At 67.9% G+C, this 46,572-nt stretch carries 39 protein-coding genes and 1 pseudogene (1 of these 40 cut by a window edge); 25 read left to right on the top strand and 15 right to left on the bottom strand.

Annotated features, from left to right (window positions below; genetic code table 11):
* Positions 1–76: 76 nt before the first annotated feature.
* From NRB20_RS34780 to NRB20_RS34770, 3 genes are all read right to left on the bottom strand, one after another.
* On the bottom strand, positions 77–1,039 hold the full coding sequence (locus tag NRB20_RS34780) for a TIGR03621 family F420-dependent LLM class oxidoreductase (protein WP_153415659.1): 963 nt from the start codon (positions 1,037–1,039) through the stop codon (positions 77–79).
* A 5-nt stretch (positions 1,040–1,044) separates the two neighbouring features.
* On the bottom strand, positions 1,045–1,821 hold the full coding sequence (locus tag NRB20_RS34775) for an SDR family NAD(P)-dependent oxidoreductase (RefSeq protein ID WP_153415658.1): 777 nt from the start codon (positions 1,819–1,821) through the stop codon (positions 1,045–1,047).
* 124 nt (positions 1,822–1,945) lie between these two features.
* A complete protein-coding gene (locus NRB20_RS34770; protein ID WP_153415657.1) occupies positions 1,946–2,890 on the bottom strand; it encodes an HpcH/HpaI aldolase/citrate lyase family protein in 945 nt (314 codons plus the stop codon).
* 795 nt (positions 2,891–3,685) lie between these two features.
* Between NRB20_RS34770 and NRB20_RS34765 the strand changes: the two genes are divergently transcribed.
* The gene (locus tag NRB20_RS34765) at positions 3,686–4,321 is read left to right on the top strand and encodes a TetR/AcrR family transcriptional regulator (RefSeq protein ID WP_153415656.1); all 636 of its coding nucleotides are present in this window, start codon (positions 3,686–3,688) and stop codon (positions 4,319–4,321) included.
* Positions 4,322–4,329: 8 nt separating this feature from the next.
* On the opposite strand, the gene NRB20_RS34760 is transcribed toward NRB20_RS34765, so the two are convergent.
* A complete protein-coding gene (locus NRB20_RS34760) occupies positions 4,330–5,073 on the bottom strand; it encodes a helix-turn-helix domain-containing protein (RefSeq protein WP_153415655.1) in 744 nt (247 codons plus the stop codon).
* A gap of 207 nt (positions 5,074–5,280) precedes the next feature.
* On the opposite strand from NRB20_RS34760, the gene NRB20_RS34755 reads away from it, so the two are divergent.
* The 4 genes from NRB20_RS34755 to NRB20_RS34740 all read left to right on the top strand — a co-directional run bounded on the left by NRB20_RS34755 (position 5,281) and on the right by NRB20_RS34740 (position 11,534).
* Complete coding sequence (locus tag NRB20_RS34755; protein ID WP_153415654.1) at positions 5,281–5,955, top strand: DUF3159 domain-containing protein; 675 nt, start codon at positions 5,281–5,283, stop codon at positions 5,953–5,955.
* 127 nt (positions 5,956–6,082) lie between these two features.
* On the top strand, positions 6,083–7,303 hold the full coding sequence (locus tag NRB20_RS34750; protein ID WP_319945786.1) for a cytochrome P450: 1,221 nt from the start codon (positions 6,083–6,085) through the stop codon (positions 7,301–7,303).
* Between the two features lie 239 nt (positions 7,304–7,542).
* Entirely contained in the window at positions 7,543–7,941 is a 399-nt protein-coding gene (locus NRB20_RS34745) for an effector-associated constant component EACC1 (protein WP_194290114.1), read from the top strand.
* Positions 7,938–11,534, top strand: a complete 3,597-nt coding sequence (locus NRB20_RS34740) for a caspase, EACC1-associated type (RefSeq protein ID WP_153415652.1) — start codon at positions 7,938–7,940, stop codon at positions 11,532–11,534. The genes NRB20_RS34745 and NRB20_RS34740 overlap by 4 nt, the downstream gene beginning before the upstream one ends.
* Before the next feature lie 148 nt (positions 11,535–11,682).
* Here NRB20_RS34740 and NRB20_RS34735 read toward each other — a convergent pair whose 3' ends face one another.
* From NRB20_RS34735 to NRB20_RS34725, 3 genes are all read right to left on the bottom strand, one after another.
* Entirely contained in the window at positions 11,683–12,810 is a 1,128-nt protein-coding gene (locus tag NRB20_RS34735) for an NDMA-dependent alcohol dehydrogenase (RefSeq protein ID WP_153415651.1), read from the bottom strand.
* A 228-nt stretch (positions 12,811–13,038) separates the two neighbouring features.
* Complete coding sequence (locus NRB20_RS34730) at positions 13,039–13,740, bottom strand: LmeA family phospholipid-binding protein (protein WP_153415650.1); 702 nt, start codon at positions 13,738–13,740, stop codon at positions 13,039–13,041.
* Between the two features lie 4 nt (positions 13,741–13,744).
* Positions 13,745–14,395, bottom strand: a complete 651-nt coding sequence (locus tag NRB20_RS34725; RefSeq protein WP_153415649.1) for a TetR-like C-terminal domain-containing protein — start codon at positions 14,393–14,395, stop codon at positions 13,745–13,747.
* Between the two features lie 93 nt (positions 14,396–14,488).
* On the opposite strand from NRB20_RS34725, the gene NRB20_RS34720 reads away from it, so the two are divergent.
* Positions 14,489–15,721, top strand: coding sequence for an FAD-dependent monooxygenase (locus tag NRB20_RS34720; RefSeq protein ID WP_194290113.1), 1,233 nt, complete (start codon positions 14,489–14,491; stop codon positions 15,719–15,721).
* 166 nt (positions 15,722–15,887) lie between these two features.
* Positions 15,888–16,454 (top strand): YbhB/YbcL family Raf kinase inhibitor-like protein, encoded by a 567-nt coding sequence (locus NRB20_RS34715; protein WP_153415647.1) that lies wholly within the window; start codon positions 15,888–15,890, stop codon positions 16,452–16,454.
* Positions 16,455–16,916: 462 nt separating this feature from the next.
* On the opposite strand, the gene NRB20_RS34710 is transcribed toward NRB20_RS34715, so the two are convergent.
* Complete coding sequence (locus NRB20_RS34710; RefSeq protein WP_153415646.1) at positions 16,917–18,239, bottom strand: oxygenase MpaB family protein; 1,323 nt, start codon at positions 18,237–18,239, stop codon at positions 16,917–16,919.
* Between the two features lie 91 nt (positions 18,240–18,330).
* Between NRB20_RS34710 and NRB20_RS34705 the strand changes: the two genes are divergently transcribed.
* The 4 genes from NRB20_RS34705 to NRB20_RS34690 all read left to right on the top strand — a co-directional run bounded on the left by NRB20_RS34705 (position 18,331) and on the right by NRB20_RS34690 (position 21,080).
* Positions 18,331–18,894 carry a TetR/AcrR family transcriptional regulator gene (locus NRB20_RS34705; protein WP_153415675.1) on the top strand — a complete coding sequence of 188 codons (564 nt, stop codon included), beginning with the start codon at positions 18,331–18,333 and terminating at the stop codon, positions 18,892–18,894.
* Positions 18,895–19,128: 234 nt separating this feature from the next.
* Positions 19,129–19,419 (top strand): helix-turn-helix domain-containing protein, encoded by a 291-nt coding sequence (locus tag NRB20_RS34700; RefSeq protein WP_153415645.1) that lies wholly within the window; start codon positions 19,129–19,131, stop codon positions 19,417–19,419.
* A 432-nt stretch (positions 19,420–19,851) separates the two neighbouring features.
* Positions 19,852–20,529 (top strand): DUF1345 domain-containing protein, encoded by a 678-nt coding sequence (locus NRB20_RS34695; protein ID WP_153415644.1) that lies wholly within the window; start codon positions 19,852–19,854, stop codon positions 20,527–20,529.
* An 80-nt stretch (positions 20,530–20,609) separates the two neighbouring features.
* On the top strand, positions 20,610–21,080 hold the full coding sequence (locus tag NRB20_RS34690) for a phage tail protein (protein WP_153415643.1): 471 nt from the start codon (positions 20,610–20,612) through the stop codon (positions 21,078–21,080).
* A 48-nt stretch (positions 21,081–21,128) separates the two neighbouring features.
* On the opposite strand, the gene NRB20_RS34685 is transcribed toward NRB20_RS34690, so the two are convergent.
* Positions 21,129–22,103 carry an SAM-dependent methyltransferase gene (locus NRB20_RS34685; protein ID WP_227834163.1) on the bottom strand — a complete coding sequence of 325 codons (975 nt, stop codon included), beginning with the start codon at positions 22,101–22,103 and terminating at the stop codon, positions 21,129–21,131.
* A gap of 99 nt (positions 22,104–22,202) precedes the next feature.
* Between NRB20_RS34685 and NRB20_RS34680 the strand changes: the two genes are divergently transcribed.
* Complete coding sequence (locus NRB20_RS34680; protein WP_153415642.1) at positions 22,203–22,385, top strand: hypothetical protein; 183 nt, start codon at positions 22,203–22,205, stop codon at positions 22,383–22,385.
* Positions 22,386–22,470: 85 nt separating this feature from the next.
* On the opposite strand, the gene NRB20_RS34675 is transcribed toward NRB20_RS34680, so the two are convergent.
* On the bottom strand, positions 22,471–22,791 hold the full coding sequence (locus NRB20_RS34675; protein ID WP_153415641.1) for a hypothetical protein: 321 nt from the start codon (positions 22,789–22,791) through the stop codon (positions 22,471–22,473).
* A gap of 716 nt (positions 22,792–23,507) precedes the next feature.
* On the opposite strand from NRB20_RS34675, the gene NRB20_RS34670 reads away from it, so the two are divergent.
* The 7 genes from NRB20_RS34670 (at position 23,508) to NRB20_RS34640 (ending at position 31,906) form a co-directional block, all read left to right on the top strand.
* Positions 23,508–24,299 (top strand): FHA domain-containing protein, encoded by a 792-nt coding sequence (locus tag NRB20_RS34670; protein WP_227834162.1) that lies wholly within the window; start codon positions 23,508–23,510, stop codon positions 24,297–24,299.
* Positions 24,299–25,423 carry a serine/threonine-protein kinase gene (locus NRB20_RS34665; protein WP_153415640.1) on the top strand — a complete coding sequence of 375 codons (1,125 nt, stop codon included), beginning with the start codon at positions 24,299–24,301 and terminating at the stop codon, positions 25,421–25,423. The genes NRB20_RS34670 and NRB20_RS34665 overlap by 1 nt, the downstream gene beginning before the upstream one ends.
* Complete coding sequence (locus NRB20_RS34660; protein ID WP_153415639.1) at positions 25,420–27,006, top strand: hypothetical protein; 1,587 nt, start codon at positions 25,420–25,422, stop codon at positions 27,004–27,006. The genes NRB20_RS34665 and NRB20_RS34660 overlap by 4 nt, the downstream gene beginning before the upstream one ends.
* A gap of 9 nt (positions 27,007–27,015) precedes the next feature.
* Complete coding sequence (locus NRB20_RS34655; protein WP_153415638.1) at positions 27,016–27,573, top strand: hypothetical protein; 558 nt, start codon at positions 27,016–27,018, stop codon at positions 27,571–27,573.
* A gap of 10 nt (positions 27,574–27,583) precedes the next feature.
* On the top strand, positions 27,584–30,091 hold the full coding sequence (locus NRB20_RS34650) for an Hsp70 family protein (protein WP_153415637.1): 2,508 nt from the start codon (positions 27,584–27,586) through the stop codon (positions 30,089–30,091).
* Entirely contained in the window at positions 30,088–30,981 is an 894-nt protein-coding gene (locus NRB20_RS34645; protein WP_153415636.1) for a hypothetical protein, read from the top strand. The genes NRB20_RS34650 and NRB20_RS34645 overlap by 4 nt, the downstream gene beginning before the upstream one ends.
* Positions 30,982–31,105: 124 nt before the next feature.
* Positions 31,106–31,906, top strand: coding sequence for an FHA domain-containing protein (locus NRB20_RS34640; protein WP_227834161.1), 801 nt, complete (start codon positions 31,106–31,108; stop codon positions 31,904–31,906).
* Between the two features lie 64 nt (positions 31,907–31,970).
* Here NRB20_RS34640 and NRB20_RS34635 read toward each other — a convergent pair whose 3' ends face one another.
* Together NRB20_RS34635 and NRB20_RS34630 are read right to left on the bottom strand one after the other, a co-directional pair.
* Positions 31,971–33,509, bottom strand: coding sequence for a serine/threonine-protein kinase (locus NRB20_RS34635; RefSeq protein ID WP_227834160.1), 1,539 nt, complete (start codon positions 33,507–33,509; stop codon positions 31,971–31,973).
* Between the two features lie 210 nt (positions 33,510–33,719).
* Entirely contained in the window at positions 33,720–34,433 is a 714-nt protein-coding gene (locus NRB20_RS34630) for a GNAT family N-acetyltransferase (RefSeq protein ID WP_319945785.1), read from the bottom strand.
* A gap of 133 nt (positions 34,434–34,566) precedes the next feature.
* On the opposite strand from NRB20_RS34630, the gene NRB20_RS34625 reads away from it, so the two are divergent.
* Both NRB20_RS34625 and NRB20_RS34620 read left to right on the top strand, forming a co-directional pair.
* Positions 34,567–35,784 (top strand): LLM class flavin-dependent oxidoreductase, encoded by a 1,218-nt coding sequence (locus NRB20_RS34625; RefSeq protein WP_153415634.1) that lies wholly within the window; start codon positions 34,567–34,569, stop codon positions 35,782–35,784.
* 13 nt (positions 35,785–35,797) lie between these two features.
* Positions 35,798–37,162, top strand: a complete 1,365-nt coding sequence (locus tag NRB20_RS34620) for an NtaA/DmoA family FMN-dependent monooxygenase (RefSeq protein ID WP_153415633.1) — start codon at positions 35,798–35,800, stop codon at positions 37,160–37,162.
* Between the two features lie 88 nt (positions 37,163–37,250).
* On the opposite strand, the gene NRB20_RS34615 is transcribed toward NRB20_RS34620, so the two are convergent.
* A complete protein-coding gene (locus NRB20_RS34615; protein WP_153415632.1) occupies positions 37,251–37,913 on the bottom strand; it encodes a hypothetical protein in 663 nt (220 codons plus the stop codon).
* Positions 37,914–37,982: 69 nt separating this feature from the next.
* Positions 37,983–39,164 (bottom strand): ROK family transcriptional regulator, encoded by a 1,182-nt coding sequence (locus NRB20_RS34610; protein WP_319945784.1) that lies wholly within the window; start codon positions 39,162–39,164, stop codon positions 37,983–37,985.
* A 176-nt stretch (positions 39,165–39,340) separates the two neighbouring features.
* Here NRB20_RS34610 and edd point away from each other — a divergent pair, with 176 nt between their 5' ends.
* From edd to NRB20_RS34590, 4 genes and pseudogenes are all read left to right on the top strand, one after another.
* Entirely contained in the window at positions 39,341–41,203 is a 1,863-nt protein-coding gene (gene edd, locus NRB20_RS34605; protein ID WP_153415630.1) for a phosphogluconate dehydratase, read from the top strand.
* Between the two features lie 68 nt (positions 41,204–41,271).
* Positions 41,272–42,273, top strand: coding sequence for a glucokinase (gene glk, locus NRB20_RS34600; protein ID WP_319945783.1), 1,002 nt, complete (start codon positions 41,272–41,274; stop codon positions 42,271–42,273).
* Complete coding sequence (eda, locus tag NRB20_RS34595; protein ID WP_153415628.1) at positions 42,270–42,884, top strand: bifunctional 4-hydroxy-2-oxoglutarate aldolase/2-dehydro-3-deoxy-phosphogluconate aldolase; 615 nt, start codon at positions 42,270–42,272, stop codon at positions 42,882–42,884. The genes glk and eda overlap by 4 nt, the downstream gene beginning before the upstream one ends.
* 1,514 nt (positions 42,885–44,398) lie before the next feature.
* Positions 44,399–45,703, top strand: a pseudogene (locus NRB20_RS34590) (HAMP domain-containing sensor histidine kinase); the annotation flags it as partial.
* Here the strand turns inward: NRB20_RS34590 and NRB20_RS34585 are convergent.
* Positions 45,700–46,572, bottom strand: partial view of an acyl-ACP desaturase gene (locus NRB20_RS34585; RefSeq protein ID WP_153415626.1) — the 3' portion only. The gene runs 90 nt beyond the window's last position; 873 of the gene's 963 nt are visible here — the last part of the coding sequence; its start codon lies off the right edge, out of view; its stop codon occupies positions 45,700–45,702. The pseudogene NRB20_RS34590 and the gene NRB20_RS34585 sit on opposite strands and share 4 nt — an antisense overlap.

Below are 46,572 nucleotides of genomic sequence, written 5' to 3'. Positions count from 1 at the left end.
TTCGAAACGGTAGTTCCGGTAGCGATCCTTGTATTCGCTGTAGCGCGAACGTTTGACCATGTCGATCCTTCTCTCGCTAGGTGCCCGCCAGGGCGGCGACGACGGGCGCGAACGCCTCGAATTCGCCTTGCTGCACGCTGATGTAGTTGGCCCCGAACAGCTCTCGCCGTTCGCGCAACCGGTCGGCGATCTGTTCGACCGTGCCGACCAGGACGTTGGGATGGTCGCCGAGTCCGCCGACCGGGACGCGCAGGATGGAGGCGATCCGCTCCAGTGCCGCGGCCGGGTCGTCGGTGACCGCGGTGAAGAACGGCGAGCTCTCGATATCCAAGTGCGCGAGGCGATCTCCTGCACCGGCACGCACGAATCCCAACCGCCGCACGGCTTCCTGTCGGGGGGTGCGACCCGCGCCGTCGACCGGGTCGAACGGGACGTTGTTGATGCTGACGATGTCCGCCTCGCGTCCGGCCAGGGACAGTACGCGTTTGCGGCCGCCGCCGATCATGATCGGCGGATGCGGTTTCTGTACCGGCAGCGGCAGTCCCGCGTAGTCGCGCGCGGTGACGTACTCGCCGTCCAGGTCCAGCTGTTCGCCCGCACAGTGCGCCTTGAACAGTGCGACGACCTCTTCGAGCTTCGAAATACGTTGCGGCGCGGGGTTGAACGGTACACCCATGGCCCGGTATTCGGATTCGCTCCAGCCGCCGCCGATGCCGAATTCCAGGCGGCCGTCGGACAGCAGGTCCAGGGTGGTCGCCTCCTTCATCAGCACACCCGGGACGTGGTAGTCGGCGCAGAAGACCCGGCAGCCGACCCGCAACGTGCTGGTCACCGCCGCCGCGACGGCCATGGCCGCGATCGGGGCCAGATGTTGCGCCGGCCAGCGCGCGGCCTGGGCGGCCGGACCCTTGCCGAGATAGTGGTCTGCCAGGAAGAGCGTGGAATATCCGGCGTCCTCGACACGCGTTGCCACAGCGCGCCATTGGGCGGCCGAGGTCGCCTTGGTGGCCTGGACCGCGAAGCGGAAGGGTCTGCTCATCGCATTCACCGGGCCACGTATCCGCCGTCGACCGGGATCGCGGCGCCGGTGATGAACGACGCCTCGTCGCTGGCGAGAAACAGTGCGGCCGAGGCCAATTCGATGGGCTTGCCCCAGCGCTTCATCGGCTGCGGCGGCACCACGTCGGTGGGCGGCTCGCCGTCCTCGGGAGCGCCGGCCAGTCCGGTCCAGGTCATGCCGGGGCAGATCGCGTTCACCCGGATGTTCTGCGTCGCGTAGTCCAGCGCAACGGATTTGGTGAGCTGCACGATGCCGCCCTTCGCGGCGGCGTAGGCCGCGATGCCCTGCCAGCCGACCAGCGCCGAGGCCGAGGCGGTATTGATCACCGAGCCGCCGCCGGAGGCGAGCATGGCCGGGATCGCGTACTTCATGCCGAGATACGCGCCCTTGAGGTTCACCGCGACCACGGTGTCGAAGGACTCCTCGTCCAAATCCGCTAGCGGGCCGCGCTTTCCGCTCATTCCGGCGTTGTTGAACAGCACGTCCAGGCGGCCGAACGAGTCCACCGCGGCGGCGATCATCCGTTGCACCTCAACGGATTTCGAAACATCCGCCGACACCGCCACGGCAGCCTCGCCGATGTCCGCGGCCGTCTTGTCCTGTCGGCCACTGATATCCGCGCAGACCACCTTCGCGCCCTCACGGGCGAACAGCAGCGCACTGGCCCGGCCGATGCCGGATCCGGCCCCGGTGATCACCGCTACCTTCCCCGCCAGGCGTCCGGCGTATCGCGTATCGCTGATAGCACTACCTTCTTTCATGGCCGGGACCTCCGGGGAACGCTTTTGTCGCTTGTCCTTCGAGGACTGAAATGAGACGGCGTCCCCGGGGGCCTGTGCCGGAGGCATGTCGTCTCGGAAGGTGTCGTCCCGGTGAGGACTGGTCTCATCGCGCTGCCTCACTGTCGATCCGGGCGAGTTCGGCCTTGGCCAGGACGTTCTCGGCGAGGCGGAGGTGACCGGCGTCCACGAGCTGACCGGACTGTCCGATCGCGCCGACGCCGTCCCGCTGCGCCTTGCGATATCCGTCGACAAGCGTTCGGGCATGGTCGATTTCGGCGGCGGTCGGGGTGAACACCGCGTTGGCGAGGGGCACCTGACTCGGGTGGATGGCCCATTTCCCGTCGAAGCCCAGGGCCGCGGCGTGGGCGGCGTCGGCGCGGTAGCCGTCGGTGTCGGCGTAGTCCGGATACGGCGAGTCGATCACGTCGATTCCGGCCGCGCGGCCCGCCGCGAGCACCTGCACCCGCTCGGCATGCCAGAAATCGCCCGGATACTGCCCCGGGGCGGGGCGGAAATTGCCGCCGACCCGGGCGTGCAGGGATGCGGACAGGTCGCCGACGCCGAAGATGATCGCCTCCAAACGTGGACTGGCCGTGGCGATCTCGGCGGCGTTGAGCAGGCCCTCGGCCTCCTCGATCAGCACCTCGAGCCCGATCCGGTGGGACAGGCCGAGTTTGAGTTCCAGCTGGGTGAGCAGCACATCCACCCACCACACGTCGCGGGCGGTGCGCGCCTTCGGGACGATCACCACGTCGAGGCGGTCGCGCGCGCCGGTGACCACCTCGACCAGGTCGTCGTGGCACCAGGGCGTGTCCAGGCCGTTGATGCGGATCGCGCGGGTGGTGCGGCCCCAGTCCAGTTCGGTGAACGCGCGTACCGCGATCGACCGCGCGTCCGCCTTCGCCGACGGTGCGCAGGCGTCCTCGAGGTCCAGGAACACCAGATCGGCGTCCGACCGGGCGGCCGCCGCACACATGGACTCGTTGCTGGCCGGGGTTGCCAGCTCCGAGCGCCGTGTGCGCGCTGTTTTTGTTGCGGCACTTGTCATTTCGAAACCACCCCGATCAGGCTCCCGGCCGATTGCGGCGAAGCAGCCCCCGCGCACACATTGAGGGGCATCACGTTTGTTAATCGGTCGATCAATATTCGGTTCCCCACAGAACCTTCGAGACATTCGACGGAAACCACCACATCGACCTCCATGGCGATGAAATACTGTGCACTCCAACAGTTTTGGAGCACCTCCGAGCGGATCCGGTCACAGTCCGTCGCGGGGTTGCGCGACCGGCCTTCCAGGTGCCGCTTGCTCCACAACTGTTTAACACTTATCGTCGAATCATGTCAATCGCCAGCGCCACCATCTCGCGCTTTGCATACGATCTACCTGCAAGTTCACCCACCAGCATCGACAGACAGAGCGCGCCACATCCCCAACTTTTAAACGATCGCTTAGCACTCTCGGCCCCCGTCGCCGGACAACCGAGCAGCCACCTGTTGATAGATTCGGTCATGTGAGCGAGCCCGCGAATGCCCCGTCAACCCCGCGCACGCCGCAGGTACCGGTAGCGAGCGTCGGCGAGATAGCAATGCCACCACGCATCCGCGCACGACGGAGCCGAACATCGGCGAGGCAAGGTCACGAGTGTGCCCTCGACATAGCCCGAGCCGTGGACAACGGGCGCGAATGGCAACGAAGTACGACCGTGAGCATGCTCGCGCGACAGCTGGACCATGAATCAGCACGGTGCGCCGCCGCAGCACATACCTCCCAGATCGAAGGCGGAACAGTCGTCAACATGAGCGAGCGGTATGCGGTAGCGGGCCCCTGCCTGGAGGAGGCTCGATGAGCGCACCACGCAAACGTCGTCGCGGCGAGGATTCCGACACCCGCGATCAGCTGATCGAGGCGACCGCCGAACTCATGCTGGAAGAGGGTTACGCCGGGGCCACCACCCGGCGCGTGGCGGCGAAGGTCGGCGTGAATCCCGCCCTGGTCTACTATTACTTCCCCTCCCTGGACGATCTGTTCCTGGCCGTCTTCCGCAAGGGCGCCGAGGCCAACCTGGAACGACAGCGCAAGGCCCTGGCGTCGGAGAATCCGATGCGCGCACTGTGGGAGACCGCGACCGACGCGCGCGGCACCGCACTGCTGATGGAATTCATGGCATTGGCCAACCACCGCAAGGAGATTCGCACCGAGATCGCCGCGTACGCCGAGCGCTACCGGGAGAGTCAGCTCACCGCGCTGACCGTCATCCTGCGCGCCCGCGGCTTCGATATCGACGCCCTGTCCCCCGCGATGATGTCGGTCGCCATCAGCAGCCTCGGCGCGACCCTGGTCAACGAATCCAGCCTGGGCATCACCCTCGGCCACCGCGAATTGGCCGAATTCGCCGAGGATTTCGTGCGGCTGTTCGAGGGCAAGCCGTGGACCCGCGCGATGCTGCCGCCCCGGCCGGGCGTCGAGGATCCGGCGTAGCGGTCGTATCAGTCCTCGGGGTCCGGCGGCGTGTTGAGCAGGATGTGGGTGCGGTACAGCACATCGAGTTGGGCGCGGTTGTAGACGTCGACCAGGGCCTTGGCGACCGTCTGCTCGGCGAACCGCGCACCGCGCGGCGCATCCGACGCCAGCGTGTTCAGGCCCGGATGTTCGGCGAACAGCGCGCTGACCATGGGCAGTAACCGCTGCGCCAGTTCGGCGCGGGTTCGTTCGTCGGCGTCTGCGGGCAACGCACCGAACTCCTCGGCCGCGGCAGCGGGGACGGAGTTGTGCTGCAACATATCCGCGTAGGTCCGCATCCCCTCCGGGCCCAGCACCCTGGTCATGACCACCGTGAACGATCGATCCGCCTCGGACATCTCGGCTCCCGCGGCCGCCGGGGCGAAGTCGGGCGGCAGATCCGTGGGCGTGGAGCGGCTCAGGATGAGGCCGAGTTCGACCCGAACCCGTTGCAGGCGTTCGATCGTCGCGGCCAGTTCGGCGTCGAGGGTGCGCAACGCCTGCTCGGGATGATCGTCGTCATCGCCCATCGCGGCGATCTGCGACAGCGAGAAACCCAGGTCCACAAGGCGTTTGATGCGCAGCAGCCGAACCAGGTGCGCGACGCCGTACTGCTTGTAACCATTGGCGCGACGTTCGGGCTCGTCGAGCAGGCCGACCTCGTGATAGTGCCGGACCGCTCGCAGGCTGGTGCCGGCGAGTTCGGCGATCTCCCGGGTGCTCCAGGCCATGACGCGCAACCTCGTTCCGACAGCGACTCGTATCGACGCGGTCGCGCCGAGGACCTCAGTAGAAACCATGCCGTCGCGGCACAGTGAAGTGCTCCCGCACGGGACAGTGGCGGACGTGATCCGGATCATTCGCCGCCGGGCTTGAGTATGCCGCAGCGGCACGGCTTTTCCTGGAGGCGTCGCTCGCACAGATCCGGGGAGAACGTGATGAACAGGACCGATCGCAACAACACCGACGACCACGCTCCGGCCGAACCCGGCCGCGCCGTCGACCTCAACACCGCACTGCTCGAGGGGGTGGGCGGGATCTCGGGGATGGTGTACACCGCGCTGCCGGTGATCGCCTTCGTCACCGCAAATGCCTTCTGCGCGTTGCCGATCGCGATCGGCGTCGCGCTCGGAGTCGGCCTGGTGCTCACTGGATGGCGGATCAAGCGCGGCGAACGTTTGTCCTCGGCGGTCGGCGGTCTGGCGGGTGTCGCGGTCGCCGGTGGTATCGCGGCTTGGACCGGGTCGGCGAGCGATTTCTTCGTGATCGGGATCTGGGCGGCGCTGCTCTGCGGCATCGTCACACTGATCTCCCTGCTGGCGCGTCGCCCACTGACCGGGATCGCCTGGAACGCCGTACACGGCGGCAAGCATCCGTGGCGCGCGGACCGCCCAACCCTGCTCGCGCACGATATCGCCACTCTCGCAGCGACATTCGTCTTCGCGGCCCGTTTCGCGGTGATGCAATGGCTCTATCTCGCCGACGCGACCGGCCCCCTGGCCGTCGCGAAGATCGCCATGGGCACTCCACTGACGGCATTGACCGTCCTGGTGATCATCTGGGCGTTCCGCCGCTCCACCAGACGACTGATCACGACCGCACCGGCCGAGTGAGCCGGAGGGCCCGCGCGAGTGAGAATATGACTCTCAAATCTGCATCTACGACTTTTCAGTGATGGTAACTTAGTTACTCGACGAAGAGAGCAGTGAATGCCTCTCCGGAGAAGCAGAGGAGTGTCACGTGGGTACAGCGCCGGTCTACTGGGATCCCTGGGATCGTGACATCGCCGCCGATCCGTATCCGGTCTATCGGCGGCTGCGGGCCGAGGCGCCGGTCTACTACAACGACAAGCATGATTTCTATGCGTTGAGCAGGCATGACGATATCGATCAGGCGCTCCTGGACTGGCAGACGTTCTCCTCCTCACGCGGCCCGATCCTGGAGATCATCAAGGCGGGGGTGGAGATTCCGCCGGGGACGCTGCTGATGGAGGATCCGCCCGCGCACGACATTCACCGGTCGCTGCTGGTGCGGGTGTTCACGCCGCGTCGGGTGTTGTCGCTGGAACCACAGATCCGGCAGATGTGCGTGCGGTCGCTGGAGCGGCTGGCGGGTCTGGACCACTTCGATCTGATGACGGAGTTCGCGAACGAGGTGCCGATGCGGGTGATCGGCATGTTGCTCGGCATTCCGGAGACCGATCAGCAGGCCGTGCGCGACCGCGCCGACGCCGACCTGCGTACCGAACCCGGTCAGCAGATGCAGGTCGACCGCGCGATTCCGCATACCGACCACTTCGCGGAGTACATCGACTGGCGCGCGGAACATCCCTCGGACGATCTGATGACCGAGTTGCTGCACGCGGAATTCGAAGACACGCAAGGGATTCGGCGAACCCTCACCCGCGAGGAAATCCTGACCTACATCTCGGTCGTCGCGGGCGCGGGCAACGAGACCACCGCTCGTCTGATCGGCTGGCTGGGCTCGCTACTTGCCCGTTTCCCCGAGCAGCGCGCCGAACTCGTCGCCGACCCCCGCCTGATCCCGAACGCCATCGAAGAAACCCTGCGCTTCGAACCCACCGGCCACTCGATCGCCCGCTACGTCACCACCGACGTCGAAATCCGCGGCACCACAATCCCTTCGGGCAGCGCCATCACCCTCCTGGTCGCCTCCGCCAACCGCGACGAGGCCCGCTGGTCCGAACCCGACCGCTTCGACATCCACCGCAAGATGACCAACCTCCGCACCTTCGGCTTCGGCACCCACTTCTGCCTCGGCGCGGCCCTGGCCCGCCTCGAAACCAGAATCGCCCTCGAAGAACTCCTCACCCACTTCCCCACCTGGGAAGTCGACCCCACCACCCTCACCCTCTCCCCCACCTCCACAGTCCGAGGCTGGGAATCCCTCCCCTTCACCATCCCCCGAATCCCCTCGGCCCCGACAACTGTCGCGTCGTAGCGGTCGGCAGCAGGATCGGGTTCACGGTCCCGCTCGCCCGTTCGTCGAGCCCCTGGGTGACGCGTCATCGAGCGAGCGGTGCCCATGACACAGCCACGGGGTCGTGGGCACGCCGACGATCCGCACACGAATGGCGCTCAGCCGTGTACTCCGCCGAGCTCGGGTGGCGGATTCCGCGTGCACGAAACTCTGCCGAGGTAACGTATGCGAAAAATGGTGTGCCGCACCGTGCTCTGTCGGTGCCCGATCATAAGTGGGGGTTGAGGGTGTTCATCCTTGGCGACGATCCCGAGGAACTGCGCGACCTGGACGAGTATCTCTCCGATACCGATGAGCTGCGTGGTTGTGTGCACCCGCAATCGAGACCGCCGGGCCCCGAGGCGATGGGGCCCACGCTCGAGGCGCTGCAGATCGTGCTCGCGCCCGGCGGTGCGGCGGCAGTGACCGCGAGCATGATCATCGCCTGGTTGCGGAGTCGGCGTGCGAGCGTGCGGATCTCGGTGCGGGGCGAGGACGGAAAGACCGTGGATCTGGATGCGCGCGGGGTCAGTTCCCTGGACTCCGAAGGTTTGCAGGAACTGACCACCACGCTGCTGCACACCCTCGATCCGGAGCAGCGGCCACCACTCGACCGATGACCGACCTGTCGGGCGACGGCGTCCGAATCCTGGTGTTGGCCACCGCAACTCACACCGATGCGGCGCTGCCGCCGCTGCCGACCGTGGCACGGACATACGACGATCTGCGGGCGGCGTTCGTCGAACGATGCGGTGCCGCACCGGAAAACGTGGTCGGGGTCCTGAATCCGCCGGATGCGCGCACGATGGCCGCGGCGATCGCCGAGGAGGCCGCCCGCGCGCGATCGGTGCTTGTGGTCTATTTCATCGGTCACGGTCTGCGGGGGCCGGGCGGTGAACTGTTCTTGGCCGCGGTCGAAACCGGTGAACTGGTACCGGGTTTGGCCGCGCACCAAGCACTGTCGTTCGGTGCGCTCGCCCAGGCGGTGCAGCGATGCCGGGCACCGGCGGTGGCGGTGATCCTGGACTGCTGTTTCTCCGGGATCGCCACATTGGATGCCGACACCGCCTCGATCCGGGAGTTCGCCAGCGGCGCGCACGGCCGCTCCTTGATCGCTTCCGCGGAACACCTGGCCTCGGCGCCGGCCGGCCAACGCCACACCGCCTTCACCGGAGCCCTGCTGCGACTGCTCGAACAAGGTGATCCCCGGGAACCGGCCTGGCTGACCTTGAACACACTCGCCTCCGGATTACACCGTCTGCTCCGCGAAACCCAGAAGGGCCCGCTGCCGCGCATCAATGTCGGCGACCGCTCCGGAGAACTCGTCATCGCTCCGAACCCGGCCGCCGCGACGTCGGAAGAGCCTGCACGAGAACCGGTTCCGGGGCGTTCCCCGTATCCCGGGCTGGCGTCGTTCGGTCCCGAGGACGCGGGCATGTTCTTCGGCCGTGACGCGATGCTAGAGGTACTGCTCACCGAGATGTCGGCGGCGGTCCGCGACGGCGCTCCGCGGGTGCTCGTCGGCGCCTCCGGCTCGGGCAAAACCTCGCTGCTGAATGCGGGATTCATTGCAGCAGTGCGTGATCGAGGCCTGCCGGGGCTCGCGGAGTCGGCGGGTTCACCGATCCGTCGATGCACGCCCGGCGCCGATCCGCTGCAACGTCTGGCCAACGCCCTCGACGCACCCGACGCGCGCGACATGATCGAGCATGACCCCGAGCAGATCGTCGAATTTGCCGATCGACTCCTCGCAGATCGTCCCGAGAGCACGCTGGTCCTGATCGTCGACCAGCTCGAGGAACTGTTCACCCTCGGCGCTTCCCGCGCCGATCGCACCGCCTTCCTCACCGCGTTGAACGCCCTCGCCGCGCCGCGCGTCGATACTGCGCCGCGTGCTGATGGTGGGCCGCGTACTGATGTTGCGTCAGGTGCTGACGCCGCGCCACGTGCCCACGCCGCATCACGTGTACTCGTGCTGACCGCGTTACGTGCCGACTTCTACGGTCACGCGGCCACCCACCCCGAACTCGTTGCGGCACTGCGCAATCACCAGATCCTCATCGATCCCATGACCCGGGCCGAACTGCGCGAGGCGATCGAGAAGCCCGCCAGCGGCAACGGCTGGACCCTCACCGACGGCCTCACCGACGTCATCCTCAACGACCTCGGCCAGGACTCCACCGCGGCAGCCGCAGCTCTGCCCCTGCTCTCGCACGCCATGCTGTCCACGTGGACTCGCCGCGACGGCAACCGGCTCACGGTCGCCGGCTACCGCGACACCGGCGGAATCGCCTCCGCCATCAGGCAGTCCGCCGAAGCCGTCTACACCGATGCCGACACCGCAGGCCGACACGCCCTGCGCATGATGCTGCCCCGCCTGATCCGCGTCGGCGTGGACGGCGACGCCGACACCGCCCAACCCGCCGATCACGCCACCCTCACTCACGGCATCGACCCCGACACCGCCCGGAACATGGTGTCCTGCTTGGTCGAAGCCCGCCTGATCACCGTCGACCGCGACACCATTCGCCTCTCGCACGAGGCCCTCCTGCGGGAATGGCCCCGCCTGCGAGAGTGGATAGACACCGACCGAGAGTGGCTGCATCGCAGTCAACGTTTCATCGCCGACAGCCGAATCTGGCGGCAATCCGGCTCCGACCCCGCCTTCCTCTATCGCGGCACCCAACTGGCCGCCATCCGAGACCGCGCCATCCCCGCCGACCGAGACCCCATCGAAGCCGACCCCACCGCCACCGAATTCCTCACCGCCGCAACCCGATCCGAAAACCGCCGGACACTCCAGCGGCGCGCCTTCGTCGGCACTCTGCTCGTACTGGTAGTCGCATTGACCGCCGTCACCGGCGTTGCCCTGTGGGCACGAAACCAAGCGAACCATCAACGTGATGTGGCGGCCTCGCGGCTCGCGGCGTTCCGCGCCACCCAGTTGCGTGAAACCCAGCCCGCGCTGAGTCAGCAGCTGGCCTTCGCGGGCTACCGAATCGCGGCGACCGACGAAGCGCGCCAAGCGTTGGCACAGAGCGCGGGCGCACCGCGGCGCACCCTGCTCGCACCGGATCCGGCGATGTCTTCGCTCACCACCGACGGCGCGATTCTGGCCGTTGCCTACCGCAACGGCACGATTGTCGTGCTCGACAGCGCCCAGCCGCGCACAGGGTCATATCCGGCGACCACGATTCCGGAGGAAGTGACGGCCCTGGCGTTCGAGCCCGGAACTACCCGGCTTGCTGTCGGTACTCGTAATGGAGTCACATTGTGGGATGTCGGGCATGCCGATCGCATTCCGATGCGCATCGCGTCCCTGCCGGGTGCCCGCGTGGTGAATTCGCTGGCATGGTCGCCCGATGGTGCGGAGCTGGCGGCCGCGACCGACAGCGGTGTCGTGCGGTTGCCGATCACCGCCGCGGGCGAAGTACGGGGCCAGTCTTCCTCCGTCGCACTGCGGGGGAGGGTGACAGCAGTCGAATACAGTGCCGATGGCGCGTATATCGCGGCCGGTGACGCGGTCGGCGAGGTGTGGCTCGGTCAACGCACCCAGCGCGACCTCGGGGTCGTGGGAGTTGTTCCCGATGGGCCGGTCATCCGCACGATTCAATTCACGGTGCGGAACGATCTGGCAATACTCGCGGGGGTGGATGTTCTGGTTGTCGATGCCGCAACGAGAAAGTTGCGATATGCCGGTTATGATACACGGAACAAAACGAAGCTGAATATCGACATCGATTATTCGAACGGTGGTGAAACAGCGGGGGGCGAGATTCGTGTTGCCACCACTGCCTTGCGGTTATTCGACAGCGGTGATTCGCTGGCGGCTCAATGGATGCTGTCCGGTTATCGGAACGGTGGATTGTCGGAAGAATTAGGCGATTCGTACAGCATCATTCCGGCAGCTGGCACAGCCGGGTCGTCCGGGGCAACTCGCATGGCCGGGACTGGGCCCGTCATATCGATTCAGGTTGTGCGGCGCGCCGGAATCGCATCTGCGATCACCATCAGCTCGGATGGCACGGTGCTGGAATGGGCGGACCCGCTGGGGTCGTCTCAAGGCGAGTCCGGCAACATGTCGGCACCGGCCAGTTCCGTAGATATCGACAAAATCACCAGCGCACTCTGCCGCGACTCAGCCTCGACTCTGACTCCCCCCGAATGGTCGAAATATTTACCGGAAGCAACGTACAGAAATCCTTGCCGATAGCCGTCCCGATATCCGGTAGCAACGATCTTCCGAGCATGTCGGCCGCGATGGGCGACCCGGCGACAGCCGAGACGGCTCGATCCATCATCCGAACCCGCCCGAGAGGTTTCCGCATACGCCGCGACGCAGGCGGAAACCCCTGTCCCGGTCAGCGATCCGCGTCGGTGAAGCGGATGACGCCGCGGATGTTCTTGCCGTCCAACATGTCCTGGTAGCCCTCGTTGATCTGGTCGAGGCGGTACTGGCGGGTGACCATGTCGTCGAGGTTCAGCTTGCCCGCTTTGTACATCGAGAGCAGTTGCGGGATGTCGTAGTGGGGGTTGCCGCCGCCGAAGATGGTGCCCTGCAAGCGTTTCTGGAGTAGGGAGAGCATGGCGAGGTTCAGGGTGGCCTCGTTCTCCACGAGGTTGCCCATGGCGGTGACGACGCAGGTGCCGGCCTTGGCGGTGATGCCGAGCCAGGTGTCGATGTCGCGGCCGTGTGCCTCGCCGACGGTGACGACGACCTTCTTGGCCATTCCGCCCGCGGTGATCTCGGCGCAGGCGGCGGTGGCTTCCTCGATGGTGGCGTAGGCGTGGGTGGCGCCGAACTTCAACGCCTGCTCGCGTTTCCACTCGACCGGGTCGACCGCGAAGATGTAGCGCGCGCCGCAGTGCACCGCGCCCTGCAGGGCCGCGATGCCCAGGCCGCCGATGCCGATGACCGCGACGTCCTCACCGGGACGGATGTCCGCGGCGCGGGTGGCCGAGCCGTAGCCGGTGGTGACACCGCAGCCGACCAGGCAGGCGACCTCGAACGGGACCGACGGATCGATCTTCACCACCGAGCTCTGATGCACCACCGCATACGGCGCGAACGTGCCCAGCAGCGTCATCGGGAAGACGTCCTTACCGCGCGCGGTGACCCGGTGCGTGCCGTCGCTGACCGAGGTACCGGCCAGCAGCAGCGCACCCAGATCGCACAGGTTGCGCAGACCGGCCTGACACGACGGGCACTTACCGCACGACGGGATGAACGACAGCACGACGTGGTCGCCGACCGCGAGATCCTCCACGTCCGGCCCGACCTCTTCGATCACACCGGCACCCTCGTGCCCGCCCAGCACCGGGAAACCTGCCATCGGAATACCGCCGGTGACCAGGTGATGGTCGGAGTGGCACATGCCGGCCGCCTCCATCCGCACCTTCACCTCGCGGCGGCGCGGCTCGCCGATCTCGATCTCCTCGATCGACCAGGGCTGGTTGAATTCCCAGAGGAGAGCGCCTTGTGTCTTCATCGTCACACTGCTTTCACGATCGGGATCGACGCGCGGCTGGACGCGACGATCGGGACGAACTCGGATCGAGGGTCCATCGCACGCGCGGACCGCGCGAATCCCGCGTCCCGCCCGGCGTGCCATGGAGACATCTGCATGATACAGCTGTTTAGACACTCGTCCAGCAGTTCGGCGACAGAGTCCCGCTGACCGGACATCAGGGCTCGTCCGGTGCACGGAACCAGCCGGTTACTTGTCCGACGCCTCGGACAGGTGCACGTTGTGCGCGACCGCGGTGACGTGCAGACCGTCGGCCTCGGGTTGGATCGCGGTGAGTCGCGCGCCCAGCGGCAACTTCTGGAGGGGAACCACGAAGGTCAGCGTCCGGCGCAGCAGCGACAGCGACAGCGAGGGCCCGCCCACCGCGGACTGCACCGAGATCGGGGTGACCGAGATACCGTTCGCGGTCGGCGAGACGGTGACCACGACCGTGCCCGGCACCGACAGCCCCTCCACCGTGAACGTCCCGGTGACGTGCATCCCGTCCGTGCCGTACGAAATCGACTTCACCCCCGACGGGGCATAACCCTGCACCGTCTCGTAGGGCACCCGGGCGGTCGCCGACGCCGAATCCGCCACCATGTTCGCGGTATTGCCGTGCAGCACATCGCTCAGCGGCGCGGCCAGATCGGTCAGCGTGACGTCCAGGTCGTGCACGGCGATCTTCTCGCCCGTCCAATCCCCGGCGTGCACCTCGATGGCGTGATACTTCCCGGCCACCGCCTGCGTCAGGAAGGGAAACCCGCCGATCCGCACACTCGGCCGACTCGCCATCCCGTACTCGGCGGCGATCTTGTCCCCGATCTCGTTCTGCGCCAGCACAACCGCCACCCGATCACCGGCGACCAGCGCAATCACCACCACAACCAGGAAAATCAGGAATCCGCGCATACACCTACCCGTTCAGACATGCCCCCATCATGCTGGTGATCGCGTTCGGGCGCAGCATGGGTCCGCGCTCAGCTGCGCGCGCCCGATGATCGCGGACGGCGATGACGTTGTCGACCAGGCGCGGGGCGTCGGTATCCGGATCCAGGGGGGCGGAGACCAGGGCGCGGATGTAGGTCGGGGACAGGATGAGTTCGACGATGTCGGTGCCGTCCAGGACGGTGGCGCCGCTGGCGTCGAGGGTGGCCTGGATTTCGCGGGCGCGCGGCTCGAGGAATTTCGCGGCGTCGATCAGTTCGGTTTCGCCGGTGCCTCCGGCGCGGGTGAGGGCGCGCAGGAAGGCCAGGGAGTTGGGGCCGCGGACGTCGCGCAGCAGATTCGTGGTCCAGACCAGGAGGTCCGCGCGCAGGTCGCCGGTCGCGGGAAGCGGTGCGCGCGTGGACAATTCGGCGACGATCGTATCGATGATCAGCCCCTCGGCCGAGCGCCACCGGCGGTAGATGGTGGCGACGTGCACCCCCGAACGTGCTGCCACGGCGGCGATTTCGACGGTGCCGTCGGCGGATTCGGCGAGCAGCTCGCGGGTGGCCGCGTGGACGGCCGCCCTGGTGCGGGCGGTGCGGCCGCCGGGTCGGGTCACTCCGGTTGCTTGGGGCATGGACTCATATTAACGCGAAGCATTTGCGTTAGTTGCGGGCCGAGGTTACCGTAAATGCGAAAAGTTCGCATCAGTGGCGCGGGAGGTACGACCATGGCACGAGCACTCATCGTCGGCGGGGGAATCGCGGGTGACACCCTTGCCCTGCTGCTCGAACGCGACGGCTGGGCGGTGACCGTCGCGGAGATCGCCCCGGCTCCGCGCACCGGCGGACAGACCGTCGACCTGCGCGGCGATTGCCGGGAAGTGTTGGGGCGAAACGGATTACTGGAACAGGCCCTGGAATGCCTGGTCCCGCAGCGTGGCGCGGCGTGGATCGACGCCGACGAGCGACGGCTGGCGGCGATGCCGGTGGAGGCGTTCGACGGCAGGGGGCTGGTATCCCGGGAGGAACTGTTGCGCAGCGACCTCGCGCGGATCATCCACGAAGCGGCGGGGCCCGGCGTGCGACACCTCTTCGGCGAGACGGTGACGGCTCTGGAGGACACCGAGCGCGGCGTCCGGGCGCGGTTCCGCACTGCCGAGCCGGAGGAATTCGACCTGGTCGTCGGTGCCGACGGCACGCATTCGCAGGTTCGCGCACTGCGTTTCGGGCCCGAGGAGAACTACCGCGAACCGCTCGGCCTGGCGCACGCCTGGTTCACCCTCACCGAACGGCCCGGCACGCCCACGCTCGACGGCTGGATGCTCATCCACAACTCCCCCGGCCGACGCGCGGTGGTGGCGCGCCCCGGCCACCCCGGGCAGCAGGAGATCGGCCTCACCTTCGCCGCTGAAACCCTGCCCGCACATCGCGACCGCGAAGCCCAATTCGCCTTGCTGGAAAGCACTTTCGCCGATGTCGGCTGGCGCACCGCCGAATTTCTGACCGCCGCCCGCGAAGCCCCCGACTTCGCGCTGGACACCCTCGACCAGATCCACATGCCCACCTGGCGCGACGGCCGCGTGGTCCTGCTCGGCGACAGCGCATGGTGCGCCAGCCCGCTCAGCGGCCTCGGCACCGCCCTGGCCCTGCGTGGCGCGGACGAACTGGCGGCGGCACTGCGAACCTCCAACGTCGTCCACGACCTCGGCCGCCTGCCCGCCGCGCTGGCCGCATTCGAATCGTCCATGCGTCCCAGAGTGTCTGCCGCACAACAACTCCCACCCGGCCGCATCGCCGCAGCGGCACCCAACTCGGCCCTCGGCATCCGCGTCAACGCCTGGATAATGCGCGCCCTGCAATCGCGGCTCGCGCGCCCGCTGATAGCGCGAGCCTTCGCGGCCAGCGAGCACGGCCGCGGCACATCGCCGGAACCGCAGGCGGCGAACAGCGTCAGCCGGTGAGCGGCTGAACGTGCGAACTGCGCGAGTCGGTGAGCAAACGAACCGACGAGGTGCGCTGGGTCGCGAGTGTGAACCGGTGCGCGGCGGGAACCAGCAAGCAGTATGGGTTGCCGATAGCACAGGGAGCCGGTGTGCGCGTGTCGACGTGAAGGAGGAGTATCGCTTCATGCCCGCGAATCCCCTCGGCGTTGCCCTGCGCAATCGGCGTGCCGGTCACCACACCCTGGTGTGGGCCCACCCCGAACTTCAGGCTCCGGAGAACTTCACCCTGACCAGTCCCGCCTTCGCCCACGAGACGCCCATACCGATCGAATATCGCGGTCGGATGTTCGGCGCGAATGTCTCCCCGGCGCTGGCCTGGACCGAACCCCCTTCCGGCACAGTCGAACTCGTGCTCGTCGCGCAGGATCCCGATGTTCCCATGGGCAAACCGGCCACACATGCCCTGACCGTCGGCATCGATCCGGAACTGCGCGCACTCCCGGACAACGCCCTCGCCGACCCGAGCCCGATCCCGCACCTACGGCATGGCAAAGGCCCGCTCGGCCGACGCGGCTGGGCAGGCCCGATGCCGATCCGCTCGCACGGACCGCACTCGTACGTCTTCCAGCTCTTCGCCCTCGACCATGCCCCGGATCTACCGGCGAGTTTCACCCTCGACCAGACGATCGCGGCGATCACGGGCCACGTCATCGGACGCGCGCGTCTGGACGGGACCTACGAAAACCCCTGAGCAAGAAGAGGTTCGGGTTCAGAGCCCGAGCGCGCTGAGCAGGTTGCCGAGCACCGGGATCGAATCCGCACTGCCGGTCCCGGTGGAGCCGCCGCACCCGGCGCTGCCCGCCGCCCCCACGGTGACCGCGACCGGGCCGATCGTGTCAGCACAGCGAGTCGGATCCAGCGCCCGGCCAACTCAACGCGCGCCGACTCAACGCGCTGCCCACTCACTGCGCGGCCCACTCAACGCGCCGCCGACTCAACGCGCCGCCGACTCAACGCGCCGCCGACTCAACGCGCCGCCCACTCAACGCGCCGCCCACTCAATACGCGGCCCACTCAGCGCGCCGCCCACTCAGCGCGCCGCCCACTCAACGCGCCGCCCACTCAACGCGCCGCCCACTCAACGCGCCGCCCACTCAGCGCGCCGCCCACTCAACGCCCACTCAATGCGCCGCCCACTCAACGCGCCGCACACTCAATGCGCGATAGGCGTGTAATTCTTTGCGTCGCTGACGAATTCAGGATTCCCATAGGCAGCAAGACGACGCTTCACCAACCGCACGATGTACCGATCGATGGCCGGACGCAACACCGGAACCCGATTAGCCGCAGTCACAACCAATAATCGCCCGATGATGAAGGGCGCGGTCACAGCGATGCGCGCCAGATCGCCCACCCCGATCGACACCCCCATGCGCCGCGCGACATGCCGATTCCCGTGACAGAACGCGATCACGAAACCCGCTGTGCTGTAACTCTTCTCGACCGAGTCGGCGATCCGGTCGAACCGCGTCTCCCCCGAACGCAGATAGGCCGCCATCGTCGAGCGAATCAACCCGCCGCAGGTCGCATCGTCGAACCCGTCACGCAGCAGCGCCGCGCGGGCATGGAAGACCTGGATGATCCCCTCGGCCGTGGTCGGCAGCAGTTCCTCCGGCAGCCCGAGCAGAAAACAGCGGTACCGTGCGAATTCGACCACCGCACGCTCACCGGAAGTGAATTCGGTGCGTCCCTTCCGATGTATCTGTTGCGCAAGGAGATACAGCCCGATCATCCCGGCGGGCATCTGGTCGACCTGCGGCACCGGCACCCCGTACACCTCCGGATCCCAGCGATCCGAACGTTCGAGCGCGTTGTAGCGGACCATCGAATGCATCAGCCGCACCATGGCCGCGGCCTCGAAACCCGGACCGTGGCGGTCCAGCGCGTCCGGCAGCGTGGTGACCGCGAAGAAGTTGGCCGTCTCGTTGACCCGCCTGGCCGCGCGCCGCCCCGACAACGCCCCGGTCAGCGCCATCGGCAGCGCCGCATAGGTATTGGTGAACGTCGCGATGAACGCACCGCGCGTGATGAACGGCGACAGCAGCGCCGACTCGATCCGGGCCTGGCGAGCGCCCTTGCGCACCATGTCCATATCGAGCCACTCGGGCGCGGCCTCCATATCGGCGATGAACGCGACCAGTTCCGGCGGCGCGTCCGGCACCGCGTCGACGCCCTCGCGGCAAGCCTGCCGGACCATGCCGACCAGACTGGTCACGCTGTGCCGCGACATCAGCGCGGCGAACGGATCCGCGACCGTGTCGCCCAGCATGGTGGCGGTCGAAATCAGTTCCACCACACGCTCATCGGTCAGGATCGGGGTGCGTTCGGCGACCCATTTCGGCAGCGCCGAGGCGTCGTCCGGATCGATGGTGAGGCGGTAGGGCGCGGCGTCGAAATCGATCCCGCCGTAGAGCTCCGGCTGTAACTCACGCTGACTGCGCACGCGCCGCGCCAGCTCGGGATAGTGCGTCGTCATCGAGGCCTCCAGCAGAAACTAACAAGATGTTAGTAACCATACTCACGAAGTGTTAGTTACCCTGTCAAGGGTGAACCCGCAGCGACGACGAATGACCGCCGAGGAACGACGGGAGCAGATCCTCGACGTCGCGCACAAGATCATCAACGCCGAAGGTTTCCACGCCGCCACCCCGAACCGCATCGCCGACGCGGCCGGCGTCAACCGCTCCCTGCTCTACCAGCAGTTCGGCGATCTCGCGGGCCTGTTCGTGGCCCTGATCGACCGCGAGGTGGCCCGCGCCGCAGCCCAGTTCCACGAGGCCGTCGGCCCCGACGGCGACACCGACGCCCTGCACGTCTTCGACGCCATCCTGCAAGCCGTCGACGCCCACCCCGACACCTGGCGCCTGTTCCTCTTCCCACCCGAAGGCGCCCCACCCGAACTCTACGAACGCCTCGCCCGCTCCCAATCCGCGGTCCGCAAATACTTCATCCACCAACTCCTGCAAGCGAATCCAACCCTCGAAGACCCCGACTACACCGCCTACGTCCTACACGCGGCAGGCCGAGAACTCCTACAACTCCGCCTCACCGAACCCGAATCCGCCACCCCCGACCGCCTCCGCGCATTGGTCCGCAGGCTCGGCTCCGAAATCCAGGACAGAATCCGATAGCTCCCGGCACGCTCGAGCCCGCTCCCCACCCCACCGACCGGCAACCGAAATCGATGATCTCGAAGCGAAACGGGAACCGGCTCGCACCGCAGGAGCGGATCGTATTGCTCACGGTGTTCACGAAGTCCCGTCAGCGGGAGACGACCGAGGTTGAGCGTGCTCGGCTCGCAATGAGGCGGTGCCTCACCGGAGGCCCCGACCACGACCATGCGCCGTCTACGACAGGAGGATCTGATGGCCGCGCATCGGCGCTGGAAGATGCGTCAGGGAAATACCGACGGACTCAGCCCGGAGATGCGGCGCGCATACGAGGATGCACGCCGCGCGTACGAGCTTGCCGAAGCGGTTCGGGCACGTCGTCTCGAACTGGGTCTGACCCAGACGGAGGTTGCGCGTCGGGCGGGCATCCCGCAGCCGTCGTTGTCGCGGATCGAGGGCGGTGGAGGTACGCCTACGATCGCGACATTGGATCGGCTCGCCGAGGCTCTCGGCCTGACGTTCATCGCTCGATTCGAGGCCATGTAGTTCACCGCGGGCAAGTACCTTCGTAACCGGGATCTCGGCCATCGCCCGCGCGGTCCACTGTCCCGTTGTCCGCAGCGCCAACGGTCGGCAGATTATCAAGCACTACGTCGGCAGATTATCACCGGAACCCTCGGCAGATTATCAAGCAACCTGTCGGCAGATTGTCAAGCAGAACGACGTCGACCCGGTCAGCGTGAACAGTCGAGGCAGCCACGTCTCAGAGTGCCGGTTCCGTCGGGATAAGTTGAGGTGAAACAAGTTTCGTGACCATTCGCTGATTCGGGTGATGAGACCGGCCGGGCAGGTTCTCGCTGGCGGCCGAGCCAGCGCCAGGCAGATTGCCGGGCGCACGGCAGTCCGACTCGAGAACGGCGCCGGGCGGGTCGGGTGGAAGTTCGGGTGTGGGGGCGGGGTGGCGGGAATACTGGCGCGATGGGTGATGAGAACGAGGTGGTGCCGGCTTGGGCTCGGCGTAGTGCGGGGGAATCTCGGGTGGCGGCCAGTGTGGCGGTGCTGGTGGTTATCGGGTTGCAGTGGGTTTTGCCGGATCGGTTGACGATGCGGCCAGGGGTGTTGATTCCGGGGTTGGCGTTGGTGTTGTTGGTGGTGTTGATCGTGGCGAATCCGGTGCGGATCGATCGGGAGGCGCGGTGGTTGCGGTGGGCGGGGTTGACGTTGTCGGGGTTGTTGAGCGTGACCACGGTGTGGTCGGCTTATCGGCTGGTGGAGGGGTTGATCGATGGGAAGCTCAGTGACAGTCCGGGGGTGTTGCTGTCGTCGGGGGCCGAGGTCTGGTTGACGAATGTGCTGGTGTTCGCGCTGTGGTACTGGGAGTTCGATCGGGGTGGGCCGGCGGCCCGGGCGCACGGGCGTAAGAAACATCCCGATCTGCTGTTTCCGCAGATGCAGTTGGGCAAGCTCGCGGATCGGAACTGGGAGCCGGAATTCGTCGACTACCTCTATCTGGCCTTCACCAACGCGACCGCGTTCAGTCCGACCGATGTGATGCCGCTGTCCCGCTGGGCCAAGATGATGATGGCCGTGCAGGCCGGGATCTCCTTCGTGACCGGGATCCTGGTCATCGCCCGCGCGGTCAACGTGCTGAAATGACCGCGCAAGTTGCCGAGAGCTTGCACGCGAGGCGGTAGAGTCCGGCCGAGACCTTGCGGCTGAGAGCTGAGGAGTTCGTCATGCCCTACACAGTGGACTTCACCGATGTTTCGACCGTGGGACTGGAGTCGTCGCCGGTGGCGGCGGCGCTGGCCGGGTTGCGGGCGAACGAGGCGCGGTACTTCAAGAACAAGTACGACCACGTCTTCGTGGTCGAGCCGGCGCAGGAGGCCGCGCCGGCCGTCGAGTGGGTGAGCCGGATCCTCGCGGACGAGCGGGGACTGGTCATCGAGTCGAAACCATTGGAGGCCACCGCTTTTCAGGTCGAGAACATCTACATCGCGTACGTGTTCTACGAGAGCGGGCTCTCGATCAACGTGATGTACACGCTCGACGACGGCGGCAAACGCGCGGTCGGCTTCAAACTCTCCGACGGCATGGAGATCCCCGCCGAACTGTCCGCCTTCAAATTCGCGCGGCAGAAGTCGAAGCTGGCCGGCACCATCCGCGGCTCCTACTTCGTCATCAAGGGCACCTACCCGGCCGGATAGAACAGGAACAGGGTGCAGCCGCCAGCGGTGTTGGGAACGGCCGCTGGCTCAGGGTTTGATCGCGACCGCCGCGTACTGCCCGTACACCCGATCCATCTCCGCCAGCACCTCCTCGCGCAGGAAGAACCGATCCGACGGCCGCCACCGGTGCGGCGGCACAACTCCGGGCTCGAGCAGGTCGAAACCCTCGAACAGCGCGGTGACTTCGTCGCGTGTCCGCCACATGATCGGCACGCCCGAGGAGTCGTAGATCCGTTTCAGCTCCGCGAAACGCTCCGGGTCCAGATCGGCCGCGCCGTGCGAGACGATCAGCCAGGAACCCGAGGGCACCGCGTCCATCAGCTGTTTCACCACCCCGGCCGGATTCTCGACGACGAAGTGCAGCAGCGCGACCAGGCTCACCGCGACCGGCCGGGACAGGTCGATGATGTCGGCGAATTCGGCGGAACCGAAGATCTGTTGGGCCTCGTGCACATCGGCCAGTACGAAAGCGGTCCGTCCCTCGTCCGAACCCGTCATCAGCGCGCGGGCGTGGGTGAGGACCAGTGGATCGTTGTCCGCGTAGACAACTCGCGCCGCGCGGTTCACCGCCTGGGCGGCGTGATGCAGATTCGGGGTGGTCGGGATGCCGGTGCCGACGTCCAGGAATTGATCGATCCCGGACTCCGCGGCCGCGGTCACCGCGCGCAGCATGAACTCGCGATTGGCGCGCGCGGCCTGCCCGACCTCCGGGAAGATGTTCATCACCTGCGAGGCGGCCTCGCGGTCGGCCGGATAGTTGTCCTTGCCCCCGAGGTAGTAGTCGTACATGCGCGCCGAATGCGCCTGCCGCGTATCGAACTCGTTGTCCTCGAGGGACATCCCGGACTCCTCACCCTGCGTCTGCCGCGCGGCTGTGAGCCGCGGCCCATACAGGCATACCAGTCCGGCGGGATCGTCGCCGTCCGAAATCCCCATCCGAGCCGACCGGTCTGCTTGTCCGCGCGAACCGTCCTCGCGACTCTCGGACCGGGATGTTCCCATGAACGGCACGATGTCCGCTTACGATGGGCCTACAGCAGGGATGGATCGTGATCGGCGGGACAATTTCGGGGACGCGGTCTGGTTGAAAGGGAGGATCGCGTGTCGGAGATCGGGATTCAGCGTGCGGACAGTGAACTGATCAATGCGTTCAACCAGGGTGCGATACGTCGGCTGGCACGCAATGCCGACGGCCTGTCCGATTCGTCGCTGATCATCCTGACCAACTTCGCCGCCGCCCTGCGCCGTGCGGAGAAGCTGTTTCCGGAGACCGCCGATCTATGACAGCCGATCCATGAAGGCGCACAACCGATCCGCGCGGGTACACGATGCTCACCGCATCAGACCGATCCGCGCGGGTACACGATGCTCACCGCATCAGACCGGTCAGCCTGCCCCACATCCCGGACCGCTGCGGCGCGACCGCGTATTCGGGCTCGTCGTCCGCATCGTCGTACTCGTCCGCCGAATCCTCCACCGCCGCTTCGACTTCCACAGCGGCCGTGGGAATCTCGTCCACCGACGTCTGCGACCACGCCTTCGGCTCACCCGCGGCCGGATCGAGCACGGGCAGTTGCACGGTCGGCTGATCATCGAATTCGGCGCGTAGTCGAGCGAAGAACGCATCGAGCGAACCGTAGCGATCGGTGACCTCGCCGACGAGACGCAACACCTCGGACCGTGAACCCATTGTCGTTCTCCCCTCATAGATTTCAGCGCCGCCCGTGTCACGCCACGCGGGCGAGGGGCTTCCGGTGCAAGTCGCCCACAGGTCACCGGAAACCACCTCACCCACTCCAGCGCCACATACTCGAACCGCTCCGACGGCTCCACCCCGGGAGCGTTCGTGTACCGCAGCACGCACCACTCTAGAGCCATCGCAGCTACTTCCCGGACATCTGGGTGGAGTCGACTTTGCGTGTCGCAGCTAACATCAGACACAAGCCCCGAAACCGACAGGCACCATCGCGAAAGACGAGCTTTGCGTTACCATTTCGAGCACTCGACCAAATCTGCGAGATCAGACTGAGAGCAGATAGCTATCGTTTAGCAATCTGCATCGCACCCGTTTCGAACCGGCCGCGAACCACCCCGGTGAACAACCAGCGCAACCCCATCATTCCTGATCTTGTACCCCGACCGCAGCCGTCCCGGATACCGATTCGGTAATGGCGACACCGGAATGCCTGTTCCCCCAGCCTCCTTCACCCCCGACGCATCGGCTCCTTCCCGGGAACAAACCGCACGGACGTAATCCAACCGGGTCACCGGACGCGATCACACCACCGGAACAGCCGCAGCGCCCGATCCGAATTTCAGTGTTACCCCGAGTCCGGGACCGGTCCCGGGGATCGGTGGCACAGTCGGGCTCGACATCGGATTCGGCTGGTCAGGACGGGTGAAACTGTGTGCGGGACATTGGAACCCGAGGACGGGGAGCGGATTCCGGCGGAGCAGAACAGCCTCGTCCGGGGCATGCGGGCCACCACGCCGGGGACGGTCTCGGTGCTGTCGCTGGCCGGTGGGGTGAGCGTGCGGCCCAAGAAGGGGCGCGAGATCATCTTCGGCCGCAATCGGCCGCTGGTGCACGTGTGCGTGGGCGAGAACGATCTGCGGATCAGCCGCCGGCACGGCACCCTGATCTGCGACGGCAACCGCTGGTGGGTCAGCAACGCGGGCGCGCAGCCGATCCGGATCGCCGAGTCGCACATGCTCTTTCAGGACGAACAGCCGATCCCGCTGGACGCCGGGTACACGCCGATGTTCATTCGCGGCTCCCAGCGGCGCGAACATGTGCTGGAGATCTTCGTGGCCGATATCGATCGCGGTCAGCAGGGCCCGCTGCACGAGCACGGCACCCTGCCCGCCACCCCGCACCGCCTCGACGAGGTGGAAAAACTGGCCCTGACTGTGCTCGGGCAGCGGTATCTACGGCACGAGCGCAATCCGCAGCCGTGGACGTGGAAGGCCACCGCGGAGCTGCTCGGCGAGATGCAGCCGGACTTCGGCTGGAAACCGCGGCGGGTGGAGGAACTGGTCGCGGGTGTGCGGCATCGCCTCTCGCGCGCCGGCTTCGCCGGGCTCACCGCCGAGGAGATGCCGCAGCCGATCGGGAACATGTTGAACCACAACCTGATTCAGGAGCTCATGCGGTCCGGGACGCTGGTCCCCTGCGACCTCGAGCGGATCGATCTGTGATGTTCGCGCGACTGCTGCGGGAGGGACAGCGCATCGGCGAGACCTACGAGGTCGAACGGTTCCTGGGTGAGGGCGCGTTCGCCGAGGTGTACCGGGTGCGGCACCGCATCCTGGGCCGCCAGGCGATGAAGGTGTTCCGGCGGACCGGCACCGCCCGGGAGAACGATGCCATGCTGGGCGAGGCGATCCTGCTGTCCCAGATGGGGCATCCGAACATCATCCGGGTGTTCGACGCGAACACCGTCAGCACCCCGCAGGGCGAACGTGCCTATTTCACAATGGAATACATCGCCGGGGGCAACCTCCAGAACTTCTGGACCTCGCACCGCGACCGGTTCGTACCGCTGAGCGATTCGGCGCGGATCCTGCATCAGATTTCCGAGGGCCTGGCCGTCGCGCACACCGCGCAGCCGCCGATCATCCACCGCGACATCACCCCGCAGAACATTCTGGTCGGCTACGACCCGGCCGGACTGCGCGCCCGGATCAGCGATTTCGGCCTGGCCAAGCACATCAATCCGCTGACCCAGCTGGCCAGCACGCGCGGCACGCTGGCGTTCAAATCGCCCGAGTCCCTGCTGAATCCGAACGGCGACTCCCGCGCGGGCGATGTGTGGGCCATCGGCACCATCGCCTATCTGCTGCTCACCGATACGCTGCCCTACCCGGAAGACTTTCGCGAGGCCGGCCTCGCGGTGGAGTTCTTCGGCACCCAGCGCCGCGAACCCCCGCGCCCGCCACACGAATTGAACGCCGAGGTCGACCGCGAACTCGACCGGATCGTGCTGGCCGCCCTGGATCCCGATCCGGCCGCGCGCACCCCCGACGCGGGCGTACTGGCCGCGCAGTTCGGCCGCTGGCGGGCCCGCACCAGCAGCGAACCGTTCGAACACGTCCGCACCGATCTCACCCAGCACACCTCGAAAACCGTGCTGGGCAACCGATCTCCGGGCGACGAACAGGCCGCCGAGACGTTGGCCGAACGCGCGCTGCGCTTGGCGCGGCAGGCCGCGACGCTGCCGGAGGCGGCGGATGTGATGGAAGAGGCATTCGGCCGGTTGCCGCGGTTGCGCGACGTCCACGAGAGCCGGCTTCGACTGTGGCGCAAGGGAGTTGTGACATGAACACCACTGCATCCGATCGCGATCACGCGACGGGTTCGCTCGGTCGGGCCGAGGAGCTGGACCGGATCCTGCGACCGCTGGTCGGCGCGAACATGTACCGCGACAACGCATTCCGAATCACCGGTGTGCCGCCGGACGCCTCCCCGACGGTGATCCGGCGGCGGCGTGAGGAATTGGCGTTGTCCGAACGTCTGGGCGTGCCGTATCAGCCCGCCGGGGACCTGCCGCCGACGCCCGCGCCGGACGGGGATGCGGTGCGGGCCGCGTTCGAGACCCTGCGCGATCCGGTGGCGCGGCTGGTGCACGAACTGCTCTGGTTGTCCGGGGATGCCGAGCACGATGCCGCGATCCGCGCGCATTGCGCTGTGCTGGAAGATGATTCGATCGTCGAGCTCGACGACACCGACTTCGAGGACGATCCCCGCGCGCAACGCTGGGCCGCCGCACTGGGACAGTGGGCGCGGGTGCTGGACGACGATCGGATCTGGGAGCGGGCCCGCACCCGCGTCACCGAGATCGACGACCCCCGGCTCACCACCGGTGTAGTCCGCAGACTGCGAGATCGCCTGCCGCGCCACATGATCGATGTGGGTATCGCGCTCGCGGTGCAGCGGGTGGAGAAGTTCGGCCCCGACGCCGCCGACTGGCATCTGCGGTTGCTGGACGAATCGACGTTCGACGACGACGTCATCGATATCGCGCTGCGCCAGGCGACCCGACCGGCCGAAACCCGGGTCCGCACGGCCTGCGAGACGGCCGAACAGGACGCCACCACCGCATCGGCGGATTCTGCCGCCGCCGGACGCGTCCTGCTCGATCGGGTACGCCCCGCGCTGCGCATGATCGCCGCCCTGCTGGGCCCCGACGACCCGGTCACCGACGCGGCCTACGACCAGGCGGCCCGCGCCGTGAACCTCTGTGCCACAACACATCACCGGGCCGATCCGAAGAACGACGCGGCGGCCCTGGACATGCTGGCCCAGGCCCGCACGCTGGCGCGGCTGCCCACCACGATCGAGCTGATCGACAACAACGAGGAGGTGGTCGGGGCCGAAACCGTCGTCGGCGCCGTCGCGAGCCTGGTCGGGCGCGGCTGGGTGAACACCGCCGCCGACCGGCTCCGGGTCTGGCGTTCGCGGATCGGCAATCCCGTACTGCGGCAACAGATCACGCAGCTACTGGCGGATCGGCGCGGGATCGTCGGGGCGATGCGCGGTGCGCCGTTCGTCGGCTTCTGGTTGGTCGGATTCTCGTTCCTGGCGGGCCACCGGGCACCGGGCAAGGACGGCACCTACATCGCCACGCACTACATGGCGCCGCTGCTCATCCCGATCCCGCTGGCCTCCTATCTGCGCGACGAGCGGTTCTTCTACGGCAAGGTGCCGTTGACGATCGGGGCGCGAATCTGGCGGGCGATCGTGCTGCTCGGCTTCCTCGTCGCATTCATCCGGCCGTACGACGGCGGTACCGGGCGGACCGTCTTCCTGATCGCGGTCGGGGCGCTCGCGCTGCTGAACGCCGCGCGCATCGTCTGGCTCCTCGTTTCCACCACCACCCGGCCCACCGCACACCGGGCCGAATGAGAGGCGACAATGGCATCGTTGGCAGCCGTGCACCGGCGCATACGGCAGTACCGGTTCCCGCCGGAATTCCGGATTCCCGAGCCCACGCGATATCTCGCCGATCCGGCCACCGCGGCCCCGATCACCGATGAACCGGATCCGATCGTGCCCGCCGACCGGGAGCTGGACGATCTCGACGACGCCGTGGTCGCCGACGTGGCCACCGGCGTCTGGCGGGTACTGCGCAGATTCGCGTCCGAGGACGGCGAGGCGCCCAGGGCGCAGCGGCTGGCCACCAGAAATCTGACCGCCGTACGAGAACGCCTGGAGCAAGGACGAATTCGGATCCAGGATCACGACGGAGCCGTCTTCGATCCGGGGTTCTCCCTGGACGTGATGGCCTATGAACCGCAGCCGGGATTCGACCGCGAGATCGTCGTGGAAACGGTCCTGCCGTCGATCTACCGGTCCGGGCGACGCATTCAGATCGGTCAGGTGATCGTCGGCATACCCGCGCAGACCGACGCTGCCGAGCCCGAGTACCGAGACCACCCCGGGCACGAAATCCCCGTGCCCGCAACCGATTAGGACGAGCACCATGACACGCGAGACCATCGATTTCGGTATCGATCTCGGTACCACCAACAGTGCGATCGCCGTTGTCGACGGCAGCGGCGCGCGAGTGATCCGGAACAACGACCAGTCCGATTTCACGCCGTCCGCGGTGTACGTGAACCGTATGAAGAGCAAATTCGTCGGCATGCGCGCGAAGGAACGGGTGGAATCCGATCCGGACAACGCCTGCGCCGAATTCAAACTACAGATGGGAATGCGCGGCACACACAAGCATTTCGCCGCGGCCGATATCAACATGAGCCCGGAGGAATTGTCCGCCGAGGTGTTGAAATCGCTGCGGGAGGATGTCCGGTCGTCGGAGGAGGAGAATATCGGCGCGGCGGTGATCACCGTACCGGCCGCCTTCGAACTCGATCAGTGCGATGCGACGCGCAATGCCGCCGCGGCGGCGGGCCTGGAATTCGCGCCGCTGATCCAGGAACCGAGCGCGGCCGCCTGGGCATACAGCGCGGGCAAGTCGGTCGAGCGCGGCTTCTGGCTGGTTTACGACTTCGGCGGCGGCACCTTCGACGCGGCCGTCATCCGGGTCGCCGACGGCGAGTTCAGCACGATCAATCACGCCGGTGACAATTTTCTCGGTGGCAAGTTGATCGACTGGGCCATCGTGGAGCAATTGCTCATTCCGGAGGCCCGCAAGGAACCCGGATTCACCGAATTGGCCCGGGGAAATGCACGTTACGCGAAGGCCATCGCGAAGTTGAAGGCCGCGGCCGAGAACGCGAAGATCGAACTCTCCCGCACCGAGCGGACCAGCGGTGAGATAGAACTTCCGGGCCCAGGCAAAAGCGACGTCGACTTCGCCTATTCGATCACCCGAGCCGAGCTGGAACGCCTGGCGATGCCGCGCTATCGGCAGTCGATCGAGTTGTGCCGCAAGGCACTTGCCGAATCCAAACTGGGTCCCGGTGATATCGATCGAGTGCTGCTGGTCGGCGGCGCGACCCTCGCCCCAGGGCTGCGGAAGCTGCTGGCCGATCCCGACGAGGGCCTGGGCATCGCGCTCGATCACAGCCTGGACCCGGTGACCGTGGTGGCACGCGGCGCGGCGATGTTCGCGAGCACCCAGCGGTTGCCCGCGCGGGCGCGGCCGACCGAGAGCGGCCGGGTGATCATCGAGATGTCGCACGAACCGGTCGGCTCCGATCCGGACCCGTTGATCGGCGGGCGTATCCGCGCGGCCCAGGACCGGGATTGGACCGGGGCCACCGTCGAATTCGTCAACCCCGACGGCGAACCGCCGTGGCGCAGCGGCAAGGTCCCGCTCACCGCGAACGGCGCCTTCACCACCAGGGTGCACGCCGAGGCGGAGACCACCAACCGCTATCTGGTGGAAATCCATGACGCACAAGGTAACCCGGTGGACTGCGAACCGGGCCGGATCAGCTACCGGCACGCGAGCCTGGTCGGCACCCCGCCGACGCTGAGTCATTCGGTCGGTATCGGGCTGGACGACAACGAGGTGTTGTGGTTGGTACGCAAGGGATCCGAGCTGGAAGCCAAGACGCGCGAGGTGCTGCGTTCGACCGTGGCCGTGCGACGCAACTCGAACTCGGGGCTGATCCGGGTCCCGTTCGTCTCGGGGGAACGTTCGAAAGCGGATCTCAACACCTTGATCGGGGCCTTGGACATCGTGCCGAGTGCGGTCGCCCGCGACGTGCCCGCGGGTAGCGAGGTGGAGGTCGAACTGCGGATCGATACCAGCTTCCAGGTGCATGCCAACGCCTACGTGCCGATCCTCGACGAGGAGTTCCCCATCACCGTCGACCTCGGCCGCAACACCTCCACCGATGCCGACGAATTGCGCGGCGCGGCACAGGATCTGGACACCCGTGCGCAGGATCTGTCCGACCGCGCCCGGCAGCTGGGCTCCGCGGGCGCATCGGTGTCCACGATGATCACCGCCTTCGCCCGGGACGGCGCGGTCGAACAGGTCCGCAACCGTGCCGAGGCCGCGGCGGTCGATCCGGACGCGGCCCGCGAATGCGAGAACCGCCTGCACGACGCGCAGGCCGCACTCGCCGATATCGAAGCGGCCCTGGTACTTCCGGAGCTGGCCGCCGAGGCGACCGACATGCTCGAATCGGTGCGCGAGCCGATTCAACGCTGGGGCAACGCGACTCGTCGCGCCACCCTGCGCGATGCCGAACGCGCCATCGAGAACGCCATCACCGCCGGGGACGAGACGGTGCTGCGTCGTCAGATCGACGTCGTGCGCGAGATCTTCCGCGAGGTGCTGCGCGATTCGGGGCGGCTGGAGGCGGTGGTCTTCGCCGGACGCGAGGAGGCGTTGAGCGGTAGTCCCGACCCGGCGATCCAGCGGCTGCTGCGCAAGGGCCGGATCGCGCTGGAGAGCGGCGACAACATCGAACTGCAACAGGTCCTCATGCAGCTCGACAAGCTCGCCCCCGACGACTTCGACGTGGACCGCACCCCCGGCGGCTTCGGCAGCACCGTGGGGAGGCGCTGGTGAACGCCACCACCGCGCACGCCGCCGCACTCGCCGGCGCGGGCCGCTACGACGACGCCGCACAGGTGCTGACCGACCTGGGCGGCCACGACAGCACCGATCCGGACGTCCTGGATCTGCTCGCCCGCGTGCACGCCCAGCGCGGGGAACTCGCCGATGCCGACGAGTGCTGGGCGGCAGCCCAGCGGGCAGGTGGCGATGCGTCCGCGGCACGAGGGGGCCGCAGACGCATCGCCGCACTTCAGTCGGGCCGTGTGCGGCGGCGGCCGGGCCGGATCGCGCTCGCGCTGGTGGTGGCCGGGGCGCTCGGCGCGGGTGGGGTGGCGGCGGGTGTGGCATTGAGCCAGCAGCGTCCGGCGGTCGCGGCCCAGTTGGATGATGTCCAGCGTGCTCAGCGGGATCAGGCGGCGCGGCTTGCCACGGTCGCCGAACAATCCGAGGGCCCCACCGCGACACGTCGGGCGCTACTGCGTGATCTCACGACCGCGGTGACCGCCGAACCGGCCCTGCGATCGTATTCCGACGGCGATGCGCTCACCGTCACCTTCCCGCACGGGTTATTCAGTGTGGGAACGACTTTCGCGCCGACGGGAACCGCCGCCCTGGATCGCCTCGGCCACCTGCTCCCCCGCTTCGGCGCGCGGGTCGCGGTGACCGTGACCGGCCACACCGAGGACGCGACACCCTCGCCGACGCTCGGTTACACCGACACCGTCGAACTGGGTCTCGCGCGGGCCCGGATCGCGGCGGTGCGGCTGTCGGGGGTCAGCGGTCTGCCGCTGCCGGTGTTCCTGCTGGCCAGCGCGGGTGCCGCGAATCCGCCCTACCCGGCCGACACGAGCACCGGCCCAGCGCTGAATCGCACTGTGACCGTGACTGTTCGGCCGATCTGACCTCGACACGCCGAACGGACCGATCGACACCGTCTTCGAGCCGATTCGCCGGACAGGCCGGGACGGTGCTGCCAAGATGGTCCCGCAACATCAATTCCACGACTCGACAGAGCGAGTGAGACCGATGACTCTGACACTGAATTCACCTGGTGTACAACGATTTCCGCGAACACATCACAACCTGCTGAAGGGTGGACGGCCCGTCGCGGGCACCATCTCGCTACTATCGCTCGGCGACGGGGCGATCTTCACCCCCGACCCGGGGCGCGAAGTCCTCTTCGGCCGCAATCGGCCGGTGATGGATCTGTGCGTCGGCGAGGACGATCTAAGGGTCAGCCGCCATCACGGCACCATCCTGCGTTCCGGCACCAGGTGGATCATCAAAAACCTTGGTGGACAACCGATCCGGATAGCGGATTCGTATCTGCTGTATCAGGACGCGGAGCCGATTCCGCTCGCCACCGGATACACGCCGGTGTATATCCGAGGGTCCGAACAGCGCGAACATCTGCTGGAGATCTTCGTGACCGGTCCGCAGCGGCACGATCCGATCCCCAAGCATCGCGACGACACCGATCCCGGTGTGCCGCACCATCTCACCGATCGCGAGCGCCTGGTTCTGGTGGTGCTCGGACAGCGCTATCTGCGTCAGGAACACCATCCGCAACCGCTGACCCGGGACGCCACCGCCGAGCAGCTGATCGACTTGCAGCCGGACGCGGACTGGAAACGGCGGCGGGTGGACACCGTGGTCACCGACGTCCGGCATCGCCTGTCCGCCTGGGGTGTGGACGGCCTGGATCCGGAGAACATGCCGCAGCCGATCGGAAATATCCTGAACCACAACCTGATTCAGGAATTGATGCGGTCGGGCACGCTCTCGCCCGCGGATCTCGCGCTGATCGAGGAGCCGGAGGGCCACTGAGCCGACGACAGCGCGATGCGGATACTGTTGCGAGGCAGGGGAACCGCCTCGCATCACCGCACACCTACCCGGTGCTGAACGAACGCACCGCACCTTCGAAGAGATCGTCACCGTCGGTGTTCTGCGCACCGTCGACCGCCCAGTCCACGACGATCTTCCACGGCTGATGACCGGAGTCGTAGTACAGCTCCCGCTTCCGCCACAGCTGCCCGCCGTCGCCGCGGAAGGTCATGGTCAGCACGATGCCGGTGCGGCCGTTCACCCGCATCCGGGACAGCGTCACCTGCTGGTCGGCGATCGCGGTGTTCTGGAGGTTCTGCCAGTACCAGTAGTGGGCGCGTTCCTCGGGGGTGCCGCCCGGAATGTCCCAGCGCAACAACAACAATTCCCGATCGACCTGCCCCCGGGTGGTCTGGAAGGCCACACCGCCGCCGTGGTCGTACAGGTCCACGGCCTGGTATCCGGACGGGACCGCGATCGTCGCGCCGATCTTGTGCACCGCGGTCCAGCCCGGTGGAACCACGGGCTTCTCGGCGGCGGTGGCACGGGGTTCGTCCATCGGATGCCGCGCGATGCCGCCGAACCACATCACCAGTGCGACAACCAATCCCGCGATCACCGCCGCGCACAGAGCGGTCAACGCGAGCAGGACCCACTTCGGACGGGCAGGCTCGGCAAGGTCCGGTGCGGAGGGTTCGACCGGTTCTTCCCGCTCCGAGTTCGGTCCCGGGGGCGTCGCGGCGACATGCTCGAGAATCGCCGTGATCTCCGCGATCCCCGGCCGGGCCGCCGGATCCTTGCGCAACAAGCCGAGCACGAGATCCGTGAGATCGCCCGCGCGCCGGGGCGGCGGCGGTTCGCTGAACTGCACCGCCTCGAACGTCGCCTGCCGGGACAGCCGCGCGAACGGGGAGAACCCCTCGGTCGCGGTGTAGAGCACCGCGCCCAGCGAGAACAGATCCGATTCCGGTCCCGGGGCCACGCCGCGGATGCGTTCGGGGGCGGTGTAGTCGTCCGAACCGGCCACGGCCCCGGTGTATGTCGTGGACGCCTCGCCCTGGACCGAGGCGACGCCGAAATCGGTGAGGACCACCCGGCCGCCGCGCCCGATCATGATGTTGGACGGTTTGACGTCGCGGTGCAGCACATCGCAGGCGTGCGCGGCGACCAGCGCGCCCACGATCGGCAGCGCGATCCGGGCGGCCCGGTCGGGGGTGAGGGTGCCCTCGGCCAGCAGATCGGCCAGGGATTGCCCGTCGATGAACTCCATCACGATCAACGGCTGCTCGTGTCCGGTCAGCACGTCGTGGATGGTGACCACCGCCGGATGATCGATCTGCGCCGCGGCGCGGGCCTCCCGTTCCAGGCGTAGCGCGACAACGGCCCGGTCGGCCTCGGACAGTAGTCGCGGTAGGTGCGGTTCCTTGATCGCGACGTCACGGGCGATGCGGCTGTCGCGGGCCTTCCACACCGTGCCCATCCCGCCCTGGCCCAGCTTGGCGATGATCAGATAGCGGTCGTCCACCACGCGCCCCAGCGCCAGGCGACCGGGATCGGTCTGCGGTGGGTACGGAACGTCGGAATCATCCCGAAACACGGGCATTTCTGTTGGCGTGTCCCAACTTTCGCGATTGCGCTCCGCTGATCCTCCGGGCTCTGCCCGAGCGGCATCCATCCGTCCATGATTCATCGCCACCCGTGCGCCGGAATCGATTTCGGCGCAATAGCGCAAAGTTCACATCTGCGCCTGATGTGGGGAGCGTGGGCCGGGATGTCCTGCTGCCGACTCGGTGGCGTCGGTGCGGACCCCGGATCAGGGCGCGTCGGGAGCCTGGACGACGGTCAGCACCGAACGCTTCCGCACGGTGAAACCGAGGGTGCGGTAGAGGTCGATCGCGGTGGTGTTGGCCGCGAGGGCGTGCAGGAACGGGAGGTCGCCGCGGGCGCGGATACCGGCGCCGACCGCGCGGATCAGGCGAGTGGCGATGCCGCGGCCGCGGAACTCGGCGTCGGTGCACACCGCGCTGATCTCGGTCCAGCCGGGCGGATGCATGCGCTCCCCGGCCATGGCGACCAGTCGGCCGTCGACCCGCAGCCCCAGATAGACGCCCATCTCGATGGTTCGCTCCGCGTACGGGCCGGGTTTGGTGCGATCGATCAGTTCCAGGATCTCGGGAACGTCTGCGGCGGTGAGTATTTCGAGATCGGGATCGTGGGCGACAGCCAGTGCGGTGCCGTCCATCTGCACCGAGCCGATCTCGTCCAGCACCGTCCAGCCCGGCGGCGGCACGTGGTAGCCGCGCAGTCCGGCCGAACCGCCCGGACCCAGCAGCGCGGCCAGATCGCTCCAGTCGCGCGCGTCCAGGACCGGCGGATGGCCGACGAAGCGGGCGACCTGCGGATCGTAGCGGCCGATCCGGCCGGACCAGTCGGCGAAGCGGTGGTGCGCGCCGAGCAGTGCGGTGCGCACCGGATCGTCGAGAGGGTGCAGCGCGGTCGGCGCCGCCACGGTGGTATCGATCGTCACGCGATGTTCAATTCACCTCGCCCGCAATATATTTCCCTCGGCTCGAGCTGATTCCAATCGTTGACGCCGCACGCCCCGGACAGCATCGTGACCAGTGTCGCCCATTCGCCGCACGGACAGGATCACCGAGACGATGGCATCGAATCCACGGCATCCGGACCCATTGCATCTGGGCGTCGCGCTGGACGGGGCGGGCTGGCATCCCGCCGCGTGGCGCGAACCCGGCTCCCGGCCCACCGAGCTGTTCTCCCCCGGCTACTGGGTCGATCTGGTGAGCACTGCGCAGCGCGGGCTGCTCGACTTCGTGAGCATCGAGGACAGCCTCACCGCGCCGGAGGTGCGCGGGGTTCCGGCCGATGCGGTCGATCGCGTGCGTGCCCGGATCGACGCGCAGCTGATCGCCGCGCGGGTCGCGCCGGTCACCCGGCACATCGGGCTCATCCCGGTAGTGACCACCACCCACACCGAACCGTTCCATGTGTCGAAAGCCCTTGCCACACTGGACTTCACCTCCCGTGGACGGGCAGGCTGGCAGGTACGGGTATCCGGAACGGCCGCGGAGGCAGCGCATTTCGGGCGTCGTACGGTGCCCGAGCTCACCCCCGGCGAACTCGCCGAAGCGGTGGCGGCGGGAGCGACCGGTCCGGTGCGCGAATTGTTCGACGAGGCAGCCGATGCGGTCGAGGTGGTGCGGCGACTGTGGGACAGCTGGGAGGACGACGCGGAGATCCGCGATGTGGACGCCCGGCGGTTCATCGATCGGGACAAGTTGCACTACATCGACTTTCGGGGCGAGCACTTCGCGGTGCGGGGTCCGTCCATCACGCCGCGTCCGCCGCAGGGGCAGCCCGTGGTGGCGGCGCTCGCCCATGCGCCGCTGATCTACGAATTCGCCGCCCGCACAGCTGATCTGGTGTTCGTCACGCCCGATCGCGCCGACGGGCCGGGGCCGGTTCTCGAACAGGTCACCGCCGCGCAGGCCGATCGCACCGGTGAACCGCTGCGGGTCTATGCCGATCTCGTCGTATTCCTCGATACCCAGACAGAAAGCGGCGCGGCCCGGCTGGCCCGGCTCGATGATTACGCGGGCACCGAATTCACCTCCGACGCTGTGGTTTTCGCTGGAAGTGCCGAGGAGCTCGCCGATCTGCTCACCGAGTGGCACGCATCGGGGCTGGACGGATTCCGTCTGCGCCCGGGAGTCGCGGTGGATGATCTGGCGATCATCGCCGATCGGCTCGTCCCGATTCTCCAGCACCGCAACCTGTTTCGCACCGGCTACCCGGACGGCTCGCTGCGCGGGCTGCTCGGGCTGCCCACCACCGTCCCCAACCGTTACGCGAACGCCTGAACCGAGGCCGATTATGAGTTCTCCCCGTAAGCAGGTCATCCTGGGCGCCTACCTCGGTGGGGTCAACCACCACACCGCGTGGTGGGATCCCCGGGCCGGCAGCCAGATCGATTTCAGCAGTTTCGAACACACCGCGCGCACCGCCGAACGCGGCCGGTTCGACTTCTTCTTCCTCGCCGAGGGGTTGATCCTGCGCGAGCGCGCGGGTCGCATCTTCGACCAGGACGTCATCGGCCGCCCGGACACCTTCACCGTGCTGGCCTCGCTCGCCGCGGTCACCGAACATCTCGGACTCGCCGGGACGATCAACACCACCTTCAACGAACCCTATGAACTGGCAAGGCAATTCGCGAGCCTGGACCATCTGTCCGGGGGCCGCGCCGCCTGGAATGTGGTCACCTCGTTCGACGCCTTCACCGGGCAGAACTTCCGGCGCGGCGGCTTCCTGGATCCGGCGGACCGCTACACCCGCGCCGAGGAGACGCTGAATGCCGTTCGCGCCCTATGGGATTCGTGGGATGCCGAGGACATCGTGGCGGATCGTGCGGCGGGCCGCTTCCTGGCCCGCCCCGACGCCGGTGAATTCGCCTTCCGCGGAAGCCAATTCGACATCTCCGGCCGATTCACCGTCCCGCGCAGCCCGCAGGGCCGGCCGGTGGTGCTCCAGGCCGGTGTCTCCCCGCAGGGGCGGGCCTTCGCCGCGGCCAATGCCGACGCCATCTTCTCCCCCTACGGCAAACTGCCCGAGGCCGCGGAGTTCTACCGGGACATCAAATCTCGCGCGATCGCGGCCGGACGCGCGGCCGACGACATCAAGATCCTGCCCTCGGCGAGTTTCGTCCTGGGCGACACCCAGGCCGAGGCGATCGAGAAGTACCACACCATCCGCAACGAGCAGGTCACCGGCCAGACCGCGCTGATCCTGCTGGAACAGATCTGGAACCGCGACCTGTCCGGCTACGACCCCGAGGGCCCGGTCCCGGCCATCGATCCCGACCCCGACGCCCCGCCGATCATCCAGGGCCGCGCCTTCCTGCACCAGGACCGCTTCGCCACCGCCGCCCGCCTCCGCCAGGTCGCCGAGGCCAAGAAACTCACCCTCCGCGAGGCCGTCATCGACCAGTTCGAACGCGGCCCGCTGGTCGGCACCCCGGCCCGAATCGCCGATCAGATAACCGAATTCGTCGCCGACGACGGCTCGGACGGCTTCATCCTCGGCTCCCACCTGGTCCCCTGGGGCCTGGACGAATTCGTCGACCAGGTGGTGCCGCTACTCCAGGACCGCGGCGTACTGCGCGCCGAGTACACCGGCGTCACCCTGCGCGACAACCTGGGCCTGCCGAACGTTCGATCGGCGTCGGTCCCGGCGAAAAGCTGAGCCACCGGGCAATTCACCGGCACCAGACACGATCGGTTTCGGAAGCCTGTGAAATTCCTGAGTTCCCGTGCGCGGCAGCACAATCGGATCAAGGCCCGACCGCACAGCCCGATCGCATCGCCGGAATGTACGGCCGCAACCCCAATGCGATGTCGGCGCAGGCGGCCAGGGCCATATCGCGTTCGACCCGATCGAGCGGATACGGCACGGCCAGGCGGGTCCCCAGAATCGGCACCGGCAGCGATTCGCCGCCGCGATCCCACCACAGATAGGTGTCGCCCAGCGGATCCGCGAGACGGTGCGAGGCCCAGCCGCCGACCGTGCGGATGACGTCCAACCGCCCGAATTCACCACCTGACCGATCCAGCAGGACGAGCCGGAACAGCTCGGGAGTGCACGACTCACCCGCATCGGGCACGACATGGAACACCGTGCCACCGGTGGCCGCGACGGCGGTGACGGTTTCCCCGCGCAGAATCGTCCCGATCGCCGCGCCGTCACCGCGACGCAGCGCGATACTCACCTCGTCCAGCGGTTCCACCCGCACCACCGACCCGTCGGCGTAGCCGATCCGGAAGCTGATACTCTTGCGCCCCAACAGCATTGCCGATCTCGCCCCGCGCGCCTCACCGCGCGCGGCAACCGCGACGGGGACACCGGGCCCACCCCGGAATGCGATCGTCGCTCCCCCCGGCGTTTCGCACGCCACCCGCCCCTCGATCATCGTCGATCCGTTCCGCAGGGCTGGCATGCGTCCGATCGTAGAACTGTGACGAAGATCTCATGGGATATCGGACAGGGTGCGTCGAAATTACCTGATTCAGGTGTCCAGCAGGGCGTTGACGGCGGCGGGTGCGAGCACCTGATCCAAGATCATCGCGGCACAGGCGGCGACTCCGGTGGGCGCGTCGGGCGCGCCCGGTTCCACCCGCAGCGCGCGGGTGGCCAGCGCCGAGGAACGCTGATAGATCAGCTCGCGCATCCCGGCGGCCAGCGGTTCGTAGGCGTGCGACAGATCCCCGCGCACGATGATGAGCGCGGGATTGAGCAGATTCACCGCCGCGGCCAGCACCTCGCCGATCCGGCGTCCGGCCTCGCGCACCACCCGCAGCGCGTCGGCGTCACCGGCATGCACGAGTTCGACCAGTTCGGGTAGACCGGATACCGACTTTCCCTGTGCGGCAAGCTGTTCCAGCAGTGCCCAGCCACCGGCCACGGTCTCCAGGCAGTAGTTGTCCCCGCAGCGGCAGGCCCGATCCGGCGCACCGGCAACCTTGATGTGCCCGATCTCCCCCGCCCCGCCCCAGGCCCCGCGCTGCAACCGGCCACCGGCGATGATGCCCGCGCCGATCCCCGTGGATGCCTTGAGCAGCAACAGATCACAGACCTCCGGATGCCGGGCGTGCTCGGCCAGCGCCAGCGCGTTCACATCGCTGTCCACCCGGACCGGCGCGCCGAAACGTCCGGTGAAGTACTCCGCGACGGCCACCTCACCCAGCGCGGGCCCGGTGCCGACGCTGTGCCCGGTGGCCACGTCGACCGCGCTGGGCACACTCACCCCGACCCCGTGCACCCGCCGCCGCGCACCGGCCTCGCTCTCCACCTTCGCCAGTAGCGCGTCCATCCGCTCGGCCGCGTCGACCAGTACCGATTCGGTGACTCCCGTTGCCGGAACCGGGAATTCGGCCTCGGCGAGCACGCGTCCGGCGAGATCGCAGACGGCGACCTGGGCGCGACTGGCGCCGGTCGAGGCCGCCAGCACCAGACCGGATTCGGGGTTGAACATCAGCCGCGTCGGCGGACGGCCGCCGGTGGAACCGCCGTCGGCGCGCTCGACGACCAGACCGCGTTCGAGCAGTTGCTCGACACGCAGCGTCACCGCCGTGCGGGACAGGCCGGTCAAGCGCCGGATGTCCGCGCGGGTGACCACCTCGTTACTGCGGATCAGCGCCAGCACGTCACCCGCCGACACGCCGGGCGTCGCCATCGGTCGACCGGTCACCGCACCTCCTCGCCGCATCCTCGAGCCGAGTTCTCGAGTTCTTCGGGACCACAGTATCTGTCCAGCTCGGTAGCAAGTACCGTTTGTTTTGATCTTTTCAAACCAAAGTTTGCTTGCAAATAAACCTAAGTATCTCTAGCGTGATGTGTGGCCGATCACACCCGAAGGAGTCCGCGATGCCGGTCCACCTGGATTCGCCCGCCCACCCCGTCCATCCCGTCCTGGCCGCCGTCACCGCCCGCATCTCCGAGCGCAGCGCGGGCGCCCGGCAGGCGTATCTGACTCGCATCCGGGCCGCCGCCTCCCGCGGCCCGGCACGAATGTCGTTGGCGTGCAGCAATATCGCGCACGGCGTCGCGGCCTGCGCACCGGCGGACAAGCTCGCCCTGCACGGCGAGACGCGGCCCAATATCGCGATCGTCACCGCCTACAACGACATGCTCTCGGCGCATCAGCCGTACCGGGACTATCCGGATGTGTTGCGCGAGGCCATCACCGGGGCGCGCGGGGTCGCGCAGGTGGCCGGCGGGGTGCCCGCCATGTGCGACGGCATCACCCAGGGCCGGGCGGGTATGGAGTTGTCGCTGTTCAGCCGGGACGTCATCGCGATGTCGACCGCGATCGCGCTGTCCCACGACATGTTCGACGGCGCGCTGCTGCTCGGCGTCTGCGACAAGATCGTGCCGGGGCTGGTGATCGGTGCGCTGTCGTTCGGGCATCTGCCGATGCTGTTCGTGCCCGCCGGGCCGATGCCCTCGGGCCTGGCCAATGCCGACAAGAGCCGGATCCGGCAGCGCTACGCCGAGGGTGCGGCGAGCCGCGCGGATCTGCTCGCCGCCGAATCCGCCAGTTATCACGGGCCCGGGACCTGCACCTTCTACGGCACCGCGAATTCCAATCAGCTGCTGATGGAGGTGATGGGGCTGCATCTGCCGGGCGCGAGCTTCGTCGCGCCCAACACCCCGCTGCGCCGGGCGCTGACCGTCGCGGCCGGGCGGCGCATCGTGGAGTTGACCGCGTTGCGCGGCGGGGCGGCCCCGATCGGTGAGGTGATCGACGAGCACGCCGTCGTCAACGGCATCGTCGCGCTGCTGGCCACCGGCGGGTCCACCAATCACACCATGCATCTGGTGGCGATGGCCGCCGCGGCCGGAATCGACGTGCGCTGGGACGATTTCGCGGAACTCTCGGCCGTGGTGCCCACCCTGACGCGCATCTATCCCAACGGTGTCGCCGACATCAACGCCTATCAGCGGGCGGGCGGTATGCCGCAGCTGATCGGCGAACTGCTCGGGGCCGGACTGCTGCACGACGATGTCACCACCGTCGCCGGACACGGTCTCAGCAGCCACTACCGCGAGGTTCCGGTGCTCGAGGCGGACGGTGAGATCGCTTGGCACCGTGGGCCTTCCGACAGTGGCGACAAATCGGTGCTGCGGTCGGCGGCCGATCCGTTCGCGCCCGACGGCGGGCTGCGCATGCTCGACGGATCGCTGGGTCGCGCGGTGATCAAGGTGTCGGCGGTCGCGCCCGAACATCGGGTGGTGCGCGCTCCCGCAAGGGTTTTCGAGGATCAGGAAGAGTTTCTCGCCGCGTTCCGGGACGGGCAGCTGAATCGGGACATGATCGCGGTGGTGCGATTCCAGGGTCCGCGCGCCAACGGGATGCCCGAATTGCACAAGCTCACACCGGCTCTGGGCGTGCTCCAGGATCGCGGGTACGCGGTCGCGCTGGTCACCGACGGGCGGATGTCGGGCGCGTCGGGCAAGGTGCCCACGGCGATGCATCTGACGCCCGAGGCCGCGGCGGACGGGCCGATCGCGCGCATCGTGGACGGCGACATCATCGAATTGGACGCCGAGACAGGCGAACTCGGTATTCTGGTGGATCCGGCGGAACTCGCCGCGCGGCCGTGCGCCCGGGTGACGGCGACGCCGATCGGCACCGGCCGCGAACTGTTCGACTGCTTCCGCACCGCGGTCGGCCCGGCCGATCGGGGCGCGAGCGTGTTCGGGTCGGCCGTGTTCGGGGCGGCATGAGGATCGCCGCGTCCGCGACCCGGCGGCCGGAAGTACCGGGTGACCGAGACGCGACGACGTCGCGGCACGTGCCCGGAGACCACTCGCCCCACCCCGACGACCCCTGGCTGGTCGCCGATATCGGTGGCACCCACGCGCGGTTCGGGCTGGTCGGCGAACTCGGCGGCGAACCGTACGAGGTCCGTATCCTGCGGTGTGCGGAATTCCCGGATCTCGTTGCGGCGGTGGAGAACTACCTCGATCGTCTGACGTCCGGAACCCGCCCGGCGATGGCCTGTGCCGCCGTCGCCGGGCCGGTGCGCGGCGATCGGTTCCGGCTCACCAACGCGCACTGGGATTTCTCGATCTCCGAGAGCCGGATGCGGCTGGGGCTCGAACGGCTCGAGCTGATCAACGATTTCACCGCGCTGGCGCTGGCCGTGCCCGAGCTGCCGGATACGGCGTTCGTGCGGATCGGCAACGGCGTGCGGTGGGCCGCGGAGCCGATGGCGGTGATCGGACCCGGGACCGGGCTGGGCGTGAGCGGGCTGATGCGGGTGCGGCGGCAGTGGATCGCGATTCCCGGGGAGGGCGGGCACGCGGGGCTGCCGGTGGAGACCGAGCGGGAGATGCAGGTGGCGCGGGTGTTGCGGGAACAGCATCCGGTGGTGGACGCCGAGACCGCGCTGTCCGGGCCCGGACTCGGACGGCTGTACCGGGCACTGTGCGTGGTGCACGGGGTGCGGCCCGCGGCCGGGCAGCCCGAGCAGGTGTGCACCGCCGGACGTCGCGGCACCGATGATGTTGCGCGCGAAGCACTCTCGATGTTCTGCGGGATGCTCGGCGCATTCGCCGGGAACGTCGCGCTGACGCTCGGCGCGCGCGGCGGGGTGCTGCTCGGCGGCGGCATTCTGCCCGGCATCGTGGATTTCCTCGCCGACAGTGACTTTCGCGAACGTTTCATCGGAAACCGTTCCCTCGCAGGATATCTCGACAACGTGGCCACCGAACTCATCGTGGCCGCCACACCCGCGCTGCGCGGCGCCGCCGTGGCGCTCGAGCAGCACCGACTCACTCCGGAGCCCGCATGAACATCCTCGATATCGCACCGGTCGTCCCCGTGGTCGTACTGGACGACCCGGATCGCGCCGTCCCCCTGGCCCGCGCGCTGCTGGACGGCGGCGTCGGCGTCATCGAGATCACCCTGCGCACGAATGCCGCGCTCCCGGCCATCGACGCCATCGCGAGCGAGGTGCCGGAGATGGTCGTCGGCGCGGGCACGCTGATCACGGCGTTGCAGATCGAGGCCGCGGCGGCCGCGGGCGCGCAGTTCCTGGTGAGCCCCGGCGCCACGCCGCAACTGCTGGACGCGCTGGCCGATACCGGTCTGCCGTATCTGCCCGGCGTCGCGACGATCTCGGAGGTGCTCACCGTGCTGGATCGCGGCGTCACCGAGATGAAGTTCTTCCCCGCCGAATCCTCCGGCGGCACAACGGCTCTGCGCGCGTTCGCCGGTCCCCTCCCGCAGGTCCGCTTCTGCCCCACCGGCGGCATCACCCCCGCCACCGCCCCCGATTACCTGTCCCTGCCCAACGTCGGCTGCGTCGGCGGCTCGTGGCTCACCCCCGCCGCCGCCCTGGCCGCCGACGACTGGTCCCGCATCCGAGCCCTCGCCGCGGCCACCACGACCCTGCGCGACTGAGTGCGGCTCTGTGCGACCGTGGACACCAGGGCCCGTGCCTCTCCCGACACGTCCGGGGAGGTCGCACACTGCACGAAGCCGCATCCACAGCACGTCGACTGGATCTCAGAGTCTCGGCCGGTCCGATAACGGGGTCCCAGCTGTTCCGGCACGTGCGTATCGGCACGGCCGCTCGAGACGGTGAGTTCTGTGCACAACCCACACGTCGTGTATGTGACACAGTTGCCCAGCGCACCACCAACCGCCCGGCTGATGCGAGAATCCGTGCGGTGATCACCGCCGCCCCCTCGGGACGCCAGGCCGGTCCGCGCCGCTGGTCGCTGCGGGCCCGGCTCCTGGCCGGACAATTGCTGCTGCTGGTGACGGTCGTGATAGGCATCGGCGTAGCCACCGAACTGGCATTGCAACAATTCCTGGTGGACCAACTCGACGCCCAACTAGCAGGCGCCCAGAACCGCGCCCAAATGGCCGTCGCCGGCCCACCCCCCTTCGGCCCACCCCCCTCCGACGCCGGTTCACCACCCCCGAACCCGCACACCCCCCACCCGTCCTCCCACCCGAGGCCACACGGCATGCGCCCGATATTTCCGGGCCACCACCCCTCACAACCACGCCCCACCCAACCAGGCGTCACCGAACCCTCCCCCGCAGCGCAGCCACCTACGGTCACGCAAGCCCCGACCATCGCACTGCCATTCCCCACCGCACCTCCCCCAGCCGCACCGCAATATCCCCTCGCGCGGAATCCTGCTGCCGCCCAAGCACCTTCAGCCACACAGCCGACTGCTACCGCACAGTCCACCCCCAGCGCACAACCCCAGACCACGCAGCAACCCCACCTCGCGCAGCACCCCTCGGCCACACAAGCACCCGCCGCCGCACCACCGGCCCCAACCACACAACCTCCCGCCGCAGCGAGTCCCCAGACCACGCAGCAACCCCACCTCGCGCAGCACCCCTCAGCCGCACAAGCACCCGCCGCCGCACCACCAGCCCCAACCACACAACCTCCCGCCGCAGCAAATCCCCAGACCACGCAGCAACCCCACCTCGCGCAGCACCCCTCAGCCGCACAAGCACCCGCCGCCGCACCACCAGCCCCAACCACACAACCCCCCGCCGCAGCAAATCCCCAGACCACGCAGCAACCCCACCTCGCGCAGAACCCCTCAGCCACACAAGCACCCGCCGCCGCACCACCAGCCCCAACCACACAACCCCCCGCCGCAGCAAATCCCCAGACCACGCAGCAACCTCAACTCGCGCAGAACCCCTCGGCCACACAAGCACCCGCCGCCGCACCACCGGCCCCAACCACACAACCTCCTACCGCAGCGAGTCCCCAGACCACGCAGCAACCCCACCTCGCGCGGGAACCCTTTGCGGCACAAGCACCTTCGGGGACTACCGTGCCGCAGCCCGGTACGCAATCGCCGACCGCGGCGCAGACTTCAAGTCCGACTGTCGCGAAGGGCCCGAGTACGACCGCGAGTGCGCAGGCGTCCGCGACCACGACGCCGACGACGACCGCTGATCCCGGGCCGGAGTTTCTGTCTCGGCCGGGGGTGCCGCCGGATGAGATCGGGGCGATCATTCAGGGTCGCACCATGACCGCGGTCGGGAAGTTGGGGGTGGATGGGGATCGGGTGGCGTTGAGTGACGTGGCCGAGCGGCAGCTGGCGGGGGTGGCGGCGGATGGGCGGCCGCGGACGGTGCGGCTGGATGGGCTGGGGCGGTATCGGGTGGTGGCCGAGCCGGGGGGCGAGGACGGGCAGACCGTGTTGACGGGGTTGTCGATGGGGCCGGTCGACGCGACGTTGCTGCGGGTGCTGCTGGTGCTCGTGGTGGTGGCCGCGATCGTGCTGGTGATCGCGATAACGGTGGGGATCACGCTGATTCGGCGGGCGCTGGCGCCGCTGGATCGGGTCGCGGCGACGGCGTACCGGGTGGCGGATCTGCCGCTGGATCACGGCGAAGTCGAACTGCCCGTGCGGGTTCCGGCCGACGACGCCGATCCGCGGACCGAGGTGGGACAGCTCGGTGCGGCGGTGAATCGCATGCTGGACAACATCACCGGCGCGCTGTCGGCCCGCTACGACAGCGAGACCCGGGTGCGCCGGTTCGTCGCCGACGCGAGTCACGAACTGCGCACCCCGCTCGCCGCCATCCGCGGCTATACCGAACTGGCACAACGCAACAGCGACGCGGTCCCCCCGGCGGTGGCCGACGCGATGAGCCGCGTCGACGCCGCCGCCATCCGGATGTCGGGCCTGGTGGAGGATCTGCTGCTACTGGCGCGCCTGGACTCGGGCCGTCCGCTCGAACACGCCCCGGTCGATCTGACCCGCATCACCGCCGACGCGGTCACCGACGCCCATATCGCGGGCGCCGATCACCAGTGGGAGATGAATCTGCCCGACGAGCCGGTCGAGATCACCGGCGACGCCGCGCGCCTGCATCAGGTACTGGCGAATCTGCTGACCAACGCCCGCGTGCACACCGGTCCGGGCACCGTCGTGACCACCTCGCTGGAATCCGACGGCGCGGGCGGGGTGCGGTGGCGAGTGCGGGACACCGGTCCGGGCATCCCGCCCGAACTGCTGCCGGAGATCTTCGAGCGTTTCGCGCGCGGCGACTCCTCGCGCTCCCGCCACACCGGCAGCACCGGGCTCGGGCTGGCCATCGCGAGCGCCGTCGTGCGGGCGCACGGCGGCGAGATCACGGTGACCAGCGAACCCGGCGACACGGTGTTCACCGTGCAACTGCCGGGCGGCGCACAGCATCCGCCGAACGACACGCCCGACAACGCGAATTCCTAAGCGGTAGCGGCCTTCTCACGGTTCGCGCGGGCGGCCTCGCGGGCCAGCAGCCGGTCGCGCTGCTCCTCGAACTTGGTCGCGTCGCGATCCAGCTTCTCCAGGAATTCGGCGAGCTCGTCCCGGGCGCGTTCGCCGCGCGGGCCGAAATCGTCGCGGCCGAAGACGTTCCAGATCTTCAGCACCGGCCGCACCACTTCCTCGAGGTGCTGGCGCAGGTCGTAGATGCCGTGCTTGGCCATCAACACGCCGTTGCGGCGGAAGTTGGGCATCCCGTAGCCGGGCATCACGAAATTCGTCACGATCCGGGTGATCGCCTCGATCTGCTGATCGGGCACCAGGTCCAGCCCGGCCGCGCACAGGTTGCGGTAGAAGATCATGTGCAGGTTCTCGTCGGTGGCGATGCGCTGCAACATGCGGTCGGCGATCGGCTCGTCGCAGGCCCGGCCGGTGTTGCGGTGCGAGACCCGGGTCGCCAGCTCCTGGAACGTCACGTACGCGACGTTCTGCAGGAACCCGCCCCAGTCGTCGGGGGACTGCGCGCCGTTGGTCATGTGGACCATCCGATCGCGTTCCAGCGCAACGGGATCCACCGCGCGGGTGACCACCAGATAGTCCCGGATCACGATGCCGTGCCGGTTCTCCTCCGCGGTCCACCGTCCCACCCAGGTACCCCACGCGCCGTCCATCGAGAAGTTCTCGGCGATCTCGCGGTGATACGACGGCAGGTTGTCCTCGGTGAGCAGATTGGTGATCATCGCCGCCTTCGCGACCTCACCGAGCCGGGACTGCTCCGGATCCCAGTCGAACCCGCCCATCGCCGCGAAGTTGCGCCCCGCGTCCCACGGCACGTAGTCGTGCGGATGCCACTC

Source organism: Nocardia macrotermitis (assembly GCF_009604405.1).
GTDB classification, from domain to species: domain Bacteria; phylum Actinomycetota; class Actinomycetes; order Mycobacteriales; family Mycobacteriaceae; genus Nocardia; species Nocardia macrotermitis.
This window is presented reverse-complemented; position numbering and strand designations above follow the sequence as displayed.

What these genes read in the sequence shown, in the direction of transcription:
- NRB20_RS34725 (WP_153415649.1), bottom strand. Translation starts at nt 14,395, where the DNA reads ATGCCCCAAGCAACCGGAGTGACCCGACCCGGCGGCCGCACCGCCCGC.
- NRB20_RS34650 (WP_153415637.1), top strand. Translation starts at nt 27,584, where the DNA reads ATGACACGCGAGACCATCGATTTCGGTATCGATCTCGGTACCACCAAC.
- NRB20_RS34710 (WP_153415646.1), bottom strand. Translation starts at nt 18,239, where the DNA reads ATGACGACGCACTATCCCGAGCTGGCGCGGCGCGTGCGCAGTCAGCGT.
- NRB20_RS34635 (WP_227834160.1), bottom strand. Translation starts at nt 33,509, where the DNA reads ATGCCCGTGTTTCGGGATGATTCCGACGTTCCGTACCCACCGCAGACC.
- NRB20_RS34760 (WP_153415655.1), bottom strand. Translation starts at nt 5,073, where the DNA reads ATGGCCTGGAGCACCCGGGAGATCGCCGAACTCGCCGGCACCAGCCTG.
- NRB20_RS34615 (WP_153415632.1), bottom strand. Translation starts at nt 37,913, where the DNA reads ATGCCAGCCCTGCGGAACGGATCGACGATGATCGAGGGGCGGGTGGCG.
- NRB20_RS34735 (WP_153415651.1), bottom strand. Translation starts at nt 12,810, where the DNA reads ATGAAGACACAAGGCGCTCTCCTCTGGGAATTCAACCAGCCCTGGTCG.
- NRB20_RS34695 (WP_153415644.1), top strand. Translation starts at nt 19,852, where the DNA reads ATGGGTGATGAGAACGAGGTGGTGCCGGCTTGGGCTCGGCGTAGTGCG.
- NRB20_RS34700 (WP_153415645.1), top strand. Translation starts at nt 19,129, where the DNA reads ATGGCCGCGCATCGGCGCTGGAAGATGCGTCAGGGAAATACCGACGGA.
- NRB20_RS34665 (WP_153415640.1), top strand. Translation starts at nt 24,299, where the DNA reads ATGTTCGCGCGACTGCTGCGGGAGGGACAGCGCATCGGCGAGACCTAC.
- NRB20_RS34715 (WP_153415647.1), top strand. Translation starts at nt 15,888, where the DNA reads ATGCCCGCGAATCCCCTCGGCGTTGCCCTGCGCAATCGGCGTGCCGGT.
- NRB20_RS34705 (WP_153415675.1), top strand. Translation starts at nt 18,331, where the DNA reads ATGACCGCCGAGGAACGACGGGAGCAGATCCTCGACGTCGCGCACAAG.
- eda (WP_153415628.1), top strand. Translation starts at nt 42,270, where the DNA reads ATGAACATCCTCGATATCGCACCGGTCGTCCCCGTGGTCGTACTGGAC.
- NRB20_RS34730 (WP_153415650.1), bottom strand. Translation starts at nt 13,740, where the DNA reads ATGCGCGGATTCCTGATTTTCCTGGTTGTGGTGGTGATTGCGCTGGTC.
- NRB20_RS34620 (WP_153415633.1), top strand. Translation starts at nt 35,798, where the DNA reads ATGAGTTCTCCCCGTAAGCAGGTCATCCTGGGCGCCTACCTCGGTGGG.
- NRB20_RS34740 (WP_153415652.1), top strand. Translation starts at nt 7,938, where the DNA reads ATGACCGACCTGTCGGGCGACGGCGTCCGAATCCTGGTGTTGGCCACC.
- NRB20_RS34690 (WP_153415643.1), top strand. Translation starts at nt 20,610, where the DNA reads ATGCCCTACACAGTGGACTTCACCGATGTTTCGACCGTGGGACTGGAG.
- NRB20_RS34775 (WP_153415658.1), bottom strand. Translation starts at nt 1,821, where the DNA reads ATGAAAGAAGGTAGTGCTATCAGCGATACGCGATACGCCGGACGCCTG.
- edd (WP_153415630.1), top strand. Translation starts at nt 39,341, where the DNA reads ATGCCGGTCCACCTGGATTCGCCCGCCCACCCCGTCCATCCCGTCCTG.
- NRB20_RS34640 (WP_227834161.1), top strand. Translation starts at nt 31,106, where the DNA reads ATGACTCTGACACTGAATTCACCTGGTGTACAACGATTTCCGCGAACA.
- NRB20_RS34765 (WP_153415656.1), top strand. Translation starts at nt 3,686, where the DNA reads ATGAGCGCACCACGCAAACGTCGTCGCGGCGAGGATTCCGACACCCGC.
- NRB20_RS34625 (WP_153415634.1), top strand. Translation starts at nt 34,567, where the DNA reads ATGGCATCGAATCCACGGCATCCGGACCCATTGCATCTGGGCGTCGCG.
- NRB20_RS34655 (WP_153415638.1), top strand. Translation starts at nt 27,016, where the DNA reads ATGGCATCGTTGGCAGCCGTGCACCGGCGCATACGGCAGTACCGGTTC.
- NRB20_RS34685 (WP_227834163.1), bottom strand. Translation starts at nt 22,103, where the DNA reads ATGGGAACATCCCGGTCCGAGAGTCGCGAGGACGGTTCGCGCGGACAA.
- NRB20_RS34755 (WP_153415654.1), top strand. Translation starts at nt 5,281, where the DNA reads ATGAACAGGACCGATCGCAACAACACCGACGACCACGCTCCGGCCGAA.
- NRB20_RS34770 (WP_153415657.1), bottom strand. Translation starts at nt 2,890, where the DNA reads ATGACAAGTGCCGCAACAAAAACAGCGCGCACACGGCGCTCGGAGCTG.
- NRB20_RS34720 (WP_194290113.1), top strand. Translation starts at nt 14,489, where the DNA reads ATGGCACGAGCACTCATCGTCGGCGGGGGAATCGCGGGTGACACCCTT.
- NRB20_RS34780 (WP_153415659.1), bottom strand. Translation starts at nt 1,039, where the DNA reads ATGAGCAGACCCTTCCGCTTCGCGGTCCAGGCCACCAAGGCGACCTCG.
- NRB20_RS34660 (WP_153415639.1), top strand. Translation starts at nt 25,420, where the DNA reads ATGAACACCACTGCATCCGATCGCGATCACGCGACGGGTTCGCTCGGT.
- NRB20_RS34675 (WP_153415641.1), bottom strand. Translation starts at nt 22,791, where the DNA reads ATGGGTTCACGGTCCGAGGTGTTGCGTCTCGTCGGCGAGGTCACCGAT.